Source organism: Sphingomonas sp. SORGH_AS_0870, from assembly GCF_031453175.1.
GTDB lineage: Bacteria > Pseudomonadota > Alphaproteobacteria > Sphingomonadales > Sphingomonadaceae > Sphingomonas.
In genome coordinates, this window is record NZ_JAVIYW010000002.1 from 3,756,873 (window position 1) to 3,813,059 (window position 56,187).

At 68.0% G+C, this 56,187-nt stretch carries 51 protein-coding genes and 2 pseudogenes (2 of these 53 running past the window's edge); 23 read left to right on the plus strand and 30 right to left on the minus strand.

The features are described 5' to 3' along the window. Together QE363_RS17475 and QE363_RS17480 are read left to right on the plus strand one after the other, a co-directional pair. Positions 1–83: the end of a TIGR02117 family protein gene (locus QE363_RS17475; protein WP_309697323.1), read on the plus strand. The gene continues 613 nt to the left of window position 1, outside the view; 83 of the gene's 696 nt are visible here — the last part of the coding sequence; its start codon lies off the left edge, out of view; its stop codon occupies positions 81–83. After that, the gene (locus QE363_RS17480) at positions 74–784 is read left to right on the plus strand and encodes an alpha/beta hydrolase (RefSeq protein ID WP_309697325.1); all 711 of its coding nucleotides are present in this window, start codon (positions 74–76) and stop codon (positions 782–784) included. Before QE363_RS17475 ends, QE363_RS17480 begins: the two co-directional genes overlap by 10 nt. On the opposite strand, the gene QE363_RS17485 is transcribed toward QE363_RS17480, so the two are convergent. Beyond that, entirely contained in the window at positions 778–1,068 is a 291-nt protein-coding gene (locus QE363_RS17485; RefSeq protein ID WP_309697328.1) for a hypothetical protein, read from the minus strand. The two genes, QE363_RS17480 and QE363_RS17485, sit on opposite strands and share 7 nt — an antisense overlap. Positions 1,069–1,082: 14 nt before the next feature. Next, positions 1,083–2,081: a glycerophosphodiester phosphodiesterase gene (locus tag QE363_RS17490; protein ID WP_309697330.1), complete on the minus strand. Its 999-nt coding sequence runs from the start codon at positions 2,079–2,081 to the stop codon at positions 1,083–1,085. A 113-nt stretch (positions 2,082–2,194) separates the two neighbouring features. Here QE363_RS17490 and QE363_RS17495 point away from each other — a divergent pair, with 113 nt between their 5' ends. The 5 genes from QE363_RS17495 to QE363_RS17515 are packed head-to-tail and all read left to right on the plus strand — an operon-like array spanning position 2,195 to position 7,486. Then, a complete protein-coding gene (locus tag QE363_RS17495; protein WP_309697332.1) occupies positions 2,195–2,731 on the plus strand; it encodes a 2Fe-2S iron-sulfur cluster-binding protein in 537 nt (178 codons plus the stop codon). Next, complete coding sequence (locus QE363_RS17500) at positions 2,728–3,711, plus strand: xanthine dehydrogenase family protein subunit M (RefSeq protein ID WP_309697334.1); 984 nt, start codon at positions 2,728–2,730, stop codon at positions 3,709–3,711. Before QE363_RS17495 ends, QE363_RS17500 begins: the two co-directional genes overlap by 4 nt. Before the next feature lie 4 nt (positions 3,712–3,715). Further along, complete coding sequence (locus QE363_RS17505; protein WP_309697336.1) at positions 3,716–5,956, plus strand: xanthine dehydrogenase family protein molybdopterin-binding subunit; 2,241 nt, start codon at positions 3,716–3,718, stop codon at positions 5,954–5,956. Next, entirely contained in the window at positions 5,956–6,879 is a 924-nt protein-coding gene (locus QE363_RS17510; RefSeq protein ID WP_309697338.1) for an XdhC family protein, read from the plus strand. Before QE363_RS17505 ends, QE363_RS17510 begins: the two co-directional genes overlap by 1 nt. Beyond that, on the plus strand, positions 6,866–7,486 hold the full coding sequence (locus tag QE363_RS17515; protein ID WP_307100740.1) for a nucleotidyltransferase family protein: 621 nt from the start codon (positions 6,866–6,868) through the stop codon (positions 7,484–7,486). Before QE363_RS17510 ends, QE363_RS17515 begins: the two co-directional genes overlap by 14 nt. Here QE363_RS17515 and QE363_RS17520 read toward each other — a convergent pair. The 11 genes and pseudogenes from QE363_RS17520 to QE363_RS17570 form a co-directional block, all read right to left on the minus strand. Next, positions 7,455–8,661 (minus strand): annotated as a pseudogene (locus QE363_RS17520) (ABC transporter permease). The gene QE363_RS17515 and the pseudogene QE363_RS17520 sit on opposite strands and share 32 nt — an antisense overlap. Next, a complete protein-coding gene (locus QE363_RS17525) occupies positions 8,661–9,407 on the minus strand; it encodes an ABC transporter ATP-binding protein (RefSeq protein ID WP_309697342.1) in 747 nt (248 codons plus the stop codon). The pseudogene QE363_RS17520 and the gene QE363_RS17525 overlap by 1 nt, the downstream one beginning before the upstream one ends. After that, positions 9,397–10,776, minus strand: coding sequence for an efflux RND transporter periplasmic adaptor subunit (locus tag QE363_RS17530; protein WP_309697343.1), 1,380 nt, complete (start codon positions 10,774–10,776; stop codon positions 9,397–9,399). The genes QE363_RS17525 and QE363_RS17530 overlap by 11 nt, the downstream gene beginning before the upstream one ends. Beyond that, positions 10,776–12,251 (minus strand): efflux transporter outer membrane subunit, encoded by a 1,476-nt coding sequence (locus QE363_RS17535; RefSeq protein WP_309697346.1) that lies wholly within the window; start codon positions 12,249–12,251, stop codon positions 10,776–10,778. Before QE363_RS17535 ends, QE363_RS17530 begins: the two co-directional genes overlap by 1 nt. Before the next feature lie 191 nt (positions 12,252–12,442). Then, positions 12,443–13,027 (minus strand): ABC-type transport auxiliary lipoprotein family protein, encoded by a 585-nt coding sequence (locus QE363_RS17540; protein WP_309697348.1) that lies wholly within the window; start codon positions 13,025–13,027, stop codon positions 12,443–12,445. A 20-nt stretch (positions 13,028–13,047) separates the two neighbouring features. Continuing rightward, on the minus strand, positions 13,048–14,010 hold the full coding sequence (locus tag QE363_RS17545; RefSeq protein ID WP_307100754.1) for an MlaD family protein: 963 nt from the start codon (positions 14,008–14,010) through the stop codon (positions 13,048–13,050). Then, positions 14,010–14,927, minus strand: coding sequence for an ABC transporter ATP-binding protein (locus QE363_RS17550; RefSeq protein WP_307100756.1), 918 nt, complete (start codon positions 14,925–14,927; stop codon positions 14,010–14,012). Before QE363_RS17550 ends, QE363_RS17545 begins: the two co-directional genes overlap by 1 nt. Continuing rightward, the gene (locus tag QE363_RS17555) at positions 14,927–16,033 is read right to left on the minus strand and encodes an ABC transporter permease (protein ID WP_307100758.1); all 1,107 of its coding nucleotides are present in this window, start codon (positions 16,031–16,033) and stop codon (positions 14,927–14,929) included. Before QE363_RS17555 ends, QE363_RS17550 begins: the two co-directional genes overlap by 1 nt. A 97-nt stretch (positions 16,034–16,130) precedes the next feature. Then, positions 16,131–17,337: pseudogene (locus QE363_RS17560) on the minus strand (DUF445 domain-containing protein). A 159-nt stretch (positions 17,338–17,496) separates the two neighbouring features. Next, a complete protein-coding gene (locus QE363_RS17565; protein WP_309697351.1) occupies positions 17,497–20,700 on the minus strand; it encodes an efflux RND transporter permease subunit in 3,204 nt (1,067 codons plus the stop codon). A 1-nt stretch (position 20,701) separates the two neighbouring features. Further along, positions 20,702–21,880 carry an efflux RND transporter periplasmic adaptor subunit gene (locus tag QE363_RS17570; protein ID WP_309698236.1) on the minus strand — a complete coding sequence of 393 codons (1,179 nt, stop codon included), beginning with the start codon at positions 21,878–21,880 and terminating at the stop codon, positions 20,702–20,704. Between the two features lie 214 nt (positions 21,881–22,094). Between QE363_RS17570 and QE363_RS17575 the strand changes: the two genes are divergently transcribed. Then, positions 22,095–22,838, plus strand: coding sequence for an SIMPL domain-containing protein (locus QE363_RS17575; RefSeq protein WP_309697353.1), 744 nt, complete (start codon positions 22,095–22,097; stop codon positions 22,836–22,838). A gap of 147 nt (positions 22,839–22,985) precedes the next feature. On the opposite strand, the gene QE363_RS17580 is transcribed toward QE363_RS17575, so the two are convergent. The 3 genes from QE363_RS17580 to QE363_RS17590 all read right to left on the minus strand — a co-directional run bounded on the left by QE363_RS17580 (position 22,986) and on the right by QE363_RS17590 (position 23,976). Continuing rightward, positions 22,986–23,243: a GlsB/YeaQ/YmgE family stress response membrane protein gene (locus tag QE363_RS17580; RefSeq protein WP_042483991.1), complete on the minus strand. Its 258-nt coding sequence runs from the start codon at positions 23,241–23,243 to the stop codon at positions 22,986–22,988. Positions 23,244–23,349: 106 nt separating this feature from the next. Then, positions 23,350–23,649, minus strand: a complete 300-nt coding sequence (locus tag QE363_RS17585; protein ID WP_307104629.1) for a DUF1153 domain-containing protein — start codon at positions 23,647–23,649, stop codon at positions 23,350–23,352. Positions 23,650–23,745: 96 nt separating this feature from the next. Next, complete coding sequence (locus tag QE363_RS17590; RefSeq protein WP_309697356.1) at positions 23,746–23,976, minus strand: hypothetical protein; 231 nt, start codon at positions 23,974–23,976, stop codon at positions 23,746–23,748. 164 nt (positions 23,977–24,140) lie between these two features. On the opposite strand from QE363_RS17590, the gene mnmA reads away from it, so the two are divergent. From mnmA to QE363_RS17615, 5 genes are all read left to right on the plus strand, one after another. Continuing rightward, positions 24,141–25,247, plus strand: coding sequence for a tRNA 2-thiouridine(34) synthase MnmA (gene mnmA / locus QE363_RS17595; RefSeq protein WP_405053199.1), 1,107 nt, complete (start codon positions 24,141–24,143; stop codon positions 25,245–25,247). 15 nt (positions 25,248–25,262) lie between these two features. Further along, on the plus strand, positions 25,263–25,535 hold the full coding sequence (locus QE363_RS17600; RefSeq protein WP_309697358.1) for a UvrB/UvrC motif-containing protein: 273 nt from the start codon (positions 25,263–25,265) through the stop codon (positions 25,533–25,535). Positions 25,536–25,658: 123 nt separating this feature from the next. Further along, positions 25,659–26,906 carry a putative DNA modification/repair radical SAM protein gene (locus QE363_RS17605; RefSeq protein WP_309697360.1) on the plus strand — a complete coding sequence of 416 codons (1,248 nt, stop codon included), beginning with the start codon at positions 25,659–25,661 and terminating at the stop codon, positions 26,904–26,906. 63 nt (positions 26,907–26,969) lie between these two features. Further along, on the plus strand, positions 26,970–27,455 hold the full coding sequence (locus tag QE363_RS17610; protein ID WP_309697362.1) for a hemerythrin domain-containing protein: 486 nt from the start codon (positions 26,970–26,972) through the stop codon (positions 27,453–27,455). A gap of 47 nt (positions 27,456–27,502) precedes the next feature. Further along, positions 27,503–28,903 (plus strand): UdgX family uracil-DNA binding protein, encoded by a 1,401-nt coding sequence (locus QE363_RS17615; RefSeq protein WP_309697364.1) that lies wholly within the window; start codon positions 27,503–27,505, stop codon positions 28,901–28,903. A gap of 41 nt (positions 28,904–28,944) precedes the next feature. Here the strand turns inward: QE363_RS17615 and QE363_RS17620 are convergent, their stop codons facing one another. Further along, entirely contained in the window at positions 28,945–29,742 is a 798-nt protein-coding gene (locus QE363_RS17620; protein ID WP_309697366.1) for an aldo/keto reductase, read from the minus strand. A 74-nt stretch (positions 29,743–29,816) separates the two neighbouring features. Here QE363_RS17620 and QE363_RS17625 point away from each other — a divergent pair, with 74 nt between their 5' ends. After that, the gene (locus QE363_RS17625; protein ID WP_307100779.1) at positions 29,817–30,452 is read left to right on the plus strand and encodes a DedA family protein; all 636 of its coding nucleotides are present in this window, start codon (positions 29,817–29,819) and stop codon (positions 30,450–30,452) included. Here QE363_RS17625 and QE363_RS17630 read toward each other — a convergent pair. Both QE363_RS17630 and QE363_RS17635 read right to left on the minus strand, forming a co-directional pair. Beyond that, complete coding sequence (locus QE363_RS17630) at positions 30,407–31,822, minus strand: hypothetical protein (protein WP_309697368.1); 1,416 nt, start codon at positions 31,820–31,822, stop codon at positions 30,407–30,409. The two genes, QE363_RS17625 and QE363_RS17630, sit on opposite strands and share 46 nt — an antisense overlap. A 62-nt stretch (positions 31,823–31,884) precedes the next feature. Continuing rightward, positions 31,885–32,361 carry an Lrp/AsnC family transcriptional regulator gene (locus QE363_RS17635; RefSeq protein WP_309697369.1) on the minus strand — a complete coding sequence of 159 codons (477 nt, stop codon included), beginning with the start codon at positions 32,359–32,361 and terminating at the stop codon, positions 31,885–31,887. Between the two features lie 128 nt (positions 32,362–32,489). Here QE363_RS17635 and QE363_RS17640 point away from each other — a divergent pair, with 128 nt between their 5' ends. Then, the gene (locus QE363_RS17640) at positions 32,490–33,554 is read left to right on the plus strand and encodes a Glu/Leu/Phe/Val dehydrogenase dimerization domain-containing protein (protein ID WP_309697372.1); all 1,065 of its coding nucleotides are present in this window, start codon (positions 32,490–32,492) and stop codon (positions 33,552–33,554) included. Between the two features lie 33 nt (positions 33,555–33,587). Here QE363_RS17640 and QE363_RS17645 read toward each other — a convergent pair whose 3' ends face one another. From QE363_RS17645 to QE363_RS17685, 9 genes are all read right to left on the minus strand, one after another. Next, positions 33,588–35,585, minus strand: a complete 1,998-nt coding sequence (locus tag QE363_RS17645; protein WP_309697374.1) for an acetyl/propionyl/methylcrotonyl-CoA carboxylase subunit alpha — start codon at positions 35,583–35,585, stop codon at positions 33,588–33,590. 184 nt (positions 35,586–35,769) lie between these two features. Beyond that, positions 35,770–36,798, minus strand: coding sequence for a biotin synthase BioB (gene bioB / locus QE363_RS17650; protein ID WP_261269035.1), 1,029 nt, complete (start codon positions 36,796–36,798; stop codon positions 35,770–35,772). 14 nt (positions 36,799–36,812) lie between these two features. Further along, the gene (gene scpA, locus QE363_RS17655) at positions 36,813–39,068 is read right to left on the minus strand and encodes a methylmalonyl-CoA mutase (RefSeq protein WP_309697376.1); all 2,256 of its coding nucleotides are present in this window, start codon (positions 39,066–39,068) and stop codon (positions 36,813–36,815) included. Positions 39,069–39,146: 78 nt separating this feature from the next. Beyond that, positions 39,147–39,905: an enoyl-CoA hydratase-related protein gene (locus tag QE363_RS17660; RefSeq protein WP_309698238.1), complete on the minus strand. Its 759-nt coding sequence runs from the start codon at positions 39,903–39,905 to the stop codon at positions 39,147–39,149. Between the two features lie 8 nt (positions 39,906–39,913). Then, positions 39,914–40,333 carry a methylmalonyl-CoA epimerase gene (gene mce / locus QE363_RS17665; protein WP_309697378.1) on the minus strand — a complete coding sequence of 140 codons (420 nt, stop codon included), beginning with the start codon at positions 40,331–40,333 and terminating at the stop codon, positions 39,914–39,916. 156 nt (positions 40,334–40,489) lie between these two features. Further along, the gene (locus tag QE363_RS17670) at positions 40,490–42,016 is read right to left on the minus strand and encodes an acyl-CoA carboxylase subunit beta (RefSeq protein ID WP_309697380.1); all 1,527 of its coding nucleotides are present in this window, start codon (positions 42,014–42,016) and stop codon (positions 40,490–40,492) included. 240 nt (positions 42,017–42,256) lie between these two features. After that, positions 42,257–43,189, minus strand: coding sequence for a 50S ribosomal protein L11 methyltransferase (locus QE363_RS17675; protein WP_309697383.1), 933 nt, complete (start codon positions 43,187–43,189; stop codon positions 42,257–42,259). Further along, a complete protein-coding gene (locus tag QE363_RS17680) occupies positions 43,179–43,874 on the minus strand; it encodes an SDR family oxidoreductase (protein WP_309697385.1) in 696 nt (231 codons plus the stop codon). Before QE363_RS17680 ends, QE363_RS17675 begins: the two co-directional genes overlap by 11 nt. A gap of 44 nt (positions 43,875–43,918) precedes the next feature. After that, on the minus strand, positions 43,919–45,265 hold the full coding sequence (locus QE363_RS17685; RefSeq protein ID WP_307104635.1) for a methyl-accepting chemotaxis protein: 1,347 nt from the start codon (positions 45,263–45,265) through the stop codon (positions 43,919–43,921). 245 nt (positions 45,266–45,510) lie between these two features. Here QE363_RS17685 and sdhC point away from each other — a divergent pair, with 245 nt between their 5' ends. The 6 genes from sdhC to QE363_RS17715 all read left to right on the plus strand — a co-directional run bounded on the left by sdhC (position 45,511) and on the right by QE363_RS17715 (position 52,366). After that, complete coding sequence (sdhC, locus tag QE363_RS17690; RefSeq protein WP_307100800.1) at positions 45,511–45,921, plus strand: succinate dehydrogenase, cytochrome b556 subunit; 411 nt, start codon at positions 45,511–45,513, stop codon at positions 45,919–45,921. Continuing rightward, positions 45,921–46,304, plus strand: coding sequence for a succinate dehydrogenase, hydrophobic membrane anchor protein (gene sdhD / locus QE363_RS17695; protein ID WP_306998429.1), 384 nt, complete (start codon positions 45,921–45,923; stop codon positions 46,302–46,304). Before sdhC ends, sdhD begins: the two co-directional genes overlap by 1 nt. Beyond that, positions 46,304–48,112, plus strand: coding sequence for a succinate dehydrogenase flavoprotein subunit (sdhA, locus tag QE363_RS17700; protein ID WP_309697391.1), 1,809 nt, complete (start codon positions 46,304–46,306; stop codon positions 48,110–48,112). Before sdhD ends, sdhA begins: the two co-directional genes overlap by 1 nt. A gap of 290 nt (positions 48,113–48,402) precedes the next feature. After that, positions 48,403–49,176: a trehalose-phosphatase gene (otsB, locus tag QE363_RS17705; RefSeq protein WP_309697393.1), complete on the plus strand. Its 774-nt coding sequence runs from the start codon at positions 48,403–48,405 to the stop codon at positions 49,174–49,176. Continuing rightward, complete coding sequence (locus QE363_RS17710; protein ID WP_307100809.1) at positions 49,173–50,954, plus strand: glycoside hydrolase family 15 protein; 1,782 nt, start codon at positions 49,173–49,175, stop codon at positions 50,952–50,954. The genes otsB and QE363_RS17710 overlap by 4 nt, the downstream gene beginning before the upstream one ends. Next, positions 50,951–52,366: a trehalose-6-phosphate synthase gene (locus QE363_RS17715; RefSeq protein ID WP_309697395.1), complete on the plus strand. Its 1,416-nt coding sequence runs from the start codon at positions 50,951–50,953 to the stop codon at positions 52,364–52,366. The genes QE363_RS17710 and QE363_RS17715 overlap by 4 nt, the downstream gene beginning before the upstream one ends. A gap of 135 nt (positions 52,367–52,501) precedes the next feature. On the opposite strand, the gene QE363_RS17720 is transcribed toward QE363_RS17715, so the two are convergent. Together QE363_RS17720 and QE363_RS17725 are read right to left on the minus strand one after the other, a co-directional pair. After that, positions 52,502–53,605 carry a mechanosensitive ion channel domain-containing protein gene (locus QE363_RS17720; RefSeq protein ID WP_309697398.1) on the minus strand — a complete coding sequence of 368 codons (1,104 nt, stop codon included), beginning with the start codon at positions 53,603–53,605 and terminating at the stop codon, positions 52,502–52,504. 208 nt (positions 53,606–53,813) lie between these two features. Beyond that, positions 53,814–54,506, minus strand: a complete 693-nt coding sequence (locus tag QE363_RS17725; RefSeq protein WP_309697401.1) for a hypothetical protein — start codon at positions 54,504–54,506, stop codon at positions 53,814–53,816. 131 nt (positions 54,507–54,637) lie between these two features. On the opposite strand from QE363_RS17725, the gene QE363_RS17730 reads away from it, so the two are divergent. Beyond that, a complete protein-coding gene (locus tag QE363_RS17730; protein ID WP_309697403.1) occupies positions 54,638–55,306 on the plus strand; it encodes a response regulator transcription factor in 669 nt (222 codons plus the stop codon). Positions 55,307–55,308: 2 nt separating this feature from the next. Beyond that, positions 55,309–56,187: the 5' portion of a HAMP domain-containing sensor histidine kinase gene (locus QE363_RS17735; protein WP_309697405.1), read on the plus strand. Its footprint extends 489 nt past the window's final position; the window shows 879 of its 1,368 coding nt (coding positions 1–879); its start codon is at positions 55,309–55,311; the stop codon falls past the right edge of the window.

A 56,187-nucleotide genomic window follows, 5' to 3' on the forward strand; every position in this document is an offset into this window, starting at 1 on the left:
GGACCGGCGACGCGCTGGCGGCGGCGGGGGTGCGGATGGGGTGGTGGACGCCCTTCCCCCGGACGGTGATGGCATGGCTGTGATCCCGCCGCCGTCCAAGGCGCTCTGGGCGGCCGAGCTTCCGCGTGCGCTGTGGATGGGCGCGACCTGGTGGCGGCACCGCGCCGAGCTGGCCGCCGCGCCGCGGGGCGACGGGCGGGCGGTGATGGTGCTGCCCGGCCTGTTCAACAGCGACCGGTCGAACATCGTCCTGCGCCGCTATCTGGCCGCCAGGGGCTACCGCGTTCGTGGCTGGGGACTCGGGCGCAACCTTGGGGTGCGCAGTGTCGGGCCGGACGCCGGACATCTGATCGCACGGATCGAGTCGGTCGCCGATCGCGGGCCGGTGACGCTGATCGGCATCAGCCTGGGCGGGATCATGGCGCGGATGGTGGCGCAGGCGCGCCCCGATCTGGTCGCGGACGTCGTCACCATTTCCTCGCCCTATGCGGGACCGGCCCGCGCGACCAATGTCTGGCGCGCGTTCGAGACGCTGACCGGCGAGCGGGTGGACGATCCGGCCGTCATCGCGCGCTCGGCGGCGATCGCCGGGCCGCTGCCCTGCCCCTCCGCCGCGATCTGGAGCCGGAGCGACGGGCTGGTCGCCGGGATCATCTGCCGCGACGACACGACCCCGGCGGTCGAGGTCCGCTCCAGCCACTTATGGGTGCAGCATCGGCCCCAGGTGCTGGCGGCGGTGGCGACCATCCTGGCGGCATGGCCGCCGCCCGTCAGCGGTCAGTAACCGGCGCGATAGCCTTCATAACCCTGCTGGCCCTGCTGGCACTGCTCGGGGTGCTTGCGGCACTGTTTCTCGTAATCGCGACGCTCGCGGCCTTCGCGCGCTTCCTGCTTGCGCATCTTGCGACCGTAATTGCGGTCCGCCTCGTCCTGGCTGGTCGTCGTCCAGTCGACCACCTGCCCCGCCGCCTGGAACGGGGCCTTCACCACGCTGGCGACCGTCTTGACGCAGCCCCCCAGGCTGAGCGGCAGGGTCAGGACGGCGATTTTCAGGACGAGGTTACGCATGGTCACGGGGTCTTTCAGCGGGCGCGCACGACGGCGTTGCGCGTTTCTACCCCGATTTGCGGGAAATCGGTGAAGAATCCGTCGATGCCCTGGCCCAGCGCGGCGCGAATCTCGCCCGCGACATCGCCATGCGCCTTGGGATCGGTGCCCCGGCGGAAAGCGGGGCGGACGAACTGGTTCTCCGCGCGGTAGGTCCAGGGATGCACCCGCAGCCCCGCCGCATGCGCGTCGGCCACCAGCGTCGTCGCCGCATCGCCCTTCCACAGCATCGCCTTGTCCGGGCCGATCCCCCAGGCATAGGTCGCGACCTGGCGGAGCCCTTCGGGCGTCATCATCGCGGCATAGCTGGGCGCGGCGCCATCCGCCGGACCGCCCTCGCCCGCGACCAGCTGGATCAGGCGGATGCCGGTCATGGTCTTGAGATGCTGAAGGTTCTTCACCTCGAACGACTGGATGAAGACGGGCGCATCGGCGGTCTTCCACCCCGCCTTGTCGAGCGCGGCGACCAGCGGGCCATCGGTGCCCATGCCGATCGAGGCGAAATAGGTCGGATGCTTGGTTTCGGGATAGATGGCGATGGTCCGCCCCAACTCCTTCGACCGCTGTTTGACGAGCGCGATGATCTCTTCCAGCGTCGGGATCTGATACCGGCCGTCATAGGCGGTCGAGCGCAGTTGCGGCAGGCGTTCGCGGGCACGCAAGCTCTTCAGTTCGGCCAGCGTGAAATCCTCGGTGAACCAGCCGGTTTCGCGCTGTCCGTCGATCGTCTTGGTCGTCTTGCGATCGGCGAACTCCGGGTGGGCGGCGACATCGGTCGTGCCCGAAATCTCGTTCTCGTGCCGGGCGACGAGGTGGCCGTCCTTCGTCGGCACCAGATCGGGCTCGATCACGTCCGCCCCCTCGCGGATCGCCAGGTCATAGGCGGCCAGCGTGTGTTCGGGCCGCTCCCCGCTTGCGCCGCGATGCGCGATGACGATGGGAGACGAGAGCGGTTTCGACCAATCGGCGGACATGGCCTCAGACTGCCCCAAGACCAACGCGGCGGCAATGAGAGTGGTTCGCAACGGGAAACGCAAGGAAATCATGGCGTTTGTTCATCCAACTGTAATCCCAAGGGGATGGCGCGATGCATTTCACAATCAATGGTCAATCACATGACATCGACGTCGATGTTCGCACCTCGCTGCTCGATCTGTGTCGCGAACATCTGAGGCTGACGGGTTCCAAGAAAGGCTGCGACCATGGCCAATGCGGCGCCTGCACGATGCTGGTCGACGGGCGGCGGATCAATAGCTGCCTGACGCTGGCGGTGATGCATCAGGATGACGAGATCACCACGATCGAGGGTCTGGGCCAGCCGGGCAATCTCCACCCCTTGCAGGATGCGTTCGTGCGGCATGACGGGTTCCAGTGCGGCTATTGCACGCCGGGCCAGATCTGCTCGGCGGTCGGCATGCTCGACGAGGTGAAGAAGGGCTGGCCCAGCCATGTCACCGAGGACCTGGGCGCGGCCGAACTGACGGTCGAGGAAATCTCCGAGCGGATGAGCGGCAATCTGTGCCGCTGCGCCGCCTACCCCAATATCGTCGACGCGATCCGCGAAGTCGCCGGGCAAGGCGACCGCAACCCCAATGAGGATGTCGGCCGGGAGGTCGCGGCATGAAGCTGTTCGACTATGCCCGCGCCGACTCGATCGGCACCGCCACCCGCGACGGCGCGGTGCCGGGTGCGCGCTTCATCGCGGGCGGCACCAATTTGCTCGACCTGATGAAATTGCAAGTCGAGACGCCCGACACGCTGATCGACATCAACCGCCTGGACCTGGGCGAGATCGAGGAACGAGAGGATGGCGGCCTGACCATCGGCGCGCTGGTGCCCAATAGCGACCTCGCCGCCGACGCCCGCGTGATCGAACGCTATCCGGTCCTGTCGCGCGCGCTGCTGGCGGGCGCGTCGGGTCAATTGCGGAACAAGGCATCGACCGGGGGCAATCTGCTCCAGCGGACGCGCTGCTATTATTTCTACGACCCCGCCACCCCGTGCAACAAGCGCGATCCGGGCAGCGGCTGTTCGGCGATCGGCGGCGAGAACCGCATCCTCGCGATCCTCGGCACCTCGGACCAGTGCATCGCGACGCATCCCAGCGACATGGCGGTTGCGATGCGCGCGCTGGAGGCCGTCATCATCACCCAGAAGCCGGACGGCGACCGCCGCCGGATCGCGATCGGCGACTTCTATCGCCTGCCGGGCAGCACGCCCGAGATCGAGACCGTGCTGGAGCCGGGCGAACTCATCACCCATGTCGAATTGCCCCCCGCCCCTGCGGGCCGCCAGACCTATCGCAAGGTGCGCGACCGCGCCTCCTATGCCTTTGCGCTGGTGTCGGTCGCCGGGATCGTCGCGGTGGAGAATGGCAGGATCGCCTCGGCCCGGCTCGCCTTTGGTGGTCTTGGCCCGATGCCCTGGCGTGACGAGGCGGTGGAGGCCGCGCTGGTCGGACAGGAGCCCACCGACGCCGCCTTCCACGCCGCCGCCGATGCGCTGCTGGCCGACGCCAAGGGCTATGGCTCGAACGACTTCAAGATTCCGCTGACGCGCCGCACTCTGGTCGCGACGCTTCGTGAACTGACTCAGGAGGGCTGATCCCATGTTCGGATTCGGCAAGGACGACACGCATTCGCTGACCATGAATCAGCCGCATCCCGACAGTCTGCTCGACACAGGCGTGCAGGGGGTGATTTCCAAACCGCTGGACCGGGTGGATGGGCCGAAAAAGGTGACGGGCACCGCCACCTACGCCGCCGAATATGCCATCGATAACTGCGCGCACGGCGTGCTGGTCAGCGCCACCAAGGGCCATGCGAAGATCAAGGCGATCGACGCCGATGCGGTGAAGGCGATCCCCGGCGTCATCGACGTCATCACCGATTACAAGACCTTCATCCGCAACTCGCAGCAGGGCGGCGAGACCGAAGCCCCGACGCAAGGCGTGCGCACGGTCGACTATTTCGGCGAGATCATCGCGATCGTCGTTGCCGAGAGCTTCGAGGTCGCGCGCGACGCCGCCAAGCGGCTGAAGGTCGAGTATGAAGAGCTGGTCGACGGCGCGTTCGACTATGAGGCGAACAAGGACAAGGCCGAACCCGCGCCGGACGGGCTGATCAAGGGCCATTACGACCAGGGCGATTTCGACAAGGCGTTCGAGAATGCGGCGGTCAGGCTCGACGTGACCTACACCACCCCCAGCCAGAACTCGGCGGCAATGGAGCCGCACGCCTCGATCGCGGTGTGGGAGGACGGCGCGCTGACGCTCTACGGCGCGTATCAGATGCCGACCTCGGACGCGCAACAGCTCGCCAAGTCATTGGGCGTATCGCAGTCCAAGGTGCGGATCATCTCGCGCTATATCGGCGGCGGCTTCGGGTCGAAGCTGGGCATCGCGCCCGAAAGCGTCGCCGCCGCCATTGCCGCCAAGCGGCTGGGCCGCCCGGTCAAGGCGGTGATGCTGCGCCAGCAGGTGTTCGACGCCACCGTCCGCCGCTCCAACACCGAACAGCGGATGCGGCTGGGCGCCGAGGCGGGCGGGCGGATCGTCGCGCTGGGGCATGAAGCCATCACCTCCAACCTGCCCGACGAGGATTTCTTCGAGCCCGTCGGGATCGGCACCCACTTCCTCTATGCGGGCGAGAATCGGCGGATCAACCATGACGTGGTCCGGCTGAACTGGACGCTGTCGGGATCGATGCGCGCGCCGGGCGAGGCGGTGGGCATGGTCGGCATGGAATGCGCCATGGACGAACTGGCCGAGGCGATCGGCATCGATCCGATCGATCTGCGCAAGATCAACGATCCCGAACAGGACCCCGAGCTCCAGGTCCCCTATTCCTCGCGCAACCTCACCCGTTCGCTGGAGGAAGGGGCGAAGCATTTCGGCTGGGACCAGCGTAAGGCGGCGGGCCAGCGGCGCGAGGGCGACTGGCTGATCGGCATGGGTGTCGCCGCCGCGTGCCGTTCCAACCAGCTCCAGCAGTCGGCGGCCAAGGTCGAACTCCATGCCGACGGCAGCGCCACCGTGTCCTCCGCGATGACCGATATCGGCACGGGCAGCTATACGATCATGGCGCAGATCGCCGCCGAGATCCTGGGCCTGCCGGTCGAGAAGGTCAGCATGTCGCTGGGCGACACCAACGATCCGCCCGCCGCCGGCTCCGGTGGTTCCTGGGGCGCGGCTTCCGCCGGGTCGGCGGTCTATCTCGCCGCCGAGCGGGTGCGCGAGAAGCTGGCCAAGGCGATGGGCGTCAAGCCCGCCGACCTGACGCTGAAGGACGGCATGGCGATCGGCGACAATCGCTCGGTGCCGCTGGCCGAGCTGGTCGGCAAGGACGGCCTGTCCGCGATCGGCGAGATCAAGCCGGGGCAGCAGGAGAAGCAGTTCCAGCAGGCCAGCTATGGCGCGCATTTCGCCGAGGTCGGCGTCAATGTCGTCACGGGCGAAGTGCGCGTGCGGCGGATGCTGGGCGTGTTCGCGGCGGGACGCGTGCTCAATGCCAAGACGGCGCGCTCGCAATGCCTGGGCGGCATGACCTTCGGCATCGGCACCGCGCTGACCGAGGAACTCATCCACGACCCGCGCACCGGCAAGCTGGTGAACCATGACCTGGCCGAATATCATGTGCCGGTGAATGCCGATGTCCCCCAGCTGGAGGTCCATTTCCTCGACGAGCGGGACATCCATGCCAACCCGATCCACGCCAAGGGGATTGGCGAGCTGGGCATCTCGGGTGCGGCGCCCGCCGTCGTCAACGCCATCTACAACGCCACCGGCGTCCGGGTGCGCGAGATGCCGGTGACGCTCGACAAGCTGCTCGATCATCTCCCGGCGCTTTGATGAGCGACAATGATCGGGTTCTGGCCGCCGCGTGCGAATGGCGGGGCGAGAAGATGGCGATCGCGACGGTGGTGTCGACCTGGGGGTCGGCACCACGTCCGCGTGGCAGCCATATGCTGGTCCATGAAGATGGCCGGTTCGAGGGGTCGGTGTCGGGCGGCTGCGTCGAGAACGACATCCTCCACACCGCCGCCGAGGTGATCGGCGGCGCGCCGTTCCAGGTGAAGCGCTACGGCGTGGCGGACGCCTCGGCCTGGGAGGTCGGCCTGCCCTGCGGCGGCGAGATCGCGGTGATGGTCCAGCCGGTATCGGCGGACGGGTTCGATCCCGAACTGTTCGACCGGATCGCCGAGGCGCGCAAGGCGGGTCGCTCGCTGACCGTCGCCACCGACCTTTCCACCGGCAAGGCGGACCTTCGCCCCATCGAGACGGGGGAGGTCTTCGCCAACCGTTACGACCCGCCGCGCCGCCTGCTGATCGTCGGCGCGGTGCAGATCGCGCAGAGCCTGGCGCAGCTTGCGCAGACGCTGGGCATCGAGACGGTGGTGATCGACCCGCGCGCCCGCTTCCTGACCGAGGAGCGTTTCCCCGGCGTGACGCTGGACGATCGCTGGCCCGACGAAGCGGTCGCCGCCTATACCCCCGGCCCCGCGACCGCCGTGGTGACGTTGAGCCACGACACCAAGATCGACGACCCCGCGCTGGTCGCCGCGCTTGCCCATCCCACCGCCTATGTCGGCGCGCTGGGCAGTCGGCGCAGCCATGCCGCGCGGCGGGAGCGTCTGGCAGCGATGGGCGTTTCCCCGTCAGCGATCGACCGGATCGATGGCCCGGTCGGGCTGGACATCGGGGCGATCGGCCCGTCCGAGATCGCGCTGTCGATCGCGGCGGCGATGATAGGAGCCTTTCATGATCGACGCTGAGGATGTGGTTCTGGTCCTGCTGGCGGCGGGACAGTCGAGCCGCTTCGGGATGGAGAACAAGCTGGAGGCCGAATTCCTCGGCAAGCCGGTGGGCTTCCACGTCACCACCGCGCTGGAAAGCATTCCCTTTGCCGACCGGATCGTCGTGACCGACGGGTGCCAGCTCGACTTCGCGTCGCGCGGCTACCGCGTGATCCATAATGACGATATCGCCAAGGGCATGTCCTTCTCGCTGCATCTGGGCGTGCAGGAGGCGATCAAGTCCGGCCCCAAGGCGATCCTGATCGCTCTGGCCGATATGCCGCGCGTGACGGCGGCGCATATCTATCGCCTGTTCGATGCCTTTGACGGACCCGACGCGGTCGTCGTGTCGAGCAATGGCGAGCATCCCACCCCGCCCGGCGTCTTCGGCGCGGGCCGGTTCGACGCGCTGCTCAAGCTGGAGGGCGACGAGGGCGGCCGCAAGCTGGTCGCGGGCGGGCGCCACGTCGTCACCGCCCCGGCCGAGCTGATCGATATCGACACGCCCGAGGATCTGGAACGGCTACGCCAGCTCGTCCACGCGCCCGAGCGGATCACTCGTGCCGTAGAGCATCGATCGGATTGAGCGCCGCCGCCCGCCGCGCGGGGAAATAGCCGAAGACCACCCCGATCACCGCCGAAATCGCAAAGGCGATGACGTTGATCTGGGGGTCGAAGGTCCAGGGCACCTGCATCAACGGCACCAGCGCAGCGATGATCGCCTGCGCCAGGATCAGGCCGATGATCCCGCCCAGGCAGGACAGCACCACCGCTTCGACCAGGAACTGCATCAGCACCTCGCGCGCGACCGCGCCGATGGCCAGGCGAATGCCGATCTCGCGCGTCCGCTCGGTCACCGACACCAGCATGATGTTCATAATGCCGATGCCGCCGACCACCAGGCTGATCGCCGCCACCGCCGCGACGATCCGGGTCAGCATCGTCGTCGTGCTGGTCAGCGTGTCGCTGATCTGCTTGGTGTCGAAGATGTTGAAATCATCTTCCTTGCCGCCCGTGATGTTGCGCCGTTCGCGCAGCAGGTCGGTCAGCGAGGCCTGCACCGCGCTGGCCTGATAGGCCTGATCGATGCCGACCAGCATCAGCCGAATATCGCGGCTGCCGGTGAAGCGGCGCTGCACCGCCTTGATCGGCATCAGCACCACATCGTCCTGATCGCCGAACCCGCCCTGTCCGCGCGTTGTCAACACGCCGACCACGTCGCAACTGATCGCGCCGATACGGAAGCGCTTTGCCGACCGCCTCGGTGCTGGGGAACAGGTTCTTGCGCACGGTATTGCCGATGATGCACACCGCCTTGCCCGCCGCCTGCTCGGCCGGGGTCCACAGACGCCCCGAGGCCAGCGGCCAGGGCTGCACCGTGAAATAGGCCAGCGTCGTGCCGGTCACCGTGGTCGACCAGTTCGCCCCTTCATAGATCGCGGTCGCGGTCGTCTGGGCCTGCGGCGCGACCGCCGTCACGCCCGCGATCTGGTCGGCGATCGCCTCGACATCCTCGGGCTTGAAGTCGGGCGGACGCGGGCCGCCGCCGCCGCGCCCGAAGCCCTGACCGGGCCGGACCTGAAGGATATTGGTGCCCAGCGACGAAATGGACTGCTGCACCGCCGCCGTGGTCGCCTTGCCCAGCGTCACCATGGTCACGACCGCGCCGACGCCGATGATGATGCCCAGCGTCGTCAGGAACGAGCGCAGCATATGCCGCCGGATCGACCGGATCGCGAGGAGAAGCGTGGTGCCGAACATCAGTGCATATCCGTCGCGGGCGCATCCGGCTCCGGCATGGTGCCCGGCCGATGCTGCGCCTCGATCCGGTCGACCAGCCCGTCCTTGAAATGGATGACGGTGCGCGCGAACGCCGCCATGTCGGGCTCATGCGTGACCATCAGCACGGTGATGCCGCTGTCCCGGTTGAGCCCGGTCAGCAACTCCATGATCTCCACCGAGCGTTCGGAATCGAGATTGCCGGTCGGCTCGTCGGCCAGCAGCACGTCGGGGCTGGTGACGATAGCGCGCGCGATCGCCACGCGCTGCTGCTGCCCGCCCGACAGTTCGGCGGGGGTATGGTCCCACCATTGGTCGAGCCCGACCTTCTCCAGCGCCGCCATGCCCATCTCGCGCCGCGTCTTCTTGTCCTCGCCGCGATACAGCAGGGGCAGCTCGACATTCTCCAGCGCAGTGGTGCGCGACAACAGGTTGAACCCCTGGAACACGAAGCCCAGATAGCGCCGCCGCAGCATCGCGCGCTGATCGCGGTCCAGCGTCTCGACATGATGGCCGCGGAACAGGAAATTGCCGCCGCTGGGCACGTCGAGACAGCCCAGAATGTTCATTGTGGTCGACTTGCCCGACCCCGAAGGCCCCATAACCGCGACGAAATCGCCGCCCGCAATGTCCAGATCGACGCCCTTCAGCGCCTGGAACTGCGTCGCGCCGCTGCCATAGGTCTTGGTGACGCCGCGAAGCCGGATCAGGGGCGCATCAGCGGCCACCACCGCCCCCTTGCTGGCCCTGGCGACGCTGTCCCCCCGCCGCCGGCGCGGCCTCGCCCGCCGCCAGCTGGCCGGTGATGACCTGCATTCCCGGCTTCAGCCCGCCCGACAGGACTTCGGTCATCGATCCGTTGGTGTCGCCGGTGACGATCTGCACCGGCTGCGGCTTGCCGTCCGTACCCCGGACATAGACGGTCTGCGTCGCGCCACGCTGAACGGTCGCGGTACGCGCCGCCCGGTCGCGGCGCGGACGGAAGGTCAGCGAGCCCGCAATGCCGCCGCCGCCACCCTGGCTCGCCCCATCGGACGGCTGGAAGCGCAGTGCGGCATTGGGGATCAGCACGACGTTCCGCTTGTCCGAGGTCACGATATCGGCGGTTGCGGTCATGCCGGGGCGCAATTGAAGGTCGGGATTGGCTACGGTCAGGTCGGCCGCGTAGCTGACCACCTGTCCCGTGGTCGACGTGCTGGCGGTCGAGGACGAGGAGGACGAGGTCGCCGCGCTGACCGTCAGGTTCGACCCCAGATCGACCCGCGTGATCGTCGCGGGGAAGGTGCGCCCCGGAAAGGCATCGACGGTGAAATTGGCCTTTTGCCCGACCTTCACCTCGCCGACATCGGCCTCGTCGATCGCGACCTCCAGCTTCATCTTGGTCAGGTCTTCGGCGATGACGAACAGGGTCGGCGTGTTGAACGACGCCGCGACCGTCTGGCCGGGATCGACCTGCCGCGCCAGCACCACGCCCGACACGGGCGAACGGATGATCGCACGCTGGCGCTGGGTCTGCGACTGGGCCAGCTGCGCACGCGCGGCGGCAACATTGGCCTCCGCGACCCTCAGCGCCGCGACCGCGCGCTGCGCATCGGCGCGCCCGGTCTGGAGTTCGGTGCCGGAGGGCACGCGGCCGTTGGACAGCTTGTAGACTTCCTCCAGCCGCCGGAGCTGTGCCTGCGATTCGGCCACGGTCGCGCGCGCCTGCGCCACCTGCGCCTGGTTGGCGGACAGCGTCGCCTGCGCCGCGCGGATCTGGTCGTCAATCTGTTCGGGATCGATCAGCGCCAGCGCCTCGCCCGCCTTCACCCGGTCATTCACATCGACCACGACCTTCGTCACCAGGCCCGATAGCTGCGAGCCGACCGTCACCTGGTTGGTCGGGGCGAGCTTGCCGGTGGCCGAGACGGTCACGGTCAAGTTGCCGCGCGATACGGCGGCGGTGGCATAGCCCGCCTGGTCCGACCCGCCGAAACAGCTTTTCAACAGCACCGCGAGCAACACGACGCCCAGGATCACGACGCCCCACTGCGCCCTTTTGCGCCAGCGCGGTTGCGGCTTCACGCCCAGGAAATCGTCGAGAGTCTGATCGGCCATCAGCGGTTGTCCGGGGTTTGCGTCGCGCGCGGCGGCGCTTCGGGGGTGGTGCTGTCGTCCCATCCGCCGCCCAGAGCGGCGAACAGCGCGACCTGCGCGGTGGCGGCGTCCGAGCGTGCCTGGACCAACCCGTTCTGGGCGCTCAGCAACGACGCCTCCTGCTGCGACAGGGTGGTGAAATCGGTCAGGCCCGTGCGATACTGGCTGCGCGCCAGGATCGCCGAGTTGCGCGCCGCGTCGAGCTGGATCGCGAACAGCCGCTCCCGCTCGCGCGCCGTGTTGAGCGCGACGATGGCGTTCTCGACATCCTCCAGCGCCAGCAGCACGGTGCCCTGATAGGCGGCATAGCTCTGATCGGCGAGCGCCCGCGCGTTGCGGACCTGGCTGCGCAGGCGGCCGCCGTTGAAGATCGCCTGGGTCAGCCCGGCGAACAGGCTGCCGGTGATCGCATCGCCCAGCGAGCCGATGCTGGTCGCCGCGGCGTTGATATTGCCGGAGATGGCGAGCGCGGGGTAGAGCGCCGCCTGCGCCACGCCGATCCGCGCCGTGGCGGCGGCCAGGTTGCGCTCGGCCGCGCGGACATCGGGGCGGCGGCGCAAAATGTCGGCCGGGATGCCGACGCCGATCACTGCCGGTCCGCTGGGGATCGGCCGCACCGCCTCCAGCCGCGCCTTGAGCGCACCGGGCGCCTGCGCGGTCAACACGCCCAGGCGCGAGACGGCGGTGTTGTATTGCTGCTCCAGCGTCGGGATGGTCGCGGCGGTCTGCGCCCGCTGCCCCCGCGCCTGCTCGGCGTCGAGCGAGGACACCAGCCCGGCCCGCACCCGGAAGCCCGCAATCTCCAGATTGTCGTCCTGCAGCGCCAGGCTGGCCCGCGCATTGGCAAGCTGCGCCTGATAGGCCCGCGCGAGCACATAGTTGCGCGCCAGCTCGCTCTCGACGGTCAGCAGCGTCGCGGCATAGGTGAACCCCGCGCCCTCATAGGTCGCGCGCGTCGCCTCCACGGTGCGGCGCAACTCGCCGAACAGGCCGACCTGATAGCTGGCGGACAGGCCGACAGTGAAGCTGTTGCTGCCGCCCCCACCGGTATCGACCACCGTGCCGTCGGGCAGGGTGAAGCTGCGCCCGCCGCCGCGCAGATTCTCGTTGCGCTGATAGCCGGTCGAGCCGGACAGGGTGGGAAGCAGCGAGGACCGGCTCTGCACCAGGCTTTCGCGCGCCTGCCGCAGCCGGGCGACGGCCTGGACCACATCGGTATTGGCGACCACCGCGCGTTCGACCAGCTCGGCCAGCAGCGGATCGTCGAACGACCGCCACCAGCGGCCCATATCCTGCGCCTGCGCCGTGGCGGCGGGAACCGACCAGCTGGCGGGCACCCCCAGCGCCTGGGGAGCGGCGGGATGATAATCGGGACCGACCGTACAGGCGGACAGGGCCGCCGAGGCCAGAAGAAGGACGCGGGCGCGAGGCTTCATGCCCGCGAACCTGCCCCGCCGATACGGCCCCGTCCAGTGCGATTATGTCGCAAAATGTTACAGCGCCGACAAATTCCCGTCACCCACCCCTGAAGGAGAGGGGTGGGTCCACCCCATGTGCATGCGCTCTTGCCCACAGGATCGGGGGGTGGGCTGCGGTTGTCCTGCAACATCCTCCCTTGCCGGGGGGATTACCGTCCCACCCAGTCCGCGACCTGCTGCGCCACCTGGTTGGCGGCCTGGTTCAGCGCGGGGCCGACGCTGGCGCTGTCGATCTTGCCGACCGGCACGCGCGCCTCGAACCGACGCTTTTCGACCGTGGTCTGGCCGTCGCGGACCAGCGCGGCGTCATAGACCACCACGGCATCGCGCCGGGTCGCATCCAGGCCGAACTGGCGCAATTCCCCGCCCAGCCGATCGCCGGGATCGGCCACCGACTCACGCGCCGACAGCACCACGCGGCCCATCCGCGCGGTCAGCGTATCGGCCATCAGTCGCGCGAACAGCCGCGCGGGCGGCTCGGCCCATTGCGCGTCCTTCACATAGGCGATGCTGGTCGCATTCTCCTGCACCGGCACCCGCGGGGTCGCCAGTTCCTGCGGTGCGGTCGGCACCTGGACGGTGATCGACTTGCCCCGCCCCGAATCCTGCGTCTGTCCCACGGTCGGCTGCAACTGCGCCTGCAGGGTCAGCAGCGAGGGCGGCGGCTTGGCGCCGAAGCTGATGCAGCCCGCCAGGGGAAGCGATGCCATCAGAACGATCAGCGGAGTCTTCATGACGGTCCTCATCGGCTTCCTCACTTGCCCTTATAGTCCGGCAGCTGGGGCTGCCCGATCAGCGACCCTGCGCCCTGCTGGTCGACCTTTTCGGCGACCGCCGACAGCGACTGGGTCATCACGCGCAGGTCGCGCACCAGACGATCGACCTCGGGCACGGTCTGCTTCGAGAAGGTCTGCAACCCCGGCCGCGCGTCGCCGATCGCCGAATTCAGCGTATCGGCGCTCTTCTGGGCCGACGCGATCGCCTTGTTCAGATTGACCATGGTCGGCTTGACGTCCTCGGCGAGCAGGCCGTTGGTCGTCGCCGCCAGCTGACCGATCGACTGCGCCGCATCGCCCGCCTGCTGGATCGCCACGCGGGTCTGCGCCAGCGTCGCCGCGATCTCCGGCCCGCGATCGGCCAATGCATCGGTCAGGCGGTTGGTATTGTCGAGGATACCCGCGATCGACGCCTGGTTACGATCCGACAACAGGCCGGTCAGCCGCTCGGTCAGCGTCGACAGCCGCTCCAGCAACTGCGGCGCGGAGTTCAGGATCGCGCCGATGCCGCCCTGCTTGGTCGGGATGACCGGCACGTCATAGGGGCAGACGGTCCGGTTTTCGGGCGTCGGGCAGGTGATCGGCGGCGCGCCCTTGCGCGCGCCATCGAGCGAGATGGTGCTGGTGCCGGTGAAGCTGGCCGAGATCGACGCGGTCGTCCCCTGAAGGATCGGCGTCTGGTCATTGACCGCGACCCGCACCCGCACGAATTGCGGATCGGGCCGCCACAGCGCGATTTCCTTCACCTGGCCCGAGGGCACGCCCGAATAGGTGACCGCCGAGCCCTTGGCCAGGCCGTCCACCGACTGGCGGAAGAAGATGTCATATTCCTTCTCCGACGTGCCGCCCAGCCGGGCGATCCAGACGGTGAAGATCGCCAGCACTGCGAGCAGGATCAGCACGACAGAGCCGACAAGGACGTGGTTCGAACGGGTTTCCATCAGCGTGTCCCTGCTTCGCCTCTCGCATGGGCATCGGCCCCACTGCCCTGGCTATGCTGGCCGGTGGCGTGGGCTTCGACTTCGGTGGGGTGACGTGCGGCGTCCGCATCCGCCGAACGGGGCGTCATATCGGCGATCTCGTCCTTGGCGGCGATGGCGGCACGGCCGCGCGGCCCCTTGAAATATTCCTCGATCCACGGATGGTCGAGCGCGATCAGTTCGTCGATCGTGCCGACCGCGATGACCTTCTTGTCCGCCAGCACCGCCACGCGGTCGCAAATGGCATAGAGGGTGTCGAGGTCATGGGTGATGAGAAAGACGGTCAGCCCCAGCGTCTTCTGGAGCGACTTGATCAACTGGTCGAACGCCGCCGCGCCGATCGGGTCTAGACCCGCCGTCGGTTCGTCGAGGAACAGCAACTCGGGGTCGAGCGCCAGCGCACGCGCCAGCCCGGCGCGCTTCTTCATGCCGCCCGACAGCTCGGCGGGATATTTGGGCCCCGCATCGGCGGGCAGGCCGGTCATCACCACCTTGTAGGACGCGATCTCGTCCATCAGCGCCTGGGGCAGCTCGCGATAGAATTCGCGCAGAGGCACCGCGACATTCTCCGCCACGGTCAGCGTCGAGAACAGCGCCCCCCCCTGGAACAGCACGCCCCAGCGCTTGCGGACCTCGGTCGCCTCGGTCGCCTCGCGCCCGATGGTGGGTTCGCCGAACACAGTGATCTCGCCGGTATCGGGGGTCTGGAGCCCGATGATCGAGCGCATCAGCACCGACTTGCCGGTGCCCGACCCGCCGACCACGCCCAGTATCTCGCCCTTGCGGACGTCCAGGTCGAGCCCGTCATGGATGACCTGCTCGCCAAAGCTGTTGCGCAGGCCCCGGACCTGGATCAGATGCTCGTCCCGTTCGGCCATCAGTCCCATCCGATCCAGGTGAAGAAGACCGCGAAGAACGCGTCGAGCACGATCACCAGGAAAATCGCCTGCACCACCGCCGCGGTGGTGCGCAGGCCGACCTGCTCGGCATCCGACTTGACCTGCATCCCCTGGAAACAGCCCGCGATCGCGATGATCGCGCCGAAGACGGGGGCCTTGATCAGCCCGACATACAGGTCGGTGATCGGCACCACTTCGCGGATGCGCGCGATGAAGGTGACGGGCGGGATGCCCAGCGACACCGCCGCCAGGAAACAGCCGCCGATCATCGCGATCAGCGAGGCATAGAAACCGAGCAGCGGCATCAGGGTGATCGCCGCCAGGGCGCGCGGGACGACCAGCGATTCCATCGGCGACACGCCGATGACCCGCATCGCATCGATCTCCTCGGTCAGCTTCATCGTGCCGATCTGCGCGGCGAAGGCCGAGCCCGACCTCCCTGCGACCATGATCGCGGTCATCAGCACGCCCAGTTCGCGCAAGGTGAGGCGGCCGACCAGGTTGATCGTGAAGACCTCCGCGCCGAACTGGCGAAGCTGCACCGCCCCCTGCTGCGCGATGACGATGCCGATCAGGAAACTCATCAGACCGATGATCGCCAGCGCCGATACGCCGACCGTCTCGAACTCATGCACCACCGCGTTGAAGCGGAAGCGGCGCGGATGGCGGATCACCGCCAGCCCCGCGATCACCGTCGCGCCCATGAAGCCGAGCAGGCCGTACAGCGTCTGGAACGCCGCCACCACCGCATCGCCGACCTCGCCCGCGACGCGCGCGAAGGGGCTGATCGGTTTGGGCCGCATCGCCACCGGCTGGTCCGCCTCGACCACCTTGTCGATCAGGTGGCGCTGGTCGTCGCTCAGCCCCTCGATCCGGGCGTCGTTGCGCGCGGCGAAGCGGTGGACCAGCCACGCGCCCACCGTGTCGATCCGGTCCACCCGCGACAGGTCGAGGCGGCGGACCGAGGCGTCCTCGCGATCCAGCCGTTCGGGCAGGTCGCCCAGCATCGCCAGCGACAGGCTGCCGGTGAAGCGCAGGGCCCCTCCGTCGGCCGGGTCGTGCTGATAATCGGCCTTGGCGTTCATCACCTGCCTCTTTGCGGGAAAGCGGGGGCATCGACAAGGCGCTTCCGCCTCGCGACGAATCGATCCCGCGCCTTAATTATACGGATAGGTGACGTTTTCAAAGCAGCCTGTCCACGACATGAAGGACCAGGCCGACGCTGCCGCCGACCAGCGTGCCGTTGATCCGGATATATTGCAGGTCGCGGCCGACCGCATTTTCCAGCCGGGTGGTGATCGTGTCGGCATCCCATCCGCGCACCGTCTCCGACACCAGCCGGACGATCCCGTCGCCGTAATCGGCCGCCACGCCCACCGCCGCGCGCCGGACGAAGCGGTTGATCGTCGCCGCCAGCCGGGGATCGGCCTGCAAGGTCTGCCCCAATTGCCGCAGCGCATCGCCCAGCCGCCCCGCCGTCACCGCCTCCGGATCGCGCGCCAGCCGCAGTAACGCCTCGCGCGCCTGTTCCCACAGCCCGTCCAGCCAGCGCTGCATCGCCGGATTGGCGATCAGTTCGGCCTTCATCGCCTCGACCCGCGCGCGCGTGTCGGGATCATATTGCAGGTCCCAGGCGAGGCGGTCGAGCCCCTCCTCGATCTTCTGGCGCAGCGGGTGCTCGCGATCCTCGGCGACGTCGTTCAGCAGCTTGTACAGCCCGTCGATCAGCTTGTCGGCCAGCGTCTCGTCCAGCCCGGTCCAGCGCAGGATCGCCCCGGCCCGCTCATGCACCATCGCGCGCAGGATCGGCTCGTTCGCCTCCAGCGCGCCCGCCGCCCAGCGCAGCCCTGAGTCCAACAGCGGCAGATGCCGTCCCTCGGCGATCGTCGCCTTGAGCAACTGGCCCAGGATCGGCGCCACCTCGGTCGCGCGCAGCCGCGATCCGATCCCCGCCTTGACCATGCCGCCCAGCCGCTGCGGATCGAAGGCGGTCAGCATCTCGGCGAACAGGCGCGAGGCCCCGCGCCGGATCCGCCCGCTTTCCTGCGGCGGCTGCGCCAGCCAGCGCCCCGCCGCGCCCGCCACGTCGACGCGGCTCATCCGGCGCGCGACGACGCGGGGGATCAGGAAATTGGTGCGCAGGAAATTGGCGAGCGTGTCGCCGATCCGATCCTTGTTGCGCGGCACGATCGCGGTATGCGGGGATGGGCAGGCCAAGCGGGTGGCGGAACAGCGCCGTCACCGCGAACCAGTCGGCCAGCCCGCCGACCATCGCCGCCTCGGCAAAGGCGCGAACGAAACCCCAGGCGGGATGCAACGGCTGAACGGTGCGCGCGATCAGGAACAGCGCCGCCATCGACAGCAACAGACCGGTCGCCACCACCCGCATCTTTCGCAGGGCGGGCGGAACGGGCTGGCTACCCCCCGGTCGCGCGTTCAGGTCCATCGATCATGACAATTCGTGAACAGCGGCTTTGTTCAAGCGGAATCTTTCCCAAGCGTAACGAAACCACCCATTGCTCCGCTGCAAGGGGAGCAATTCACCGCGTCACTCCGCCGGATCATAGCCCAGCTTGCCGGTCGCAGGGGGCAGCGCGGGGCCGCCCGCGGGCCCCTCGATCACCGGCCCACCCCGCTCGTCGCCGGGGGTGTAGGTCAGCAGCCGCCGACCGAGGCGCGGCCCGATCCAGCGCTCTGCCCCCACCGCCAGGCTGAACGCCGCGGGCACGATCAACAGGGTCAGGATGGTCGACAGGGCCAGCCCGCCGATCACCGTCACGCCCATCGGGCTGCGCCACGATCCGTCGCCGCCCAGCGACAGCGCGGTCGGGACCATGCCCGCGACCATCGCCACCGTGGTCATCACGATCGGCTGGGCGCGCTTGTGGCCCGCATCCAGCACCGCCTCGCGGATCGGCACGCCCTTGGCGATCTCCTCCAGCGCGAAGTCGATCAGCAGGATCGAGTTCTTGGCGACGATGCCGAGCAGCATCAACAGGCCGATATAGACCGGCAGCGACAGCGGATTGCCGGTGAAGTACAGGGCCAGCAACCCGCCCAGCGGCGCGAGCAGCAGCGAGGCCATGTTGACGAAGGGCGGCAGGAAGCGGCGATAGAGCAGCACCAGCACCGCAAAGACCATGAACACGGCCGAAATGATGGCCGTGAAGAAGTTGGTCATCATCTCGTTCTGCATCTTGGCCTGGCCCAGCACCATCTCGCTGACCCCCATGGGCAGAGTCTTCATGATGGGCAGGTCATGGACCTTCTTCATCGCGTCGCCGCTGATGACGCCCTTGGCCAGGTCGGCGCCGACCGTGATCTGCCGCCGCTGGTTCACGCGGTCGATCTGGGTCGGCCCCGCGCCCAGGCCGATATCCGCCACGACGCTGAGCGGCACCGAGCCGCCGGTCTGGGTCTGGACCGGCAGGTTCTGGATGGTCGACAGGCGGGCGCGGGCATTCTGGTCCAGCGCGACGCGGATCGGCACCTGACGATCGGACAGCGAGAAACGGGCCGAATTCTGGTCGATATCGCCCAGCGTCGCGATGCGGATCGCGCTCGACAGCGCCTGCGTCGTCACGCCCAGATTGGCCGCGAGGTCGAGCCGCGGGCGGATGACGATTTCGGGCCGGTCGAGATTGCCGACGATGCGCGGCGCGACCAGGCCAGGCACGGTCCCCATCTGCTCGACGATCTTGTTGGCGGTATCGCGCAGCACCGCCGGATCGTCGCCGCCCAGCGTGATGGTCAGGTCGCGGCCGCTCGATCCCCAGCCGAACTGCGACTGGAAGGACACGCGCGCATCGGGGATCGCCGCCAGCTCGGGCGCCAGCGACCGCTCGAAGTCGGTGCTCTTCATCGAGCGATCCTCCTTCAGCGTCGCGACCACGCGGCCATTGCCGACGCTGGTGCGCGAATAGACCGATTCGACATCGGGCTGCTTCTTCAGGAACGCGGCGACGCGGCGGACGACCTGATCGGTCTGGGCCAGCGTCGTGCCCGGCACCATCTCGACCTTGGCGACCGCCTGGTCATTGTCCTGCGGCGGCTGGAAGGTCTTGGGGATGACCGCGAACATCACGACGGTCAGCGCGAAGGCGGCAAAGCCGATGCCGATCACCCACAGGCGATGGTCGCGGAACCGCCCGAAGAAGCGCCGCACCGCCCCGCGCCGCACGCCGTCGGTCGGCCGGTCATAGCGCAGCGACCAGCGCAGCGTCGCCATATAGGCGTCCATCAGCCGCCCCTCGCCGTGACTGGCATGGCCCGCCGACTTCAGGAAATAGGCCGCGATCATTGGGGTGATCATGCGCGCCACCGCCAGGCTCATGAGGACCGAGACGACGACGGTCAGGCCGAAATTCTTGAAATACTGGCCCGGCACGCCCGGCATGATCGACACCGGCAGGAACACCGCGACGATCGCCATGGTGGTGCCCAGCACGGCCAGGCCGATCTCGTCCGCCGCGTCGATCGACGCCTGATAGGCGGATTTGCCCATGCGCATATGGCGCACGATATTCTCGATCTCCACGATCGCATCGTCGACCAGCACGCCGGCCACCAGGCTGAGCGCCAGCAGCGTCATCTGGTTCAGCGTGAAGTCCAGCAGGTCCATGACCCAGAAGGTCGGGATCGCCGACAGCGGGATCGCCAGCGCCGAGATCACCGTCGCGCGCCAGTCGCGCAGGAACAGGAACACGACGATCACCGCCAGCACCGCGCCCTCGATCATCGCATGGATGGCGCTTTCATATTGCTGCTCGGTATATTTCACGCTGTTCGAGCGGAGGACGAACTTCACCTCCGGATTGCGCTTTTCCAGCGCCTTCAGCTTTTCCACCGCGCCATTATAGACGCTGACGTCCGAGGCGCCCTTGGCACGCTGGAAGTCGAAGCTGATGACCTGCCGCCCGTCGACCGCCGCCTGAGACCGCCGCTCGGCATAAAGGTCGCGCACCGTCGCGATGTCGGCCAGCCGCACGGTCCGCCCGCCGCGCACGTTGATCTGGCTCTGGCCCAGGTCATAGGCGTTGCGCGCATTGCCCAGCACGCGGACCGCCTGCTCGGTGCCCGCGATCTCGGCGCGGCCACCGGCGGCGTTCAGGTTGGTCATGCGCAGCTGTGCGTTGACCTCGCTGGCGGTCAGCCCCTGCGCCTGGAGCTTCAGCGGGTCGAGGATCACGCGGATCTCGCGCGTCACGCCGCCATTGCGGATGACCTTGGAGAGGCCGGGGACCGACAACAGCTCCTTGGTGACGTTGTTGTCGATATACCAGCTGAGCTGTTCGGGTGTCATGTTGGACGCGACCGCCGAATAGCTGGCCAGGTCGTTGTCGGTCGAATCGACGCGGATCACCTGCGGCTCGAGGATGCCGTCGGGCAGCATCGAGCGGATCTGGGTGATCGCGTCGCGCGCATCGCTGACCGCGCGGTCGATCGGCGTGCCGATATCGAGCTGGACCAGCGTCTGCGACTGGCCCTCGGTCACGGTCGAGGTGATCTGGTCGACGCCCTGGAGGTTCCGCAACGCCGCCTCGACCCGCTGGGTGACCTGCGTCTCCAGCTCGGTCGGCGCCGCACCCGGCTGGCTGACGACGACCACGACGATCGGAAAATCGATATCGGGGTCGTTGTTCACGTCCATCCGCATGAAGCTGACGATCCCCGCCAGCGTCAGCGCGACGAACAGGACGATCGGCGGAACCGGGTTCCGGATCGCCCAGGCGGAGATGTTGCGGAAACTCATGTCACTTGGCCTCCGGGCCGCCGAGGATCGGATGGACGAGCTGGCCCGCCGCCAGGAAGCCGCCCGCCGAACGGACCACCCGCTCATTGCCGGTCAGGCCCGAGGCGATGGTGACGCCGTCGTCGGACACCTGCCCGATCTTGATGTCGCGCCGGGCGACCTTGTTGTCCGACCCCACGATATACACGAAGCTGCCCTTGTCGTCGCTCTGGATCGCCGAGTCCGGCAGGACGGGGGCATGGCCCGCGCCGCCGCGGATCGTCGCCGCCGCAAAGCCGCCGGGACGCAGCGCGGGGTCATAGGCCAGCGCGATGCGCGCCACGCCCTGCCGCGTCTGCGGATCGATGACCGGCGACACCTGCCACACCTCGCCCTTGAAGGTCTTGTCGCCGCCGACCGGGGTGACGGTGGCGGGCGCCCCGACGGCCAGGCCGACCAGATCGGCCTCCGCCAGCTGCGCGCGCAGCTCCATCTGACCGCCCATCGCCATGCGGAAGAGGACGCCCGAGCCCGAGCTGACGATCTGGCCCGGCTCGGCGGCGCGGGTCAGGATCAGCCCTTCGGCGGGCGCACGGATGTCGAGGCGGCCGTTGCGCGCCTGCGCTTCCCGGAAGGTCGCCTGCGCGGCGCGGACGCGCGCGGCGGCGGCGTCGCGGGTAGCGGCGCGGCGCTGGAGATCGGCCTTGGAGATGAAGCCGCGATCGACCAGCTGCTGCGCGCGGTCCAGCTCGGCCTGCGCGATCTGCTGATCCGACTGGGCGACCGCGACCTGCGCGTTCAGCGCCGAGGCGGTCTGGGTCTGGACCGAGCGATCGACGGTCGCCAGCACCTGGCCCGCGCGGACCCACTGGCCCGGTTCGACCAGGACGCGGGTGATCATGCCCCCCTCGCCCGCGACGCCGACCGGCATCTCGCGACGCGCGGCCAGCGTGCCGGTGGCCGAGACCACCCGGCTGACCGCCTGCTGCCCCGGCACGACGACGGTGATGTTGGGCACCTGCGTCCCCGCACCGGCGGCGGAGGCCGCCTCATGCTTCTTGCCGCCGAGCATGTACCAGCCGCCCAGCGCCAGCACGATCACCACCAGGGCGATGGCGATCCAGCGCCCACGCCGCGCGGGCGCCGGTCCCTCCAGCCCCAAATGCCGGCCGCCACCGATCGCCGCCGTCTCGTAATTCATGTTCGTCACCGATCCCCGATCCGCATCCTTCGTGCGCATTTCACCCTTGGGATGCGCCATGACCCGCTGTGTTATAGAAATATAGCACCATGCTCAAGCGTCTTTGCGCGATACTGGATCAAGATGGCTCAAGAATGATTCCGGCGCGTTCATCGCACGTTTTGCCGAGCTTCGCCAAAGCTTTGCCAGCTTCAAACTGCATCAACGGGAGATGATGATGAACAAAATTCTGCTTGCCGCCGCACTGGCGCCCGCCGTGCTGATCCCGGGGGCCGCCTGGGCCCAGAGCGCGCCCGCGCCGACCACGGTCGAGCCGCTGGTCCCGGCGACGGGCGCGGTCCTCGACGTCTCGGCCGAGGGGCGGACAAGCCGCGTCCCCGACCTGGCGACGATCCGCGCGGGTGTGGTCAGCCAGGGCGCGACCGCCGCCGCCGCGCTGTCCGACAATGCGCAGCGCATGGCGCGCGTGCTGGCGGCGGTGAAGCGCGCCGGGGTCGCCGATCGCGACATCCAGACCGCGACCGTGCAGTTGCAGCCGCAATATCGCTATGGCGAGAATGTCCCGCCGACCATCACCGGCTATCAGGCGACCAACACGCTCAGCATCCGCTTCCGCGACATCGCCAAATCGGGCAGCGTCCTCGACGCACTGGTCGCGCAGGGCGCCAACCAGATTGACGGGCCCAATCTGTCGATCGACAATCCCGATGCCGCGCTGAACGAGGCGCGCACCGATGCCATCCAGAAAGCCCGTGCACGTGCCGAGCTTTATGCCAAGGCGGCGGGGCTGCGGGTCGCGCGGATCGTGTCGATCACCGAGAATGGCCAGGATGCGGGCGGCCCCGAGCGCCCGATGATGATGCAGGCGATGGCGCGCGACGCGGTGGCCAAGACCAGCATCGCCCCCGGCGAGCGCGACGTGACGGTCAATGTCTCGGTCCGCTTCCTGCTGAACTGAACGGACGACGCCCCCATGACCGATCGGCTTGGGGGCGTCGCTCATTCCGCCGGGACGATCCCGGCGGGGAAAAGCATATCTGATACGAGAAGGGCCGCCCGGTCGCCCGGACGGCCCATTCGCTCAATCGCCCTTTGTGGGGAGCGATTAACGCACCCGGCCGCGACGGACCAGGTTCACGATCGCCAGCAGGACGACGGCGCCCAGCAGCGAAACCAGGAACGACGTCAGCGTCAGTCCGGCATTGTTGATCGAACCGCCGGCAAAGATCAGGCCGCCGATAAACGCACCGACCACACCGACGACGATGTTCAGGAAGATGCCCTGCTGGGCATCGGTACGCATGATGATGCTAGCCAGCCAGCCGATGACACCACCGACGATAAGCCACAGGATAATACCCATTGTCTTTCCCTCCGTTGGGCCCGCAAGCGGGACACGGGGTTTAGACGTGCGAATGGCGTTACTTGTTCCGTACCCGTATCATCAACTCGACGCAAAAATCGATTTGTCAATATTTCTGCTGGCGTTCGTAAAGGGTGCGATAATGCTGGATGCGGGTCACGCGCAGGCCCGGCATGCCCGACCGGTCGATCGCGCGCTGCCACCCCGCAAATTCCTCGACCGACAGGCCATAGCGGTCGCACACCTCGTCGACCGACAGCAATCCGCCGTTGACGGCCGCCACCACCTCCGCCTTGCGGCGGACCACCCAGCGGGTCGTGCTGGCCGGCGGCAAGGTTTCGAGCGTCAGCGGTTCGCCGAGCGGCCCGATTACCTTGGCAGGGCGGATCTTCTGGTTCTCGATCATCATGCAACCTCGTCGGGGCTCCCTACCCCATATCGTCTACCAGGGAATGGGTAACACAGGCCGTTGAACACGGCTTAAAACCAACCGGTTAATTCTTCATTTACCCTGACTCCATTCGGCAAGAGCCCGTGCCATCGCCCCGTTGAACGCCCCGTCCAGCGGGGCGAACAGCGCCGGATCCACCGGCTCGCGGACAAAGCCAGCCTGCACTGCGGCCGTATGGCTGGCCGCCTGCCGCGCGGTCGCGCCGACCATCAGCACCGCCAGATCGGGCGGCAACACCGTCAGTTCGGTATCCCGATCGAATCTGTTGAAGCTGAGATCCAAAAGCGCCATCCATATTGTGGGTCGGCCCTCCTGTTACTGGACGGGTATGAAAGCCGGGTAAAGGCCCATCGCATCAGCCCCGTTTTTCAGGCCCCTGTCACCCCTTTCCCCATCAGCCGCCCCGATTTTTTGCATGCCCGGCCGGAAAGGCGTATGGGAGCGCGATGGAGCAGATGGTGGATTTCCAGCTTGGGGGCGATCCCCGGGCGCGTCGGATCGTGGTGGCGATGTCGGGCGGGGTCGACAGTTCGGTCGTCGCCGCGCTGGCCCATGCCACGGGGGCCGAGACGATCGGCGTCACCCTCCAGCTCTACGATCATGGCGAAGCGGTCGGCCGCGCCGGGGCCTGTTGCGCGGGCCGCGACATTCGCGACGCGCGCGCGGTGTGTGACCGGCTGGGCATCGCGCATTACGTCTTCGACCATGAGAACAGCTTCCGCACCCAGGTGGTCGATCGCTTCGCCGACGAATATCTGGCCGGACGCACCCCGATCCCTTGCGTCCAGTGCAATATGGGGCCGAAATTCACCGACCTGCTGGCCCTCGCGCGCGATCTGGGCGCGGACTGCCTGGCGACCGGCCATTATGTCCGCCGGGTCGAAGGCGCGAGCGGCGCGGAGCTGCATCGCGGGGCCGATCCGGCGCGCGACCAGAGCTATTTCCTGTTCGCCACCACCCAGGCCCAGCTGGACTTCCTGCGCTTCCCGCTCGGCGCGCTGCCCAAGTCGCGGGTGCGCGAGATCGCGGCCGAACTGGGCCTCGGCGTCGCGGCCAAGCCCGACAGCCAGGATATCTGCTTCGTCCCCGACGGCGATTATGCGGGCCTGGTCCGCAAGCTGCGCCCCGAGGCCGATACGCGCGGCGACATCGTCGACCTGTCGGGCACCAAGCTGGGCGAGCATCGCGGCCTGATCCACTATACGGTCGGCCAGCGGCGCGGGCTGGAGATCGGCGGCAGCCCCGAGCCGCTCTATGTCGTCCGGCTGGAGCCCGACACCAAGCGCGTCGTCGTCGGCCCGCGCGCGGCGCTGGCGGTGGAGGCGGCGCGGCTGAGCGCGATGAACATCCTCGGCCCGCTCGACGGCCCGCTCTTCGCCAAGGTCCGCTCGATGGCCAAGCCGGTGCCCGCGCGCATGGTCGGCGACCGGCTGGTCTTCGACGCGCCCGAATATGGCGTGTCGCCGGGCCAGGCGGCGGTGCTGTACGACGGCGACCGGGTGCTCGGCGGCGGCTGGATCGCCGAGACCGAGGCGGCACGCATCGCCGCCTGACGCGTTTATCGGGTCATGACCGGGCCAAGCATCGAAGACCTCCGCCGCCAAATGGACGCCGCCGCCGAACGCCTCGACTTCGAGGAGGCGCGGGCGCTTCGCGACCGGATCAACCTGCTGCGCGGCGGGGCGGAGGATATCAGCGTCGACACCAGCGGCCTGACCCGCCAGCAACCCGGCGCGATGGGCCTGGGCACCAGCCAGTCCCGCCCCGAACGCCCCGAAGGCTGGGTGCCGCCCAAAAAGCCCGACCCGATGACCAAAGGACGCGGGCGGCGACAGGGTTGAGGGCTGGCGGGGCGGCCGATCCAGCCTGCGCGACATCCGCCTTTAATCCATCGAACCGTCCGCCAACCACCGGATCGCCCGGTTCCGCTTGTCGCGCCGCACGGGCGAACATATATCGAACACATGGCGCAACTCGACACCCGTGAGAAGCTGGCGATCCTGGCGGATGCCGCGAAATACGATGCCTCCTGCGCCTCGTCGGGCACGTCCAAACGCAACAGCCGCGACGGCAAGGGGATCGGCTCGACCGAGGGCATGGGCATCTGCCATGCCTATGCGCCCGATGGCCGGTGCATCTCGCTGCTCAAGATCCTGCTGACCAACAGCTGCATCTTCGACTGCCATTATTGCATCAACCGCAAGTCCTCCAATGTCCGCCGCGCGCGGTTCACCGCGCAGGAGGTGGTGAACCTCACCCTCGCCTTCTACCGGCGCAATTATATCGAAGGGCTGTTCCTCTCGTCGGGCATCATCAAATCGTCCGATTACACGATGGAGCAGATCGTCGAGGTCGCCCGGAGCCTGCGCGAGGATCATGGCTTTCGCGGCTATATCCATCTGAAGACCATTCCCGACGCCGATCCCGAACTGGTGCGGCTGGCGGGGGTCCATGCCGACCGCGTGTCGATCAATGTCGAGCTGCCGACCGTGGGCGGGCTCCGCCGCCTCGCGCCAGAAAAGGATGCCGCTCGAATCGAAGGCGCAATGGCCGATGTGAAGACCGCGATCGAGGACCGGGCGGACGCCTCCAAACGCTACAAGTCCGCGCCCGGCTTCGCGCCCGCCGGCCAGTCGACGCAGATGATCGTCGGCGCCGATGCCGCCACCGACCGCGACATCGTCGGGCGCGCGGCGACGCTCTACGACCGGTTCCGCCTGCGCCGCGTCTATTATTCGGCATTCAGCCCGATCCCCGACGCCTCGGCCGTCCTGCCGCTCCAGCGCCCGCCGCTGATGCGCGAGCACCGGCTGTACCAGTCCGACTGGCTGATGCGCTTCTACGACTATCGCCCCCATGAGGTGGCCGCCGCCGCCGACGAGGCGACGGGCATGCTGCCGCTGGACATCGATCCCAAGCTCGCCTGGGCGCTTAAATTCCGCCAGCATTTCCCGGTCGATGTGAACCGCGCCCCGCGCGAGATGCTGCTGCGCGTGCCGGGACTGGGGGTGAAGGCGGTGGACCGGATCATCGCCACCCGCCAATGGCGCAGGCTGCGGCTGGAGGATGTCGGGCGGCTGACCGTCTCGATCGCCAAGCTGCGCCCTTTCCTGATCGCCGAGGACTGGCGCCCGGTCGCGCTGGCCGAGCGGGCAGACCTGAAGCCGCTGGTCAAGCCGCGCGGCAAGCAGCTCGAACTCTTCGCTGAGTGAGAGTGATTCGCGGGTGAAACGCGCGTCGCGCTTCGCCGTTGGTCGCGCGAAGGAGACAGGGCCATGGCCACCGCCGACATCTATGCCGATCTGAAGCGCGACCACGACAAGCAGCGGGAAATGCTCAAGGAACTCGCCGAGCTGAAGGGCGACGGAGCCAAGCGCAAGAAGCTGTTCGAGGCGTTCCGCATCGAGATCCAGAGCCACGCCGCCGCCGAGGAGGAGTCGCTCTATGCCACCATGCTGGGCGAACCCGAGCTGCGCGACGATGCTCGCCATTCGGTGTCCGAGCATAAGGAGATCGACGATCTGCTCGGCGAGATGATGGACCTCGACTTCGCATCGGACGAGTGGGAGTCCAAATTCTTCCACATGCGCCATCGCTATGAACATCATATCGACGAGGAAGAGGAAGAGATGTTCCCGGCCGCCGAAAAGGAACTGGACGACGCGACCGAGAAGAAGCTCGCCGAAATCTACGAAGAGCGCAAACCCATCGAGGCGAAGGAGGCCAAGGGCAATCCGCCGGGCGGAGACGAGCGCGATTGATCGGGAGCGACCCTCATCCTCCCCGCCACGGGGAGGATTGACGCGCCATGCGCATCATAACCCTTTCTGCCCCCGATGATTTCGACGCGTGGCGGGACGCGGCGCGTGGGCTGATCGCCGACGCCGTGCCGCCCGATCAGGTCGTCTGGCAGGTCGGCGAGCAGACCGCCGACCTGTTCGGCGCCGTCGCGGAGGAGAGGCCGACCAGCCCCGCGCCGCGCTTCACGGTCGCGCGCGGCTTCATCGACGTCGCGCGCAGCGTCATCCTGTCGAACGATCCGGAGCGTTTCGCGCTGCTCCACACCGCGCTCGACCGGCTGCGGCGGCAACCCCGGCTGATCGAGGATCAGGCCGATCCGCTGGTTCGGCGGCTCGACCGGCTCGCCAAGGCGGTGCGGCGCGACATCCACAAGATGCGCGCCTTTCTGCGTTTCCGCGAGACCGAGGATGACGACGGCCCGCGCTATGTCGCCTGGTTCGAGCCCGAACATCATATCGTGCGCGCCAATGCGGCCTTCTTCGTCAACCGCTTCACGACGATGCGCTGGTCGATCCTGACGCCCGAGGTGTCGCTCCACTGGGACGGCAAGACGCTTTCCGAGGGGCCGGGCGCCAGCAAGGCCGACGCGCCCGAGGGCGATCCGACCGAGGCGGTGTGGAAGACCTATTATGCCAGCATCTTCAACCCCGCGCGCGTGAAGATCGGCGCGATGTTGAAGGAGATGCCGCGCAAATACTGGAAAAACATGCCGGAAACCGCGTTGGTCCCGCAACTGATCGCAGGCGCGCAGGCACGGGAGACGGGCATGATCGACACCGCCAGGGTGGATGTACGGACCGGACGCGGCGGCAATGCGCAGGCGGCCTGGGCGGCGCTGCGCGACGAGGCGATGGGCTGCACCCGCTGTCCGCTCTACGCACCCGCCACCCAGACGGTGTTCGGCGAAGGCCCGGTGGACGCGCCCCTGATGTTCGTCGGCGAGCAGCCGGGCGACCAGGAGGATTTGGCGGGCCGCCCCTTTGTCGGTCCTGCCGGACAGGTGTTCGACCGCGCGGTGGCGGAGGCGGGGATCGACCGCGCGCGGGCCTATGTCACCAACGCGGTCAAGCATTTCAAGTTCGAGCCACGCGGCAAGCGGCGTATCCACAGCTCGCCCAATGCGGGGGAAATCCAGGCATGCCGCTGGTGGGTCGAGCAGGAACGCCTGCTGATCCAGCCGCAGGTGACCGTCGCGCTGGGCGCGACGGCGGCGCGCTCGCTGTTCGGCAAAGCGATGACGATCGGACGCGAGCGGGGCAAGGCGCTGACCCTGCCCGATGGCGGAACGGCGTTCATCACCGTCCACCCCAGCTATCTGCTCCGCCTGCCCGATCCGGCGGCGAAGGAGGTGGAATATGCGCGCTTCGTCGAGGATCTGAGGCTGGCGGCGGGGGCATTGTCGTCCTGACGAAATGCGACCGGACGACGGTCATTAAAGTCGCGACAGGCTCACATCGTGCGCGGGTCCGGCCCGATCCGCCCCTCGGCATCGTCCAGCGCGTCGATCGCGGCCATATCCTCGTCGTCCAGCGTCAGTTCGGTCGCAGCGAAATTGTCCGCCATGTGCGCCGCATCCGCCGCCTTGGGGATCACCGACAGGCCATGCGCCAGATGCCAGGCGAGGATGACCTGCGCCGCCGAGCGACCATGCTTGTCCGCAATGGCGACGATCTCGGGCGTCTTCAGCAGTTCGCCGCCCTGCCCCAGCGGGCTCCAGCTCTGGGTCACGATGCCCTTGGCTTGGTGATAGGCGCGCGCCTCGCGCTGCTGGAAGCGGGGGTGGAGCTCGATCTGGTTGACCGCGGGCACCACGCCCGTCGCCTCGATGATACGGTCGAGATGCTCGGGCAGGAAGTTCGACACGCCGATCGACTTGGCCTTGCCCGCCTCGCGAAGCGCGATCAGGCTTTGCCATGCCTCGACATAGGCGTCCTCGGCGGGGACCGGCCAGTGGATCAGATAGAGGTCGACCGCCTCGACGCCGAGCAGCGCCAGGCTCTCGTCCAGCGCCGCTTCGGCATCGCGGTGGCGGTCGTTCCACAGCTTGGTGGTCAGGAACACATCCGCATCGCGAAGGCCGTCGCCCACGCCGCGCTCATTGCCATAAAGGGCGGCGGTGTCGACCAGACGATAGCCGGTATCGAGCCCGCGCCGCACCACCAGCGCGACCTGCGAATCCGGGATCTGATAGGTGCCCAGCCCGATTTGCGGCATGGTGCGATCATCGTTCAGGGTCAACATCGTCATGCGTCCCAAACCGGCCGCACGCCCATGCGGTTCCGATTGACCCTGCCCCGCCAATCGCGCAAGTCGCTGGCCCCATGGTCGAACAACTTCTTTCCGCACTGGCGAGCTTCGCCATCTGGGTCATCTCGTCGGGCGGCTATCTGGGCATCATGCTGCTGATGGCGATCGAGAGCGCGTGCATTCCGCTGCCCTCCGAGATCATCATGCCCTTTGCCGGCTATCTGGTGTCGACCGGCCAGTTCAACCTCTATCTCGCCGCGACGGCGGGGGCGCTGGGGTGCAATCTGGGTTCGATCGTCGCCTATGAGATCGGCAAGCGTGGCGGGCGGCCGGTCGCGGAGCGCTGGGGCAAATATCTCCTGATCGGGCCGGGCGAGCTGGACGCGGCGGATCGGTTCTTCGCGCGATACGGCTCGATCGCGGTGATGATCGGGCGGCTGTTGCCGGTGATACGCACCTTCATCGCCTTTCCGGCGGGGGTGGCGCGGATGCCGCTCGTGCCGTTCCACCTCTATACCTTCCTCGGCAGCTGGCCCTTCTGCCTGGTCCTTGCGATCGTCGGGCGCGAGCTGGGCGAGAAATGGGATTCGGACCCGCGCGTGAAGGCGTTCTTCCACCGGGCCGATCTGGCGATCGGGATCGTGCTGGTCCTGCTGGTCGGCTTCTATGTCTGGCACCGGGTGCGCGGGCTGAAGCGCGCGCAGGACTGAACCAGCCACAGGGCGAGCGGGATCGCGACCGCCGCCCATAGATAAAGGCCGTTCCAGCTCGTCCATCCCCACCATTCGGAGGGGATGGTGCGCAGGTCGCCGAAGCGGAACCGCAGCTGGATCACCGCCTGCCACCAGGCCCAGCGATAGCCGGGCGGCGCGAAGATCTCCGCCGCCGCGATGGTCAGGTTGATCGCGACCGAACCGATCAGCAGCATCGCCAGCCCGACGCGCTGCCACCCGGCCCGCGCCATCGCCCAGACCGGCGCCAGCCCCAGCGCCGCCACGCCCGCCAGCGGCATCGCATGGCGCGGGCCGGTGGCGTTGCCGCCGTCCCAATAGACATAGGCCGCGTTGACCAGCAGCGCGACGACCGCCACCCCGGCCGCCGCCAGCGCGATCCCGCGCGTCGCCCGCTCCTCCCCCAGCCGCCACAGGCCGACCGGCGCGACCAGCAGCACCGGCGCCACCCAGAACAGCCCGCGCGTCGGCCCGACCAGAATCTCGCGCAGCACCGCCAGGCGCGGCACGGTCAGCCCGAACAGCCCCTGATTCATCCCCTCGAACCCGACCACGCCCGAATAGCCGATGCGGAACAGCGTCCCGAAGGCGAAGAGATTATAGGCGGCAAGCGGCAACAGCCCCGCCACCCCCGCGACGATCAGCGGCAGCAGCGCCCTGGGCGTCGCGCGATATTTCCACACCGCCCACAGCCCGATGACCGATCCCGCCAGCACCGCCTGATATTCGACCACCACCGCCCAGCCGAGCGCCAACCCCGCCGCCGCCATCCCCCGTCCGCCACCACGCGCGACGCCCGCCAAAGCGATGACGAACAACGCCGCGACCGCCGCATGGCCCAGCAAGGTGGTGGAATAGCCCCAGATCGGCGTCCCCAGCGCATAGCCCAGCGCCGCGAACAGCGCCGCCCCCGCGCCGCCGGTCAGCGTCAGTGCCAGATCGAACAGCAGCACCGCCGCGATGGCGGTCAGCAGCGCCGATCCGGTCGCCGCCGCCACCCGCGTACGCAGCTTCAGATAGGCGACGAAGCCGGGATCGACCGAGCTTGGTATATGCCGTCCCGCGCGGTCGCCGGTGACGAGGTCGGTGATCGCCACGGCGGGCAAGGCCATAAGGGTCATGCCCGGCGCCTTGTCGAGATAGGCATGGTTACCGAACTGCGCCTTGTCGATGGTCAGCGGCGCGAAGGGGTCGATGGTCGCGGTGCCGTCCTCGACCATGCGGATCGCGGCGAACAGCCGGGTGGCGTTGTTGGGATTGAATTCCCACGACCCGAACCAGGCACCGCTCAGCCAGACCAGCAGGAACAGGCCGATCCGAATCCTCCCCAAGCCCTGCGTCCGCGCCATATCGTCTCCGCCGCCTGTCGTGGTCGGGCGGTATCGGGGCCGCGCGTGTCGGGCAAGCGTCCTTAGGATCCGGGCCCGATCGGCAGCGAGGTGGTCGACTTGATCTCCGACAGCGCGACGGTGGAGTTGATTTCCTGCACCCCCGGCAGGTTGGACAGCCGCTCGAAGAACAGCCGTTCATAGGATTCGATATCGGCCGCCACGATGCGCAGCATGAAGTCGACCGACCCCATCAGCACATGGCATTCCATCACCTCGGGCACCTCACGGATCGCGGCGGTGAATTCGTCCAGATTGGCGCGGCCATGCGCGTTGAGCTTCACCTGCGCGAAGATCTGCGCCTTCAGCCCGACCTTGGCCCGGTCGACCAGCGCGACGCGCCGTTTGATGATCCCCTCCCGCTCCAGCCGGTCGATCCGGCGCCAGCAGGGCGAGGCCGACAGGCCGACCGCCTCGGCGATGGCGGCGGTGGACAGGCTGGCATCCTCCTGAAGCAAGGCGAGGATGCGGCGTTCCCAGATATCGAGCTCGTGCGGCATAACCATTCCGATAAATCGCCTTATCGGGTCAATTCAACCGATCTTTCGTATCGAAGCCCCCAAGATGGACCAGAAACACTCGGCCGGGGCCGCTAGATTGCTTTCCAACAGATCAAGGGAAGACCAACATGTCGCGCACCGCACCAGACGCCCAAAGCCTGCCCCCCGAAGAGGTGGTGTCGTTCCACGACGCCGACACGGGGGCGAGCGGGGTCATCGTCCTCCATTCGACCGCGCTGGGCCCGGCGGCGGGCGGGTGCCGCGCCTGGCATTATGCCAGCGACCGCGCGGCGACCGTCGATGCGCTGCGCCTGGCCGAAGGAATGGCGCTGAAGAATGCGCTGGCCGACCTGCCCTTTGGCGGAGGCAAAGCCGTCATCCGGTTGCCGCAGGGCGATTTCGACCGGGCGGCGCTGTTCCGCGCCTTCGGACGGACGGTGCGCGAGTTGAAGGGACGCTATGTCACCGCCGAGGATGTCGGCACCTCGGTCGAGGATATGGGCATGGTCGCCCGGGAAACGCACCACGTCGCCGGGCTTCCGGCGAGCGGCGGGCGGCCGGGCGGCGATCCCTCGCCCTGGACCGCCTTGGGCGTCGCACAGGCAATGCAGGTCGCGGTCCGGCACCGGCTGGGCGCCGAGCTGTCCGACGTGACCGTCGCGGTGCAGGGGCTGGGGCATGTCGGCTATGCGCTGTGCGAGTTGCTGCATGAAATGGGTGCGCGGCTGATCGTCGCCGAACCGCGCAGCGAGGTGGCGGCGCGCGCCGCCGATCGCTTCGGCGCGATGGTGATGAGCAGCCGCGCGCTGCTGTCCGCGCGGGTCGATGTGCTGGCGCCTTGCGCGCTGGGGGCCGTGCTCGATGCCGAAACGGTGGCGGGGCTGCGCGCCAGCGTGGTGTGCGGCGCGGCGAACAACCAGCTGGCCAGCGAGGACATGGCCGACCGATTGGCCGAGCGCGACATCCTCTATGCCCCCGACTTCCTGGTCAATGCCGGGGGGATCATCAATGTCGCGGGCGAATATCTCGGCTGGCGCGCGCCTGACGTGCGCAAGCGGGTACAGGGCATCGCGCTGCGGATGGAGGAGACGCTGGCCCGCGCGGCACGCGACGGCGCCACCCCGCATCATGCCGCCCGCGCCATCGCGCAGGATCGCATCGCAAACGCCCCGCGCCAGGCGGTCGCGGCGTGACGATCGGGGGCGTCGACGGCGACGCCCCCGGTATCATTCCAGTTCGAGGATGACCGCATCCACCGCCAGGCTGTCGCCGGTCCTGGCGGTGATGGCCTTGACGGTGCCGGTCTTGGCGGCGCGCAGGATGTTTTCCATCTTCATCGCCTCGACGACCGCCAGCGGCTGCCCCGCCTCGACCTTGTCGCCCTCGGCCACGTCGAGGCGGACGAGCAGGCCCGGCATCGGCGCGATCAGGAACTTCGACAGGTCGGGCGGGACCTTCTCGATCAGGTGCCGGGCGTAAGGCGCCGCGCGGGCGGGCAGGACGCGGATAATGTGGCTGGCCCCGCGCGTGGTCAGGCGAAAGCCGGTGCGGGTCTTTGCGATGCGGACGTGGAGGGTTTCGCCCGCTTCGTCCTCGACCGCGATCATCCGGTCGCCCGGCGTATAGGCGATGGCGAGGTCCAGCTCCGCGCCGTCCACGCTGATCCCATCGGTCGCGACATGGACCGCATGGTCCTTGCCCCCGATCCGCACCGTCCAGTCGGCGGGCGGTTGCAGCCGGTGGCCGAGCTGGCCGTCGATCCGTCGCGCCCGGTCGGCCTCGGCGGTGGCGGCGAAGGCGGCGATGGCGGCGAGGGTGCGGATCAGCTCCACACTTGCGGGTGCGCCGTGGAAGCCCTCGGGATATTCCTCGGCGATGAAGCCGGTCGTGAGCGCGCCCGCGCGGAAACGCGGATGCTGCATCAGCGCGGAGACGAAGTCGATGTTCGTCCCCGGCCCGACGATCTCGAACGCGTCGAGCGCGGCGATCTGCGCATCGATCGCGGCCTCGCGGGTGGGGGCCCAGGTGACGAGCTTGGCGATCATCGGATCGTAGAACATGCTGACCTCGCCGCCCTCGGCGACGCCGTCATCGACGCGCACCCGGACGTCGTCATCGGCATGTTCGGCGGGCGGATTGTAGCGCACCAGCCGCCCGGTCGAGGGCAGGAAGCCGCGATACGGGTCCTCGGCATAGACGCGGTTCTCGATCGCCCAGCCGGTCAGCGTCACATCGTCCTGGCCGAACGCCAGCGGCTCGCCTGCCGCAACGCGGATCATCTGCTCGACCAGATCGAACCCGGTGATCTCCTCGGTGACAGGATGCTCGACCTGGAGCCGGGTGTTCATCTCGAGGAAGTAGAAGCTCTCGCCCGTCGGATCGGCGCCCGAGACGATCAGCTCGACGGTGCCTGCCGAATAATAGCCCACCGCCCGGGCCAGCGCGACTGCCTGCTCGCCCATGGCGCGGCGCATTGCGGGGGTGACGAAGGGCGAGGGCGCTTCCTCGACCACCTTCTGGTGGCGGCGCTGGACCGAGCATTCGCGCTCGCCGAGATAGACGATGTTGCCATGTTGGTCGCCCAGCACCTGAATCTCGATATGGCGGGGGGACTCGATGAACTTCTCGATGAAGACGCGGTCGTCGCCGAAGCTGGCCAGCCCCTCGCGCTTGGTCGCCTCGAAGCCTTCGCGCACGTCCGCCTCGGACCAGGCGAGCCGCATGCCCTTGCCGCCGCCACCGGCCGACGCCTTCATCATGACGGGGAAGCCGATGTCGGTTGCGATGCGCACGGCTTCCTCGGTATCGGCGATCTCGCCCAGATAGCCGGGGACGACATTGACGCCTGCCGCCTTGGCCAGCTTCTTCGACTCGATCTTGTCGCCCATCGCGGCAATGGCGTTCGGCGGCGGGCCGATGAAGGCGACGCCCGCCTCGGCACAGGCGCGCGCGAAGCTCTCGCGCTCGGACAGGAAGCCGTAACCGGGATGGATCGCATCCGCCCCCGTCGCCTTGGCGGCAGCGAAGATCAGTTCGGCCTTGAGATAGCTTTCGGCGGCGGGGGCGGGGCCGAGGCGCACCGCTTCATCGGCCAGCCGGACATGCGGGGCCCCCGCATCGGCATCCGAATAGACCGCGACCGTGGCGATGCCCATGGCCCTCGCGGTACGGATCACCCGGCACGCGATTTCCCCGCGATTGGCGATCAGGATTTTCTGGAACACGGGGTTACCTCTCCTTTTGTGTCGTTGGTCCGTGTCGCCTGTTCCCCGGCAAAGGCCGGGGTCCAGTTTCCAAGACGCTGATGGCGCGCCCGTGCCGCCTCGGGGGGAGGCCTCTGCCACGCGCCATCGATGGTTCACCGCCACTGGGTCCCGGCCTGCGCCGGGGAACAGGGCGGTGGAAGCCTCACTCCGCCGCTTCCAATTCCACCTTGCACTCCGCCGCCATGGGGGTGAGCCCCAGCCGGGCGAAGAGTGCGGCGTCCTTGTCGTCGCCCGCATTGCCCGCGGTCAGCAGCTTGTCGCCGGTGAAGATCGAATTGGCCCCCGCCAGGAAGCACAAGGCCTGGGTCGCATCCGACATGCTTTCGCGCCCCGCCGACAGGCGGACCATCGAATGCGGCATGGTGATGCGCGCGACCGCAACGGTGCGGACGAATTCGATATCGTCGATCTTGGCGAGCGGCGTGTCGGCCAGCATATCGCCCAGCACCGTGCCCTTGACCGGCACCAGCGCGTTCACCGGCACGCTGCCCGGATGCACCGGCAGGGTGGCGAGCGCATGGATGAAGCCGACCCGGTCGCCGCGCGTCTCGCCCATGCCGACGATGCCGCCGCAACACACGTTGATGCCGGCATCGCGGACATGCTCCAGCGTCTCCAACCGCTCGCCGAAGCTGCGCGTGGTGATGACGTCGCCGTAACGCTCGGGCGAGGTGTCGATATTGTGGTTGTAATAGTCCAGCCCCGCCTCGGCCAGCGTCTGCGCCTGCGCATCGGTGAGCATGCCCAGCGTCATGCAGGTTTCCATTCCCATGGCGCGCACGCCCTTCACCATCTCGACGATGGCGGGCATGTCGCGGTCCTTGGGATTGCGCCAGGCCGCGCCCATGCAGAAGCGCGTCGAGCCGTGATCCTTGGCCTGCGCCGCTGCCTGCAGCACGGCGCGCGGGTCCATCAGCTTGGTCGCCTTCAGCCCGGTATCGGCATGCGCCGACTGGCTGCAATAGCCGCAATCCTCGGGGCAGCCGCCGGTCTTGATCGACAGCAGCGTCGACAACTGAACCTGATCGGCGGCATGATGCGCGCGGTGCACCTCGGCGGCGCGGAACAGCAGCTCGGTGAAGGGCAGGTCGAACAGCGCGGCGATCTCGGCGCGGGTCCAGTCGGTGCGCGGGGTTGCCGTCTCGGCGCTCAGCGCGGTGGTCGTCGTCATCACGTGTCGTCCTGTCATTCGCCCGTTTCCGGCGGCATGTTATGGCCGAGCAGCCTCAGCACATCCTCGGCCGCCTTCACAAGATTGGTGCCGGGGCCGAATATCGCCTGCACCCCGGCATCGTAGAGCGCCTGATAATCCTGCGCGGGAATAACGCCACCCGCGATGACCTTGATATCGGCGCGGCCCGCGTCGCGGAGGTGGCCGATCAGTTCGGGGATCAGCGTCTTGTGCCCGGCCGCCAGGCTGGACGCGCCGACGACATCGACATCGCGGGTGAGCGCGACCTGCGCGGCTTCTTGCGGTGTCTGGAACAGCGCGCCGGGCACGACCTCGAAACCCAGGTCACCGAACATCGAGGAGACGAGGTTCGCGCCCCGGTCATGGCCGTCCTGGCCCATCTTGGCGACGAACAGCCGGGGCTTGCGGCCGAGGCGGCGCTCGACCGCCTCGACGCCCCGGATCAGGCGGGCCCAGCGTTCGTCCTCGGCGTAGGCGCCGCCGTACACACCGGAGACCGGAGTCGGCTGTGTGCCGTAGCGGCCGAACGCATCCTCCAGCGCCGAGGAAATCTCGCCCAAAGTCGCTCGCGCCCGCGCGGCTTCCACCGCCAGCGCGAGGAGATTGCGGTCCATTCCTCCCCCAGCGGGGGAGGTGGCAGCGGCGTCAGCCGCTGACGGAGGGGTGTCCACGCTCGAGAGGGGTGATACCCCTCCGTCATCGCTACGCGATGCCACCTCCCCTTGCAGGGGAGGATTTTGGGCGGCTCGGCGCAGGGCATCCAGCGCCAAGCGGCACGCCGCCTCGTCGCGCGCGGCCTTCACCGCTGCAATCCGAGCCACCTGGGCCCCGCGCACCGCGTGATTGTCGATGTCGAGGATCTCGACCGGCGCCTCGTCGGCCAGCCGGTATGTGTTCACCCCGACGATCACATCCTCGCCCCGGTCGACCCTGGCGGCGCGGGCGGCGGACGCCTCCTCGATCATCGCCTTGGGCCAGCCCGCCGCGACCGCTTTCGCCATGCCGCCCTCGGCCTCGATCCGCTCGATGAGGTTCCACGCACCGTCGACCAGGCTCTGGGTCAGGCTCTCGACATAGTAACTGCCACCCAAGGGATCGACGACCTTCGTCATCCCCGTCTCTTCCTGCAACACGATCTGCGTGTTGCGCGCGATCCGGGCGGAGAAGTCGGTGGGCAGCGCGATCGCCTCGTCCAGCGCGTTGGTGTGGAGGCTCTGCGTTCCCCCCAGCATCGCCGCCATCGCCTCGATCGTGGTGCGGATGACGTTGTTATACGGGTCCTGCTCGGTCAGCGACACGCCCGACGTCTGGCAATGGGTGCGCAGCATCTTGGAGCGCTCGTCCCTCGCGCCCAGCTGCGTCATCGCCCGGTGCCACAGCACGCGCGCGGCGCGCAGCTTGGCGACCTCCATGAAGAAATTCATGCCGATCGCGAAGAAGAAGGACAGGCGCCCGGCGAACTTGTCGATATCGAGGCCGCTGGCCACGCCATATTTCACATATTCCATGCCGTCGGCGATGGTGAAGGCCAGCTCCTGGAGCTGCGTCGCCCCTGCCTCCTGCATGTGATAGCCCGAGATCGAGATGCTGTTGAACTTGGGCATCTCGGCGGACGTGTAGGCGAAGATGTCCGAGATGATCCGCATGCTCGGCTCAGGGGGGTAGATATAGGTGTTGCGGACCATGAACTCCTTGAGGATGTCGTTCTGGATGGTCCCTTCCAGCTTCGAGCGGTGAACCCCCTGTTCCTCGGCCGCAACGATGAAGAAGGCCAGCACCGGGATCACCGCGCCGTTCATCGTCATGCTGACCGACATGGCATCCAGGGGGATGCCGTCGAACAGGATCTTCATATCCTCGACCGTGTCGATCGCGACGCCTGCCTTGCCGACATCGCCGGTCACGCGGGGGTGATCGCTGTCATAGCCCCGGTGGGTGGCGAGATCGAACGCCACCGACAGCCCCTTCTGCCCCGCCGCCAGGTTGCGGCGATAGAAGGCGTTCGACTCCTCGGCGGTCGAGAAACCCGCATATTGCCGGATCGTCCAGGGGCGGCCCGCATACATGCTCGCCCGCACCCCACGCGTGAACGGCGCGAAGCCCGGCAGGCCGGGGTCGGCCTTCACGTCCTCGGCGGTATAGAGCGGCTTGACCGTGATCCCCTCCGGCGTCTGCCACTCGAGGTCGCGCCCCTTCACCTCGCGCGCGGCAAGGGCTTCCCAGTCGGATAGGTCAGGGCGTTCGGCCATCGGCCACTCCTCATCCATTCGTTACGCGCGCTACTTATTTTCTTTCACTAGAGCGAAATCATCATACGCGCGCAAGTCTTACCGCCCGAGGAAACGCGGCGGGCGCTTCTCGAAAAAGGCCCGGCCGCCTTCCTCTCCGTCCAGTGTCGCACGGGCGCTCCGCTGGTCCTGTGCTTCCCGCGCGAGTGCTGCGGCATAGTCGCTGTCGAACCCGGCATGGAGCGCCCGGCGCATCAGGCCCAGCGCCACGCTCGGCCCCGCCGCCAGCCGTTCGGTCAGCGCCCAGGCCTCGGCGTCGAGCGCATCGTCGGCGACGACCTTGTGGACCATGCCCCAGTCGAGTGCCTTGGCCGCCCCCACCCGCTCGCCCAGCATCATCATCTCGGCGGCGCGGGCGCGGCCGATCAGGCGCGGGAGCATCCAGCTTGCCCCGCCATCGGGGACCATCCCGATATTGACGAAGGCGTGGAGGAAATAGGCGCTTTCGCTGGCGACGCAGAAATCGGCGGCAAGCGCCAGGCTGCACCCGATCCCCGCCGCCGCGCCGCGTACCGCGCTGACCACCGGGATGGGCAGGTCGGCGAGCGCCAGCATCACGGGGTTGTAATGGTCGACCAGCGCGCGGTGGACGGTGTCGGGGCCGACATCGCCCCCCGATATGTCCGCGCCCGAGCAAAAGGCGCGCCCCTCGCCCGCGATCAGCACGGCGCGGGCGTCGCCCGTTTCGGCCAGCGCCGCGCAGATCGCATCGAACAGCGCGGGCGGCGCGGCGTTCAGCCGATCGGGCCGGTCGAGCGTCAGGGCCAGAACGTCCCCCCGGCGTTCGGTGCGCAGCATGGCCTCGCTCAATGCCCCTCCTCCGGCGTTTCCATCAGCTCGACCAGCACGCCGCCCATGTCGCGCGGATGAAGGAAGACGACGGGCGTGCCATGCGCACCGATGCGCGGCTGGCCCAGCAGCGTCGCGCCCTTGGCCTGCAACGCGGCGACGGCGGCGGCCATGTCGGCCACCTCGAAGCACAGATGATGCTGGCCGCCGCCTGGGTTCTTCTTCAGGAAATTGGCGATGGGGGAGCTTTCGTCCAGCGGCTGAATGAGCTCGATCTGCGTGTTGGGCGCATCGATGAAGCACACCCGCACGCCCTGCGGCGGCAGATCGAAGGGCGTGCCGATCGCGTCTGCGCCGAGAAGATGGCAATAGGTTTCGACGGCCTTCTCGATTGAAGGCGTGGCGATGCCGATATGGTTGAGACGGCCGAGGGTCATGCGCGCCTCCGACATTTGGACATAGGGACAACGCCTGCCCTCCCCCGGCCCCTCCCGCCTGCGGGAGGGGAGAGGCTCTGGGCGAGCGCTGGCCCCAGGCACACCCCTCCCGCAAGCGGGAGGGGATGGGGGAGGGCTCCCCCACTCGCGACCATCTCAGAGCGGCAGGTTGTCATGCTTCTTCCACGGGTTGGCCAGGTCCTTGTTGCGCAGCTTGCGCAGGCCCAGCGCGATGCGGCGGCGGGTCGAATGCGGCTGGATCACCTCGTCGACAAAGCCCTTGGACGCCGCGACGAACGGATTGGCGAAGCGCGCCTCATATTCGGCGGTGCGCTCGGCGATTTCCTCCGGCGTCCTGCCCCGGAAGATGATCTCGACCGCGCCCTTGGCCCCCATCACCGCGATCTCGGCGGTGGGCCAGGCATAGTTGAGGTCGCCGCGTAAGTGCTTGGACGCCATCACGTCATAGGCCCCGCCATAGGCTTTCCGCGTGATGACGGTGATCTTCGGGACCGTCGCCTCGGCATAGGCGAAGAGCAGCTTCGCGCCATGCTTGATGATGCCGTTATGCTCTTGGCTCGTACCGGGCAGGAAGCCGGGCACGTCGACAAAGGTCACTATCGGAATCTCGAACGCATCGCAGAAGCGCACGAAGCGCGCCGCCTTGCGGCTGGCATTGATGTCGAGCACGCCCGCCAGCACCATCGGCTGGTTGGCGACGAAGCCGACCGTGCGCCCCTCGATCCGGCCGAAGCCGGTGATGATGTTGGCGCCGTGCGCGGGCTGGACCTCGAAGAAATCGCCTTCGTCCACGACCTTGGCGATCAGCTCATGCATGTCGTAGGGCTGGTTGGCGTTGGCCGGGATCAGCGTGTCGAGGCTTTCCTCGATGCGGTCCCAGGCGTCGGCGGTGGGCCGTTCGGGCACGCCCTCGCGATTGTTGGCGGGCAGGAAGTCGATAAAGTCGCGCGCCGCCAGCAGCGCCTCGATATCGTCCTCGAACGCGACGTCGGCGACGCCGGTCTTGGTGGTGTGCGTCACCGCACCGCCCAGCGCTTCCTGGGTCACCACTTCGTTGGTCACCGTCTTCACCACATCGGGGCCGGTGACGAACATATAGCTCGAATCCTTCACCATGAAGATAAAGTCGGTCATGGCGGGCGAATATACCGCGCCGCCCGCGCACGGCCCCATGATGAGCGAAAGCTGAGGCACCACGCCGCTGGCCAGCACATTGCGCTGGAACACCTCGGCATAGCCGCCCAGCGACGCCACGCCCTCCTGGATGCGCGCGCCGCCGCTATCGTTCAGGCCGATGACGGGCGCGCCGACCTTCATCGCCATGTCCATGATCTTGCAGATCTTCTGGGCATGACGTTCGGACAGCGATCCGCCGAAGACGGTGAAGTCCTGGCTGAAGACGAAGACCAGCCGCCCGTTGATCGTGCCCGAACCCGTCACCACGCCGTCGCCGGGGACGATCTGTTCGGTCATGCCGAAATCGGTGCAATTATGCTCGACGAACATGTCGAGTTCCTCGAAGCTGCCCTCGTCCAGCAGCACGTCGAGCCGCTCGCGCGCGGTCAGCTTGCCCTTGGCGTGCTGCGCGGCGACGCGCTTCTCGCCACCACCGGCCCGCGCGGCCGCGCGGCGGCGTTCCAGTTCGACCATCGTCGATGCCATGACCTCTCCTTGGGTTCTTTGCACGGGCTTATGCCCGAGAGGCCGGGGGGATGGCAAATGCTCTGGCTTACGTTTTCGTAAGGGGGAGGTGGTGAATAGGGAATCGCCGCATGCGCTCCCCCTCCCGCAGGCGGGAGGGGGTCGGGGGAGGGTTGGAGTCTCACAGAGACCGTAGCCTGTGGCCCTACCCTACCCCAACCCCTCCCGCTTGCGGGAGGGGAGTCAAGAAGTGCTTACCGATCAGATATCCAGTGCCCAGCCGTCGCGTCCCTTGGGGTCGAACGGCCCGCTCGGCACGAACCGTTCAGCCCCTGCGCGCAGCCGCAACACGCTCCAGTCGCCGCGCCGGTCGACCGTCTCCAGCGCGCAGCCGCACGCTTCATAGGCCGCAACCACGTCCGCTCGCTGCGTCTCCAGCAACCCGGCGAGCACCAACGTCGCTTCGGGCCCGGCGATGGCGGCCAGTTCCGGCGCCATCGAGATCAGCGGCCCGGCCAGGATATTGGCGACGACCAGGTCATAGGGCGCCCCCGCCATGATCGGATCGGCCAGCGCCCCGTCGGCTACGATCAACTCCACCCCGTCAACGCCGTTGATCGCGGCATTCTCGGCGGTCACGTCGATCGCGATCGGATCGATATCGGTCGCCACGACCTTCGCCTCGGGCCAGAGGTGCCGCGCGGCGAAGGCGAGCAGCCCGGTGCCGGTGCCCACGTCGATGGCGTTCGCCACCCGTTCGCCCGCCATGGCGTCGAGCATGGCCAGGCAACCGCTGGTCGTCTCATGATGCCCGGTGCCGAAGGCGCGGCCCGCCGGGATGTGGAAACCGCGCAGCCCCTCGGGCACCGCCTCGTCGCCGGTGTGGACGAAGAACCGCCCGACCGCCAGCGGCGCCAGCCCCGCCTGGCTGATCGTCACCCAGTCCTGCGCGGGCACATGCTCGACCGTGGCGGGGTGGTCGCCAGCGCTCGGCACCAGCGCACGGATCGCGGCGATGGTGGCGGCATCGGGTTCCGCCTCGAAATAGGCGTCGAGCCGCCAATGCTCGCGGTCGTCCTCCACCTCCTCGGTGGTCATGATGACCGCCTCGATCGCCAGGTCGTCGGCCGCGTCGATCGCCTCCGCCTCGTCACGGGTGCAGGGCAGGGTCAGCTTCCAGCTGTCAGCGGACATAGCTTGCTCCATTGATGTCGAGGACCGCGCCGGTCATCGAAGGCGGCGCATCGGTGCACAGGAAACGGACGGTCGCGGCGACCTCCTCGGGCGAGGCGACGCGGCCGAGCGGGATGTCGGCGAGCAGCTTGTCCCCGCCCCGGCTGGCCAGATAGTCGTCGGCCATGCCGGTCATGGTGAAGCCGGGGCAGACGGCAAAGGCCAGGATGCCTTGCGCGGCATAGCCCCGCGCGATCGTCTTGGTCATCGCGACCATGCCGCCCTTGGACGCGGCATAATGCCAATGGGCGGGCGAGTCGCCGCGATAGGCGGCGCGGCTGGCAATGTTGACGATCCGGCCGCCCTGCCCCCGCGCCTGCCAGTGCAACACCGCCAGACGGCAGAGTTCGGCCGAGGCGGTCAGGTTGACCTGCATCGTCCGCGCCCAGCTGTCCGACCAGTCGTCGGCGTCGAGCGGGCTGGCCTCGAAGATGCCGGCATTGTTGACCAGCACGTCGATCGCCCCACCCGCCTGTTCCAGCGCCGCAGCCCAGAGGCGGGCGGGCGCGCCCTCCTCGGACAGATCCACGGCGATGCCGCTGCGCGTGCCATGCCCCAGCACGCGCGTTTCGGGCATGGCGCCCAGGGTCGATGCGATGGCCGCGCCGATGCCTCGGCTGCTTCCGGTTACCAGGATCGTCGTCATGCCGTGCCCGTGCCGGGCGCATGCGGGCACGTCAACAGGGTCGATCAGGCGGCGACGCGCACCACGAACTGGCTGGCGCTGGCCTTCAGGTCGCCCAGCTGGCTGTCGAGATGGTCGAAGCCGCGTCCGACCCGGTCGATCTCCTGCGCTACGCTCTCGGTATCCTCGCGGATCGCGGCGATGGTGTGCGACATCGAATCGGCCGCCAGCGCGGTCTCGTCGACGGCGGCGGTGATCGCGGTCACGGTCTGCGCCTGCGCCTCCATGGCGTGGCGGATATGCTCCGCCGAAGCCTGCAATTCGGTGACCGTCGCCTTGATCGAGGCGTTGGTCTCGACCGTGGAGCGGGTCGCGGCCTGGATCGCCGCGATCTTGGTGGCGATGTCGTCGGTCGCGCGCGCGGTCTGGCTGGCGAGGCTCTTGACCTCCTGCGCAACGACCGCAAAGCCCCGGCCCGCATCCCCGGCGCGCGCGGCCTCGATCGTGGCGTTCAGCGCCAGGAGATTGGTCTGGCCCGCAATGTCGCGGATCAGACCCAGGATCGATTCGATCGACTTGGCGTGATCCGACAGCATCTCGGACATACCGACCGCCTGGCCCGCCTGGTCGGCGGCGCGGTTGGCGACATCGGCGGCCTGGTCGACCTCGGCCCGGGCATCCTCAATCGCGCGGATCAGGCCGGCGGCGGTCTGTGCCGCCTCGCGCATCGCGACCGCCGACTGCTCGGCGGCGGCGGCGACCTCGCTCGACTTGCCCAGCATCCCGCGCGTCGACAGCGAGGCGTCCTGCGCCTGGCGACGCAGATCCTGCCCCTCGACCGAGGCGTTTTCGACCACCGCGACGATGCCGTTGCGGAAATCCCCGGCCAGCCGCTCGCGCTCGCGATCGGCGCACCAATTCTCGTAACCCGAGAAGAGCTCGACGGTCAGTTCGGTTTCCATGCCGAACAGGCGGAGCAGCGTGTCGACCGCCACCGCCCGGCGCGGATCGTCGGCGGACATTTCCTCCATCAGGATCTTCAGCGCGGCCCGGTCGCTGGCGCAGGACATGGCCAGCGCGTCCATCGGCATGACGCCCGCGGCATAGGCCGAGGCCACCGAACGCCCCAGCGACTCCACCCAGTCGCGCCCCGACAGGTGGCAGAAGCGGTTGCGCAGATAGGCATTGCCCGTGACGCGGCGGCGTTCCTCGTCCAGCGGCGTCCAGTCGGGCTGTCCGGGATTGGCGGCGCGCCAATAATCCCAATAGGCATCGACGACCTCCTGCGCGCGCGGCTCGATCACCGGCCATAGCTCGGCGGCCTGCCGGATCAGCATGCCATCCCCCCCATCAAAGGCCCGGATCCGCGCGTCGAGATCGATCGCGGCGGTGATGACCGTGGGCGGGGGCAGATCGGTCTTGGGCTGGGAATTGGGCTGGGACTTGGGCACGCAGGCTCCCCGTTTCAGGCACTTGGAATCGTTCGATGCGACCTTGCGTGAAAAGCGTTAAGGGGCGGTTAGCCGCGTTGCGCCCCTCCCCTGCCCGCCATCCCGGCCCGCAATCAATCTCGCCTCGCGACTTGCATCCTGTCGGCGTCTTCACCATAGGCGTATCCGCAAACCAGCCCGACTTTAGACTGTTCGAGGATCTGCCCTTGGCCGCCCGCAACACCGCACGCCCGCTCTCCCCGCATCTCCAGATCTGGAAATGGGGTCCCAACATGCTGGTCTCCATCCTGCACCGCGCCACCGGCACGGGCATGGCGACCGTGGGTGCGGCGCTTCTCGTCTGGTTCCTGGCGGCCGTCGCCGCGGGGCCGGAAAGCTATGCGACGTTCCGCGACGTCTTCACCGTCGAGTCGGGCAGGCTGAACATCATCGGCTATGTCGTCGGCATCGGCCTGACCGCCTGCCTGTTCCAGCACATGGCCAACGGCATCCGCCACCTGTTCATGGATGTCGGCGCGGGCTTCGAGCTGAAGTCGAACAAGCGTCAGGCGCAAGCCACCATCGTCTTCGCCGTCGTGATGACGGTCGCCTTCTGGCTCTATCTGGGGATCAAGTGATGCGTTCCGGAACCGCGATCGGCCGCGTGCGCGGCCTGGGCTCGGCCAAGTCGGGCACCCATCACTGGTTGAACCAGCGCCTGACGGCGGGCTCCAACTTCCTGCTGGTCGTCTGGCTGCTGATCTCGATCCTGCGCCAGCCGTCCTTCGACTATGCCTCGGTCCATCTGTGGCTGGCCAATCCCTGGGCCGCCATCCCGATGGCGATGCTGGTCGCCTCGATCTTCTACCATATGCGCCTGGGGCTGCAGGTCGTGATCGAGGATTATGAGCAGGACCAGAACCGGGTCGCGCTGCTCGTCGTCATGAACCTGTTCGTCTTCACGATCGCCGCCATCGCCATTTTCTCGATCCTCAAGATCGCCTTCGGAGCCGCTGCATAATGTCCGCTGCCGCTTACAAGATCATCGACCATACCTATGACGCCGTCGTCGTGGGTGCGGGCGGCTCGGGCCTGCGCGCCACCATGGGCATCGCCGAGGCGGGTCTGAAGACCGCCTGCATCACCAAGGTGTTCCCGACGCGCAGCCACACCGTCGCCGCCCAAGGCGGCATCGCCGCGTCGCTCGGCAACATGGGTCCGGACCATTGGACCTGGCACATGTACGACACCGTCAAGGGGTCGGACTGGCTGGGCGACCAGGATGCGATCGAATATCTGTGCCGCGAGGCGCCCGCCGCCGTGTACGAGCTGGAGCACGCTGGCGTGCCGTTCAGCCGCACCGAAGAGGGCAAGATCTATCAGCGCCCGTTCGGCGGCATGATGCAGAATATGGGCGAAGGCCCCCCTGCGCAGCGCACTTGCGCGGCCGCCGACCGTACCGGCCATGCCATGCTGCACGCGCTGTACCAGCAGTCGCTGAAATATGACGCGGACTTCTTCATCGAATATTTCGCGCTCGACCTGATCATGGACGATCAGGGCAATTGCCGCGGCGTGATCGCGCTGTGCATGGAAGACGGGTCGATCCACCGTTTCCGCGCGCACAATGTCGTGCTGGCGACCGGCGGCTATGGCCGCTGCTATTTCTCGGCCACCTCGGCGCACACCTGCACGGGTGACGGCGGCGGCATGGTGCTGCGCGCAGGGCTCCCGCTCCAGGACATGGAGTTCGTGCAGTTCCACCCGACCGGCATCTACGGCGCGGGCGTCCTCATCACCGAGGGTGCACGCGGCGAAGGCGGCTACCTCACCAACTCCGAGGGCGAGCGCTTCATGGAGCGTTACGCGCCGTCGGCCAAGGACTTGGCCAGCCGCGACGTCGTGTCGCGTTCGATGGCGATGGAAATCCGCGAAGGGCGCGGCGTCGGCAAGGAGGGAGATCATATCTACCTCCATCTCGACCATATCGACCCGAAGGTGCTGGCCGAGCGCCTGCCCGGCATCACCGAGACCGGCAAGATCTTCGCCGGTGTCGACCTGACCCGCCAGCCGCTGCCCGTCACGCCGACCGTCCACTATAATATGGGCGGCATTCCGACGAACTATCATGGCGAAGTCGTCCGCCTGAAGGACGGCAACCCGGATTCAGTCGTCCCCGGCCTGTTCGCGGTCGGCGAAGCGGCCTGCGTGTCGGTGCACGGCGCGAACCGCCTGGGCTCCAACTCGCTGATCGACCTCGTGGTGTTCGGCCGTGCGACCGGCCTGCGCATCAAGGACACGCTGAAGCCCGGCACGCCGCATGCGCCGCTGCCCAAGGGTTCGGAAGAGCTGGCGCTGGGCCGTCTGGATCACTTCCGCAACGCCGCCGGTGGCTCGACCACCGCGCAGGTGCGCAGCGAGATGCAGAAGACGATGCAGCGCCACTGCGCCGTGTTCCGCACCGACGAGCTGCTGACCGAAGGTCGTCAGATGATCCGCGCCACCTATGACCGGATGAAGGACATCGGGATCAAGGATCGCTCGCTGATCTGGAACACCGATCTGGTCGAGACGCTGGAGCTGGACAATCTCATCAGCCAGGCGGTGGTGACGATGGAATCGGCGCTGAACCGCAAGGAAAGCCGCGGTGCGCATGTGAACGAGGACTTCCCCGAGCGCGACGACGCCAACTGGATGAAGCACACCGTCGCGACCTTCGACGGCTGGGGCGGCCAGGGCGGCGGTGTCGCGATCGACTATCGCCCGGTCCACGACTACACGCTGACCGACGATATCGAGTATATCAAGCCGAAGAAGCGGGTCTACTAAGGCCAGGTTTTTATGGTTCGGAATAAAGGGGCTGGCGAGCGATCGCCGGCCCTTTTTTGTTTTCGGATCGCTCATCGCAGCGTCCTCTTCTTACTCCCCTCCCGCAGGCGGGAGGGGTTGGGGGAGGGAAAGCCCCAAGCGATGTCGCCCGTGGAGAGAGCCCTCCCCCCATCCCCCTCCCGCCTGCGGGAGGGGGAGCGCCCAGCCGCGCGCGATATACACTGTCCGACCATACGTAATCATTTCGCATGCGCAGCGGAACGCGAGCGGCGGGGATGGGTTCACTCGGCATGTCCGCATCCGCTATGCTTTCGTCCATGCTGGCCGACCTCGCCCCGCCCCCGCCCCGCCTGTCCACCGAGGACAGCCTGTTCCTCGACTTCGACGGCACCCTCGTCGACCTCGCCGACAATCCCGAGGGGGTGCATGTCAGCACCGCGCTCGCCGATCGGCTGGATGCGCTGGCTGCGCATATGCCCGGCCGTCTCGCCATCGTCAGCGGCCGCTCGATCGCGCAGCTCGATGCGCTGTTCGGCCCGCAGGCGCAGCATTTCACGCTGGCGGGCAGCCACGGTGCCGAGCGCCGCAGCCCCGAGGATGGCCATAGCCGTCCCGAAAAGCCCGACCACCTTGCCACCGCGACCGAGGAGATGCGCGCGGTGGCCGAGGCGAACGATCTGTATTTCGAAACCAAGAGCTTCGGCGCGGGGCTGCATTATCGCCGCAATCCGCAGGCCGAACCGCTCGCCTTGCGCGAAGCCGCCGCCATCGCCGAGCGCCATGGCCTGACCCTGCAACCCGGCAAGATGATGGTCGAGATCCGCCTGCCCGGCGACAAGGGCCAGGCGATCGAAACCTTGATGGAAAGGCCCGCCATGCGCGGCACCATCCCGATCTTCTTCGGCGACGACGTGACCGACGAGGACGGCTTCGCCGCCGCCGCCGCACTCGGCGGTGCCGGCGTGCTGGTCGGCCCGATGCGCGAAACCGCCGCGCGCTACCGCCTGCCCGATGTCGCCGCCGTCCACTCATGGCTCGCCCAAGCGCTGGAGAATGCCGAATGACGCAACAGGATCTGAATCTCTGGCCGATCGGCAATTGCCAGGTTTCCGCGCTGATCGACTCGACCGGGCGGTTCGTCTGGGGCTGCGTGCCGCGCGTCGATGGCGACCCGGCCTTTTGTGCGCTGCTAGGCGATGGCGAGCCGGAGACGGGCTATTGGGCGATCGAGCTGGAAGACCGGGTCTCGACCACGCAAGGTTATCTGCGCAACACCCCGATCCTGGTCACCACCCATATGGACGACCGGGGCAACGGCATCGAGATCACCGATTTCTGCCCGCGTTTCTCGCGCGAGGGCCGCGTCTATCGCCCGACCAGCTATGTGCGGATCGTGCGGCCGATCGGCAGCCCCCGCATCCGCATCGCGCTTCGCGTCGCGACCGACTGGGGCACGCCTACCGAGCGGACGCAGGGGTCCAACCATATCCGCTATCTGATGACGCAGCAGACGCTGCGCCTGACCACCGACGCGCCGGTCGGCCATATCGCCGCCGAGCAATGGTTCCGGCTGGAACGCCCGATCCATATGTTCCTGGGCCCGGACGAGAGCTTCGCGGGCGTGCTGAGCGAGGCCAGCCGCGCCATGCTGGAGCGCACCACCCATGAATGGCATCACTGGGTGCGCGGGCTTGCGACCCCGGTCGAGTGGCAGGCCGTCGTCATCCGCGCCGCGATCACCCTGAAGCTGTGCCAGCATGAGGAAACCGGCGCGATCGTCGCCGCGCTGACCACCTCTTTGCCCGAACATGCCGATTCGGGGCGCAACTGGGACTATCGCTACTGCTGGATCAGGGACGCCTATTACACCGTTCAGGCACTCAACCGGCTGGGTGCGCTCGACGTGCTGGAGGGGTATCTCGAATATCTCCGCAACATCGTCGACGCTGCGCGGGGCGGGCATATCCAGCCGCTCTACGGCGTCGGCGGCGAGGCGACGCTGGTCGAGCGGATCGAGACCAAGCTCCCCGGCTACCGCGCCATGGGGCCGGTGCGCGTCGGCAACCAGGCCTATGAGCAGATCCAGCACGATGCGTACGGCCAGATCGTGCTGTCCGACGTGCAGGCCTTCTTCGACACCCGCCTGTTCCGCATGTCGGGGGTCGAGGATTTCCACTCGCTGGAACGCGTCGGCGAGCGCGCCTGGGCCAAATATGACCAGCCCGATGCGGGGCTGTGGGAGCTGCGCACCAAGAGCCATGTGCACACCTATTCCGCCGCCATGTGCTGGGCGGCGTGCGATCGCCTCGCCAATGCCGCGCAGGCGCTGGGGCTGGAGGAGCGGCGTGCCTTTTGGCAGGAGCGCGCCGACCTGATGCGCGAGACGATCGAACAGGCGGCATGGCGCCCCGAAACGCAGCGCATGTCGGCGACCTTCGGCGGCGACGATCTGGACGCCAGCATCATCCAGCTGCTCGACCTGCGTTTTCTTTCGCCCGACGATCCCCGCTTCCGCTCGACGCTGGATGCGGTCGAAAAGGGGCTGCGCCGGGGCAGCCATATGTTGCGCTATGCGACCGAGGATGACTTCGGCCTGCCCCATACCGCGTTCAACGTTTGCACCTTCTGGCTGATTGAAGCGTTGTATGTGACGGGCCGTCATGCCGACGCCCGCGCGCTGTTCGAGGAGATGGTGGCGCGCTGCACCCCCGCCGGGCTTCTGTCCGAGGATATCGACCCGAATACGGGCGAGCTGTGGGGGAATTATCCGCAAACCTATTCGCTGGTCGGCCTGATCAACTGCGCCGTCCTGCTGAGTAAACCATGGAGTGCCGTGCGATGAGTCGCCTGATCGTCATCTCGAACCGGGTCCAGCCGCCCACCACCGGGCCGGGCGGAAATCAGGGCGGGCTGGCGGTCGCACTTCTCGCCGCGCTGCGCGAACAGGGTGGCATCTGGTTCGGCTGGTCGGGGGAGACCACCGAGGAGTTCAGCGGCCATATCAACTTCCAGCAGGGCGGCGGCGTCACCACCGCGACCATCGACCTGGAAGAGCAGGATATCGACGAATATTATAACGGCTATGCCAACCGGACGCTGTGGCCGCTCTTCCACTATCGCATCGACCTGACCGAGTTCGAGCGCGACTTCGACTCCGGCTATGCCCGCGTCAACGAGCGCTTCGCCGATACGGTGCAGCCGCTGATCGAGCCCGACGATCTGGTCTGGGTCCATGACTATCACCTGATCCCGCTGGGCCGCGATCTGCGCAAGCGGGGGTTCAAGAACCGGATCGGCTTCTTCCTCCACATCCCCTGGCCGCCGGTGCGGCTGCTGATGTCGCTACCCAGCCATCGCAAGCTGGTGGAATCGCTCTTCGCCTATGACGTGGTGGGTTTCCATACCGAGGACTGGCTGGACAGCTTCCGCGACTATGTGACCAAGGAGCTGGGCGGCACGCTGGGCGAGAATGGCGCGGTGACGTGGAACGGCAAGACCATCCAGGCGATCCGCGCGCCGATCGGCATCGAGACCAAGGAGTTTGAGGAAGCCGCCAGCGGCCACGACGCCCGTTTCGCGCGCGAACGCATGTATATGTCGGCGACCGGCCGCAGCCTGATCGTCGGGGTCGACCGGCTCGACTATTCCAAGGGGCTGGCCGAGCGGTTCCTGGGTTACGAACGCTTCCTGGCGCAGAACCCGGAACGGCGCGCGCTGGTCTATATGCTCCAGATCGCACCGCCCAGCCGTGAGAAGGTGAACACCTATCAGGAGATCCGCGCCAATCTCGATGCGCTGTCGGGGCGGATCAACGGCGAATATGCCGATATCGACTGGGTGCCGATCCGCTACGTCAACAAGGGGTTTCCGCGGCCGGTGCTGGCGGGCATCTATCGCGCGGCGCGGATCGGGCTGGTGACGCCCTTGCGCGACGGGATGAACCTGGTCGCCAAGGAATATGTCGCGGCGCAGGACCCGGACGATCCCGGCGTGCTGATCCTGTCGCGCTTCGCAGGCGCGGCCGAGCAGCTGAAGGACGCGGTCCTCATCAATCCCTATAGCGCCGAGGAAATGTCCGACGCCATCGTCCAGGCGCTGACCATGCCGCGCGACGAACGCATCCGGCGCTGGGAGAGCCTGATCGACAATGTCCGGCGCGAAGACGTGTTCTGGTGGTGCGAACTGTTCCTCGCCGCGCTGCGCGGGGATCAGGCGCAGGACGAAGCGAAGGCGATCGAGGCGGCGGCTTCTTAAACTCCTCCCCTGTAAGGGGAGGTGGCGCGCGTACCGCGTCGGAGGGGAGTGGCAGGTCAAACCCGCCCGCGGGTTTGAGGATTGCCGGGGGCAATCCGGCATGCCACTCGCTATCGATAGCGGGACACCCCTCCGTCAGGGCTGACGCCCTGCCACCTCCCCTTGCAGGGGAGGAATTTGCGAATGATGCTCCAACCGCCGTTTGGGCAGTGCCTCGGGCATCTCGCGCCGGATATATTCCAGCAGCCCCTCGCGTATCTCGCAGCGCAGGTCGAAGGCGATCGCCGCATCGCGCGCGGTCATCAGCCCGCGCACCTCGATCGAGTCGGGCTTCACATCGGTCACCTGCATGTTGAAGAACCGCCGGTCCCAGCGCGCGCTCGCCTCGACCAGTTCGCCCATCTTCTGGCGCAACCGGGGAATGTCCGCCGCCGGGTCGAGATACCAGAAGACAGACCCCAGCAGCTGACTGGTCTCGCGCGTCCAGTTCTGGAAGCTGTTCTCCAGGAACTTGGCGACCGGTACGACCAGCCGCCGCTCGTCCCAGATGCGCACGACGACGAAGGTCAGGTGAATCTGTTCGATCCGCCCCCATTCATTGTCGATGATGACCACGTCGTCGAGGCGGATGGGCTCGGTAAAGGCCATCTGCACGCCCGCGATCAGGTTCTTGAGCGCGGGCTGCGCGGCGGCACCGACGACCAGACCCGCGATACCCGCCGAGGCCATCAGCGTGACGCCGATGGTGCGGATACCGGGTACGCTGAGCAGCATCAGGCAGACGGTCAGGAACACGATCAGGAAGATGCCGATCCGCCCCAATATCTGTGCCCGCGTCCGCTTGCGCCGGGCGCGCAGATTATCCTCGACGCTGATGTCGGCGCGCAGGTAGACGACGCCCTGAAGCGCGCGCAGCCCCGCCACCGCCAGCCAGCCGAGAAGTGCCGGCACGCAAAAGCCCAGCGCCTGCCGCCATATCTCGCGCCCGTCGCTGGACATCGGGACCAGTCGCATCGCGAAGCTGACCGCGATGGCGATCGCGACCCAGCGCAAGGGCTGACGGATATGTTCGAGGACCAGATCGTCGCTCTGGCTGGCGGTCCGCCGCGCGGCATGCCCCGCGATCCGCATCGCGACGCTGTGGACCAGCACCGCGATCAGGATCGCGACCGCAATGATCGTCACATGTTGAAGCCACAGCCATTCGGCCGGAATGTCGAGCGATCGAAGCCAGCGCATGGGGTGCTAAAGGGTCAAGGGGGCGAAGGTTCCTTTTGGTTGCCGGATTCCCTTGGCCTTCGACTTCGCTCAGGCTGAACGGAGTGAGGGCGGAGCCAAACTCCCAACCTCCGTTCAGCCTGAGCGAAGTCGAAGGCCACGCCCCACCCCTACCCAACACGAAAACGCCCCCCGACCAAAGCCGGAGGGCATCCTCGTCAAACCCCGATCACCGCGCCGGGCGAACCGCCCCCGTGGGGGCGGGAGCCGGAGCTCCGGCGGGCGGCGGGGGCGGCGGTACGGGGGCGCCCTGCGGGGCCTGGCCGTTCACCGGGGGCGGCGGAGGCGGGGGCACGGCACCCGGGACCGCCGGACCACCCGGTGCGCAGCCACCCGGCGGCGGGGGCGGAGGAGCACCGGGACCACCCGGCGCACCCGGACCGCCGGGCGGCGGCGGAGGCGGCGGCGGGCCGTCGCCACGCGGGCCACCGGGGCCACCGGGACCGCGCGGACCACCCGGCGGAGGCGGGGGCGGGCCCACCGGCGTCACCGTCCCTTGCGGGTTGACCAGATACTGGGCGTGCATCAGCCCGTCGTCGTAGCGGCCCTGCACCATCACGTTGCTGCCGACCGCCGGCATCGCGTCACGGTCGCCGGCGACCATCGCGCGGCCGGTGGCGTCCTGCACCACGAAGCGGTCGCCAAAGACCTCGGCCACCCGCCCCTTGGCGGTGACGATGCCGCTGGTCGAGGCCAGCTTGGCGATCGGCGTCGGAATGGTCGGCGCCATGGTGACGGTCGGCCGGGTCATCGAGACGGCGGCGGCACCGCCACCCGCGCCCAGCGTGATCAGGGCCGCTGCGGCGACGGCCAGCGGGGCCTTGCCTTGCAGCCGGGGAGTCGGGAAATTCCATCGAGACATGCTGTCCTCCTTGGTTGATGTCCCGCTTTTAGGTGATTCGCCCCGATGCCCGCTGAACCACGCGGTTCAGATTGGGTTTAAGCAATCGGCCAATAGCCGGGGTCGGTCGGGGACAAGAGGGAAAGGGGATCATGCGTATCCTGTTGGTCGAGGATGACGCCGCTTTGGGCCCCGCCATCGCGCGCGCGCTGCGGGCCGAGCATTGCGCGGTCGACCTGTTCGCCAGCGGCGTCGATGCGGGCCATGCGGGCGACACCGAAATCTATGACGCCGCCGTGCTCGACCTCGGCCTGCCCGATGGCGACGGCATGACCCTGCTCCGCCAGTGGCGCGAGGCGGGGCGGGCCCTGCCCGTACTGATCCTGACCGCGCGCGACGGCTGGTCGGACAAGGTGGCGGGGTTCAAGGCAGGGGCGGACGATTATCTGACCAAGCCCTTCCGCGTCGAGGAACTGGTGATGCGGCTGCGCGCGCTGGTCCGCCGCTCGGCGGGCCATGCCCAGCCGCGCCTGACCTGCGGCCCCCTGTCCTTCGACAGCCAGACCGGGCAGTTCGAGCTGGACGGCCTGCCGCTGAAGCTGACCGCGTTCGAATGGCGCGTCCTGTCCGCGCTGATGCTGCGCAAGGAGGCGGTGATCCCCCGGCTGGAACTGCTCGAGCGGGTCTATGAGGGCGATGCCGATGTCGATTCCAACAGCCTGGAGGTGATCGTCGGGCGGTTGCGCAAGAAGGTCGGCGCGGCGCTGATCGAGACGGTGCGCGGGCTGGGCTATCGCCTGACCGCCGGTGAGTCCGCATGAGGATGCCGCGTTCGATCCATGGCCGGATGATCGTCATCTCGGGCACCGCGATCCTCGCCGCGCTGCTGCTCGCGGGCTGGGCGCTGACCAGCGCGCTGGAGGGGATCGTGACGCGCGGGCTGGACCAGCGGCTCGATTCGGAGATCGCCGTCCTCGCCGCCGCGATCGGGCCGGACGGACGGGTCGACCGGGCGCGCATCGCCGATCGTCGCGGGCTGCTGGAGCCCGAGCCCGGCTGGCGCTGGCGGATCGTGGGGCCCGACGGCACGCTGGGATCGGGCGATTTCCCGCCGCTCGTCGCGCCGCATCCCCCCGGCCCCGGCCCCAGCCCGGACCCTGACAAAGCCGGTCGTCCCCCCGCCCCTCCGCCACCGGGCCCCGCCATCCAAGGCCCCCGCCCCGCCGAGGGTCGGACCGAACAGGGCGTGCGCGTCCATGCCCGGCAGATCGCCATCCCCTCCTCGCGCGGGCCCGTGACGATCACCGCCGCCGCCCCGCGCGCGGTCGTCGCGCAGCCGATCCGCGCCGCGCTGGTCCCGTTGCTGGCGATGCTGGCCGGGCTGGGGGTGTTGCTGGCGGCGACGAGCCTGATCCAGCTGCGACTGGGGCTGCGCCCGTTGCGGCGGCTGCGCGATCAGGTGGCGGCGATCCGGGGCGGCACGCTGAGCCAGGTCGATGAGGACCAGCCCGCCGAGCTTCGCCCGCTCGCGGTCGAACTCAACGCGATGGCCGCCGATAGCGAACGCGCGCTTGCCACCGCCCGCGCCTCCGCCGCCAATCTGGCGCATGCGCTCAAGACGCCGGTCGCCACGCTGGCGCTCGATCTGGCGGATGATCCGCCCCGCGCGGCACAGGTCGCGCGGATCGATGCCACCATTCGC

What these genes read in the sequence shown, in the direction of transcription:
- QE363_RS17480 (WP_309697325.1), top strand. Translation starts at nt 74, where the DNA reads ATGGCTGTGATCCCGCCGCCGTCCAAGGCGCTCTGGGCGGCCGAGCTT.
- QE363_RS17485 (WP_309697328.1), bottom strand. Translation starts at nt 1,068, where the DNA reads ATGCGTAACCTCGTCCTGAAAATCGCCGTCCTGACCCTGCCGCTCAGC.
- QE363_RS17490 (WP_309697330.1), bottom strand. Translation starts at nt 2,081, where the DNA reads ATGTCCGCCGATTGGTCGAAACCGCTCTCGTCTCCCATCGTCATCGCG.
- QE363_RS17495 (WP_309697332.1), top strand. Translation starts at nt 2,195, where the DNA reads ATGCATTTCACAATCAATGGTCAATCACATGACATCGACGTCGATGTT.
- QE363_RS17500 (WP_309697334.1), top strand. Translation starts at nt 2,728, where the DNA reads ATGAAGCTGTTCGACTATGCCCGCGCCGACTCGATCGGCACCGCCACC.
- QE363_RS17505 (WP_309697336.1), top strand. Translation starts at nt 3,716, where the DNA reads ATGTTCGGATTCGGCAAGGACGACACGCATTCGCTGACCATGAATCAG.
- QE363_RS17510 (WP_309697338.1), top strand. Translation starts at nt 5,956, where the DNA reads ATGAGCGACAATGATCGGGTTCTGGCCGCCGCGTGCGAATGGCGGGGC.
- QE363_RS17515 (WP_307100740.1), top strand. Translation starts at nt 6,866, where the DNA reads ATGATCGACGCTGAGGATGTGGTTCTGGTCCTGCTGGCGGCGGGACAG.
- QE363_RS17530 (WP_309697343.1), bottom strand. Translation starts at nt 10,776, where the DNA reads ATGGCCGATCAGACTCTCGACGATTTCCTGGGCGTGAAGCCGCAACCG.
- QE363_RS17535 (WP_309697346.1), bottom strand. Translation starts at nt 12,251, where the DNA reads ATGAAGCCTCGCGCCCGCGTCCTTCTTCTGGCCTCGGCGGCCCTGTCC.
- QE363_RS17540 (WP_309697348.1), bottom strand. Translation starts at nt 13,027, where the DNA reads ATGAAGACTCCGCTGATCGTTCTGATGGCATCGCTTCCCCTGGCGGGC.
- QE363_RS17545 (WP_307100754.1), bottom strand. Translation starts at nt 14,010, where the DNA reads ATGGAAACCCGTTCGAACCACGTCCTTGTCGGCTCTGTCGTGCTGATC.
- QE363_RS17550 (WP_307100756.1), bottom strand. Translation starts at nt 14,927, where the DNA reads ATGGCCGAACGGGACGAGCATCTGATCCAGGTCCGGGGCCTGCGCAAC.
- QE363_RS17555 (WP_307100758.1), bottom strand. Translation starts at nt 16,033, where the DNA reads ATGAACGCCAAGGCCGATTATCAGCACGACCCGGCCGACGGAGGGGCC.
- QE363_RS17565 (WP_309697351.1), bottom strand. Translation starts at nt 20,700, where the DNA reads ATGAGTTTCCGCAACATCTCCGCCTGGGCGATCCGGAACCCGGTTCCG.
- QE363_RS17570 (WP_309698236.1), bottom strand. Translation starts at nt 21,880, where the DNA reads ATGAATTACGAGACGGCGGCGATCGGTGGCGGCCGGCATTTGGGGCTG.
- QE363_RS17575 (WP_309697353.1), top strand. Translation starts at nt 22,095, where the DNA reads ATGATGAACAAAATTCTGCTTGCCGCCGCACTGGCGCCCGCCGTGCTG.
- QE363_RS17580 (WP_042483991.1), bottom strand. Translation starts at nt 23,243, where the DNA reads ATGGGTATTATCCTGTGGCTTATCGTCGGTGGTGTCATCGGCTGGCTG.
- QE363_RS17585 (WP_307104629.1), bottom strand. Translation starts at nt 23,649, where the DNA reads ATGATCGAGAACCAGAAGATCCGCCCTGCCAAGGTAATCGGGCCGCTC.
- mnmA (WP_405053199.1), top strand. Translation starts at nt 24,141, where the DNA reads ATGGAGCAGATGGTGGATTTCCAGCTTGGGGGCGATCCCCGGGCGCGT.
- QE363_RS17600 (WP_309697358.1), top strand. Translation starts at nt 25,263, where the DNA reads ATGACCGGGCCAAGCATCGAAGACCTCCGCCGCCAAATGGACGCCGCC.
- QE363_RS17605 (WP_309697360.1), top strand. Translation starts at nt 25,659, where the DNA reads ATGGCGCAACTCGACACCCGTGAGAAGCTGGCGATCCTGGCGGATGCC.
- QE363_RS17610 (WP_309697362.1), top strand. Translation starts at nt 26,970, where the DNA reads ATGGCCACCGCCGACATCTATGCCGATCTGAAGCGCGACCACGACAAG.
- QE363_RS17615 (WP_309697364.1), top strand. Translation starts at nt 27,503, where the DNA reads ATGCGCATCATAACCCTTTCTGCCCCCGATGATTTCGACGCGTGGCGG.
- QE363_RS17620 (WP_309697366.1), bottom strand. Translation starts at nt 29,742, where the DNA reads ATGACGATGTTGACCCTGAACGATGATCGCACCATGCCGCAAATCGGG.
- QE363_RS17625 (WP_307100779.1), top strand. Translation starts at nt 29,817, where the DNA reads ATGGTCGAACAACTTCTTTCCGCACTGGCGAGCTTCGCCATCTGGGTC.
- QE363_RS17630 (WP_309697368.1), bottom strand. Translation starts at nt 31,822, where the DNA reads ATGGCGCGGACGCAGGGCTTGGGGAGGATTCGGATCGGCCTGTTCCTG.
- QE363_RS17635 (WP_309697369.1), bottom strand. Translation starts at nt 32,361, where the DNA reads ATGCCGCACGAGCTCGATATCTGGGAACGCCGCATCCTCGCCTTGCTT.
- QE363_RS17640 (WP_309697372.1), top strand. Translation starts at nt 32,490, where the DNA reads ATGTCGCGCACCGCACCAGACGCCCAAAGCCTGCCCCCCGAAGAGGTG.
- bioB (WP_261269035.1), bottom strand. Translation starts at nt 36,798, where the DNA reads ATGACGACGACCACCGCGCTGAGCGCCGAGACGGCAACCCCGCGCACC.
- scpA (WP_309697376.1), bottom strand. Translation starts at nt 39,068, where the DNA reads ATGGCCGAACGCCCTGACCTATCCGACTGGGAAGCCCTTGCCGCGCGC.
- QE363_RS17660 (WP_309698238.1), bottom strand. Translation starts at nt 39,905, where the DNA reads ATGCTGCGCACCGAACGCCGGGGGGACGTTCTGGCCCTGACGCTCGAC.
- mce (WP_309697378.1), bottom strand. Translation starts at nt 40,333, where the DNA reads ATGACCCTCGGCCGTCTCAACCATATCGGCATCGCCACGCCTTCAATC.
- QE363_RS17670 (WP_309697380.1), bottom strand. Translation starts at nt 42,016, where the DNA reads ATGGCATCGACGATGGTCGAACTGGAACGCCGCCGCGCGGCCGCGCGG.
- QE363_RS17675 (WP_309697383.1), bottom strand. Translation starts at nt 43,189, where the DNA reads ATGTCCGCTGACAGCTGGAAGCTGACCCTGCCCTGCACCCGTGACGAG.
- QE363_RS17680 (WP_309697385.1), bottom strand. Translation starts at nt 43,874, where the DNA reads ATGACGACGATCCTGGTAACCGGAAGCAGCCGAGGCATCGGCGCGGCC.
- sdhD (WP_306998429.1), top strand. Translation starts at nt 45,921, where the DNA reads ATGCGTTCCGGAACCGCGATCGGCCGCGTGCGCGGCCTGGGCTCGGCC.
- sdhA (WP_309697391.1), top strand. Translation starts at nt 46,304, where the DNA reads ATGTCCGCTGCCGCTTACAAGATCATCGACCATACCTATGACGCCGTC.
- otsB (WP_309697393.1), top strand. Translation starts at nt 48,403, where the DNA reads ATGTCCGCATCCGCTATGCTTTCGTCCATGCTGGCCGACCTCGCCCCG.
- QE363_RS17710 (WP_307100809.1), top strand. Translation starts at nt 49,173, where the DNA reads ATGACGCAACAGGATCTGAATCTCTGGCCGATCGGCAATTGCCAGGTT.
- QE363_RS17715 (WP_309697395.1), top strand. Translation starts at nt 50,951, where the DNA reads ATGAGTCGCCTGATCGTCATCTCGAACCGGGTCCAGCCGCCCACCACC.
- QE363_RS17720 (WP_309697398.1), bottom strand. Translation starts at nt 53,605, where the DNA reads ATGCGCTGGCTTCGATCGCTCGACATTCCGGCCGAATGGCTGTGGCTT.
- QE363_RS17725 (WP_309697401.1), bottom strand. Translation starts at nt 54,506, where the DNA reads ATGTCTCGATGGAATTTCCCGACTCCCCGGCTGCAAGGCAAGGCCCCG.
- QE363_RS17730 (WP_309697403.1), top strand. Translation starts at nt 54,638, where the DNA reads ATGCGTATCCTGTTGGTCGAGGATGACGCCGCTTTGGGCCCCGCCATC.